Source organism: Puribacter membranae, assembly GCF_055380425.1.
Window position 1 is genome coordinate 1,261,409 of sequence record NZ_AP040167.1, and the last position, 57,671, is coordinate 1,319,079.

Here is a 57,671-nt window from a genome sequence, read left to right on the forward strand (position 1 = left end):
CATCGTCTCGGCCTGCGCCCAAAGCGGGCGCAATGTTTGTCCCGAATTACGCGCACCGATGAGCCTGAGCCAATGGCTTGGGCAAAGTACCGACGAGGACGCAACGGAACACGAACCTACCTGTCGTTTGATTCTGCATCCCGACACGCAACTGCCGCACACCCTGAGTCAACTGCCCCAACCGGCCACGCGCACAATTCACCTACTGGTCGGTTCTGAAAGCGGATTTGACGACAAAGAACTAATTTTAGCCAAACAGGCGGATTATCAGGCGACCCTGCTCGGCCCGCGCGTGCTGCGCACGGAAACCGCCGGATTGGCAACACTGGCTGCCATTCAAGCACTTTGGGGTGACTTTTAAAGTAAAGTTGAAACTTTGCCCGGGCAAGGCTCCAGTTAGTCGCTGGCTAAAAACTTCGCGCACGCAGCTACATCCATTCAAAATCATGCTAATATAGCCGCATCAACCCTGATGAACGCGGGCTTTATATCAGCTTTTATATGGGCTTTGGCGCACAAACACAGCCAACACATCGGGCGCGAGCTTTTCCCAACTTTTTAAAAAGGACAACAACAATGAGTTTATTAGACAGCGTATTGGGTTCCGTACTCGGTGGTAACAACAACAGCGGCAACAACAGCCTGCAAGGCGCTCTGCTCCAAGCCGTCATCACCCAAATGCTGGGCGGCGGTCAACAAGGCGGCTCCAGCGGCGCTTTGGGCAATATCCTCGGCAGCGTATTGGGCGGTGGCCAACAGCAAGGTGGCGGCGCACTGGGCAACATCCTCGGTAGCGTATTGGGCGGCGGTCAACAAGGCGGCGCAGCAGGTGGTTTGGGCGGCTTGCTCGGCAGCTTACTGGGCGGCGGCGCACAAGCTCAACAACAAGCAGGCACACAAATGGCCGGCGGCTTGGGCAACTTGACCGATATGTTGAGCCAATTGGGCTTGGGCGACCAAGTGAAATCATGGGTTGGCACCGGTGAAAACTTGCCCGTAACTGCGGAACAAATTCAAAACTCTTTGGGTCAAAACGGCACTTTGGGTCAAATCGCCAGCCAAGCCGGCGTATCTGAAACCGAAGCAGCAGGCGGCTTGGCCGAATTGCTCCCAGGTTTGATCAACAAACTTACCCCGAATGGTCAAATTGATGCCAATGACATCACCTCGATTTTGGGTAGCTTATTGGGTGGTAACAAGCAATAATCCGTTATCCCCTATAAATCGTCATTCACAACACAATTGACGAACCAAGCAGGCGACCGATCAAATGATTGGCCGCCTGTTTGGTTTTTATGCCCCGACAAAGCCAGAACACGTTACAATCAAACCATCTACATAGCACAACACAAATACACACATCAGATCATGCTGTTTAACCCAACCCTCAAAGAAGTCCGCCAGTTTTTCTACCATGCTTGGCACAAATCCTTGGCCAATCAAGCCTTGGCACCGATTGAAACCATCGCGGTCAAGTGGATGCGCGTGCATCCCGAATACCACGCCGTACTCAACGGCCCGATCGAAGCCCTCGAATCCGCGCAATTTCTACCCGAGGATGGCCAGACCAACCCATTTTTGCACCTGTCCATGCACCTATCCATCAGCGAACAGGTGTCCATCGACCAGCCGCCCGGCATTCGCGCCGCCTACGAAAAACTCAGCCAAAAGCACGATGACGAACACACCGCCGCGCACATCATCATGGAAGCACTCGGGCAAATTCTTTGGCAGTCGCAACGCGACCAAAAAGAACCCGATGGCGCAGCCTACATCGACATGATTTTGCGTGCCGCCGCCGATTAAATCGATCGCCGACGAACCCTTGACTCTACTTTTTAGGAGAACACCATGAGCCTGTTTAAAACCAGCAACGTATTCAAAGACAACCTCGAACAGTTTCCACCGGTGGACATTGTGGAACGCATCGACATCACCCAAGGCGACAAACCGCAAGGCAGCATTCTGAACGCGGATGGTCAACGCGGCTCACTTGCGCTGTACTACTACCTCTACAAAACCATGGGTGAACTGGACATCTACGCGGCACGCCGTGGTCTGGAACTCTACGCCGAGCACACTGCCGATGCGCGCGCCAATCCGGGCAAACATCCGAACATTGACCGCCTAATTTTGATCGAAGCAACGCACAAACCGATGGAAATGAAGGTTATTTACAAAGACGGTGAACAACCGGCCAGCAACTGGGATGATGAACGCAAAGAAGACTAAGCGCGTTCAATCGCCCATCTCCTTGGAGAAAAGCACAAATAAAAAACGTAACCGATCTGGTTACGTTTTTTTATCGCATTGTTGCACCCAATATCGGTACGAACTGCTCATCAAACCGTTTCCGGTGCGCATGAACGCTCCTGCAACCGAACCCAATGAAACAGCAGTTGCTCCACCTGCGTCAAGCTGCGCTCACGCAATTCGCGCCACTGTTTCAAATCATGCGCACGGGTTTTCCCGACACCGGCAGCGTAATTGGTACACACCGTGATCGCTGCGTAATCCAAAGCCAATTCTTTGGCCAAAATCACTTCCGGCACCAAAGTCATGCCCACCACATCGGCGCCGTCTCCGACCATGCGGCGCACTTCGGCACGGGTTTCCAGACGCGGCCCGTCGGTGCAGGCATACACCGCCTCTTGCACCAATTCGACGCCCAGCTTTTGTCCCGAACAAATCAAATTATCGCGCGTCGCACCGTGAAACGGCTCGCTCATATCGGTGTAAACGATGGGGTAATCGGGGCCTTCATAATAAGTATTTTTACGTCCCTGCGTGTAGTCCAAAATATCGCTCAACACCACCAACTGCCCCGGCTGAATGTCCTCAACCAGACTGCCGACGCTGCCGACCGCACAGATATTGGTCACACCGATTTTTTGCAGCGCCCAAATATTCGCGCGAAAATTGATCTGATGCGGTGCGAGTGTGTGCCCGTAGCCATGACGGTTGATGAATGCCACTTCCACACCCGCCAATTCGCCCAGCGTGACGGCACACGACGGCTCGCCAAACGGTGTGCGCACGATTTCACGGCGCACGTTTTCCAGTTGGGTCAGTCGTTGTAGGCCGCTTCCGGCGATGATTCCGAGCATATTTCTCTCCCTGTTCCTAATGAGTCTCATTGACCTAATTTGCCTGATTCAGCAATGCCAACATCTGTGCCTCGTCAATCACACGCACGCCCAGAGCATTGGCTTTATCCAATTTCGAGCCGGCGGATTCGCCCGCCACCACATAATCCGTTTTAGCCGAAACGCTGCCCGCCACTTTTGCCCCCGCTGTTTCGAGCAACGCTTTGGCCGCATCACGCGCGAGCGTCGGCAAAGTACCGGTCAATACCACGGTTTTTCCGGCAAACGCACTGTCAGACGCCGCCTGCTCAGGCAATTCGTCCCAGTGCACCCCCAATTGTAACAGACGTTCGGTGACGCTTTGATGACGCGCATCCGCCCAAAAATCGACGATCGCTTGTGCCACCACCGGCCCGATGTCCGCCACCATGAGCAATTCCTCTGCATGGGCCGCACGAATCGCCGCCAGCGTGCGAAAATGCTGCGCCAGCGATTTGGCGGTGGCCTCGCCCACATGACGAATACCCAACGCGTAGACAAAGCGCGCCAGCGTGGTTTCTTTCGAGGTTTGAATCGCATCGAACACGTTTTGCGCGGATTTTTGCGCCATGCGATCCAATTGCGCCAGTTGCTCAACCGTTAACCGATACAGATCATCCGGTGTTTTGACCAAGCCCACATCCACCAATTGCTCAATCAATTTATCGCCCAAGCCGTCAATATTCACCGCCTTGCGCGAGGCAAAATGCATCAGGCTCTGCTTGAGCTGCGCCGGGCAAATCAAGCCGCCGGTGCAACGCGCCACCGCCTCACCTGCTTCGCGCACGATCGGCGAAGCGCATTCGGGACATTGCGTCGGCATGATGAAGACACGCGCATCCAGCGGACGCTTTTCGATGATACTCATGACCACTTCAGGAATCACATCGCCCGCGCGCCGCACCACGACTGTGTCACCGATGCGCACATCTTTGCGCGCGACTTCATCGGCATTGTGCAATGTCGCATTGGTCACAATCACGCCGCCGACCTCGACCGGCAACAGTCGCGCCACGGGCGTGATCGCGCCGGTACGCCCGACCTGCACCGTGATATCCTGCACCACGGTGGTCATTTCCTGCGCGGGAAATTTATGGGCAATCGCCCAGCGCGGCGAACGCGACACAAAGCCCAGCGCCTCTTGCTGCGCGCTGTCATTGACCTTATACACCACACCGTCAATGTCAAACGGCAGCTCATTGCGCCGTGCGCCGGTCTGCGCATAAAAATCCAACAAACCCTCTGCGCCGCTGACCAGCGGTTGTGCCGTGAACACCGGAAAGCCTAAATCGCGCAACTGCGCCACGATGTGCGCAAAACCATCGGTCTGAAACACCTCGACGCTGTCCTGCATTTCACCCAAACCATAGGCGAAAAACGAGAGTTTGCGACTGGCGGTGATACGCGAATCGAGTTGACGCAGGCTGCCCGCCGCCGCGTTACGCGGATTGGCAAACTGCTTCTCACCTTTATCCGCCTGCGTCAGATTCAGTCGCTCAAAATCAGAGCGCTTCATCAACACCTCGCCGCGCACCTCCAACACCTCGGGAAACTGTTTGCCTTGCAAGCGCAGGGGAATCGAGCGTATCGTGCGCACATTCGCGGTCACATCCTCGCCAGTCTCACCATCGCCGCGCGTCGCGGCCTGCACCAAAACGCCCTGCTCATAGCGCAAATTGATCGCCAGCCCGTCAAATTTCACCTCACACGCATATTCGACACGCTGCCCCTCTGCCAACAAACCCGCGCTACGCAATTCATCCTGCATCCGCTGGTCAAACGCGCGCACCTCCGCATCGCTAAAAGCATTGGCCAGCGAGAGCATCGGCACGCGGTGACGCACTTTGGCAAACTGCGACAGCGGCGCACCGCCCACCCGCTGCGTCGGCGAATCAGCGCTGGAAAACTGCGGATGCGCCTGCTCCAACGCCTCCAATTCACGAAACAGCGCGTCGTATTCGGCGTCACTCACCGTCGGCGCGTCATTGACGTAGTAGGCAACGTTGTGCGCGCGCAACTGCTCGCGCAGTTGCGTGATTTGCTGTTCGATAGTCAGCGCAGGCTCGGGCAAATCGGAAAATAAATCTAAATTCGACATCGTTATTTTTCAGGTCAGGCGTTTGTTTGAAGCGCACATCGGGCGAGATACGACAGCGTAATGACAGTCAGCAGATGCTCACTGCTCAGCCGAGCAGTAAGCGTTTGGTCATCAACGCACCGACCGGCAATCCCAGCTCGCTCAGTTGCCGCACGAAAATACGGGTTTGCAGATGGGCGATTTTCTTCAACTCATCCACCGAAATTTCCTCGCCCACATGGTTTTGCCACTGCGCATCGAGCGCATCGGCCACAAATTTCATATCGCTGATGAGCCGCTGAATCGGTTCCAACGGCTGCGCGTCCGTACCCTCGTCCAAACGCAATTCAATCCGCGCCAATTCGACGCAGAAAGACAAAGTATGCACGTACATCACCGCCATCTGACTGCGCAAAAAATCCTGTGCGCGCGGATTATTCACGTCATTCATCACTGCGTACACCGGCGTGTTGCGCCCACTCGATTCACTACGAGCAACATAAATACCGCGCTCACTCAGCACCGCGCCGCAGGCGGTCAACTGCTGATGCACTTCATAGGCTGGCCACAGGCCGTTCTCTTTGTGCAATTGCAGAATGATCGGCTGACCGACGCGACGCGCCAAGGCGTGTAAAAACTGCGCGTAGTCGCTCAATTCATACACATCCGGCAAGGTATCAATGTGCCCGGCCAAGCGTTTGCGCACGGCTTCGGCCAGACCGAACCAGCGTTGGATCACCTCTTCTTGCGCGTAATGACTGCGATTGGCCAGTTGCAAAGTCAATTTGATCGCACTGTACGGCGCGCCGGCCTGCAAATCCTGCCACACCCGTTTGCTGCCCGACTCCAAACTGATTTGCCCGGCGCGTGCGCCATACAATCGCATCGGCAGCGGTGTATCCAAGCGCAAATCATACAAAGCGCGCTCAATGTCCTCTGCGGTTTTCGGCTGATTGACCGTGATCACAATCTCGGCGTCAATCGCACGAATCGGGTCAACGCCCTGCGGATGCGCGGTGTTCAGCCAATGTTCAAAACGGGCAAACGGCGCGAATACTTCCCACGTCGCACGACGTTTCATTTCCTGTGCGGTGATGCGCTGCGCGATGCGCTCTTTTTCTTCCTCGTCATCCAGATCAAAAGTCACCGGTACGGTTTTGCCCGTTGTCGGTGGCTCGGCGATAATCGCCGACATGATTTCATCCGGCGTCGTTGCTGCCGTTGCTGTCATTACTCTGGCGGGTTCGGTAGCGGGTGACTCAGACAGCACAACCTGCGCGACTTCCTCCACATAAGGCTCCTGAGCCAACGCCATCGGTGCGCTTGGCGAATCCGGTTCTGAATCCGCTGATGCCGCTCCTGCATTCTCCATTGGGTTTTGTACCGACTCCTCGGTGGCAGCGGTGGCAGTAGGGATGATGGTTGCCGCCGTCATTTTGTCCAACGCCGCTTGTACGCGTTCGGATTCCAAGCGCACATCCGCCGTGTTATCAGTTAACGGCGGCGCCTCATCGATCACCGAAGCAGGGATAGTAGCGACATCATTTTCCTCCGCCTCATGGGTAGATTCTTCAAGCTCCACAACGATTTTCTCTTCGGTTTTGTGCGTTGCTTCATGCGCCGCGTCAGGTGTCGTTTGCACGCTGATTTCAGCATGATCACCGAGTGTTTCTTCCTCAAGCTCCGCGGTCACGGGTGTCTCTGGCTGCTCACTCTCAACTTCGGCTGCCGATAAAGTCGATTGAATGGATTGAGCCACAGGATTCACCGCAGCCGCTGCTGGCGTTTCAGCATGATATTCAATCGCCGGACTATCCGTCGGCTCGCTCTGCACCGACGCAGGCGCAGACGGCCACGTCTCGGGCAGCGGCTCCTGCTCCGGCACATACGCCGGATAGCGGTGCTGGCTCGGCGGCTCCACCGCCAATTCAGCCAATTCGGCTTTGCGCGCCTCCTGCGCCTTTTGCGCTCGGTGCACCTGCCAGTAACTGTACGCACCGACGGCGAACAGGAGCAAGGCCAAAACCGCTAAGGTCGATAGTTCAAATTCACTCATAACTCGTCATTCATTCCAAATAGTGCATTTAACTCAACTGCTCTGTTGTAATTTCAACGCCGATTCCATATCCACCGCAACGATCCGCGACACGCCCTGCTCCTGCATGGTCACACCGACCAATTGATCGGCTATTTCCATGGTAATTTTGTTGTGCGAGATGAACAGGAACTGCGTTTGCGCCGACATTTTCGCCACCAGTTGCGCAAAGCGGTCGGTATTGGCATCGTCCAGCGGTGCGTCGACCTCATCGAGTAGACAGAACGGCGCAGGGTTCAGGCGGAACAGCGCAAATACCAGCGCAGTCGCGGTCAAAGCCTTTTCACCACCCGAGAGTAAATGAATGGTGGAGTTGCGTTTGCCCGGCGGTTGTGCCATCACCTGTACGCCCGCATCGAGAATTTCTTCGCCGGTCAAAACCAGTTTTGCTTCACCACCGCCGAATAGCTCTGGGAACAGTTCACCAAAGTTTTTGTTCACCTGATTGTAGGTGTCCATCAGCATATCGCGCGACTCTTTGTCAATTTTCTTGATCGCGTCTTCCAGCGTGGTCATCGCGTTCGTCAGATCTTCGGACTGCGCAGTGAGGAAACCTTGGCGCTCCTGCGCGACTTTTAATTCATCCAGCGCCGCCAAGTTGACCGCGCCCAAGGCATTGATTTGATTGTTCAATCGGGTAATTTCCGCCTGCAACACCGAGGCGCGCGCGCCATCGGCGAGCGTCGCACGCAGTTGTTCGCGGGTCTGCTCGATGTCCACTTCGGCCTCGCGCAACTGCTCGGCAAATTGCTCTTGATTCAGGCGCGCGGCTTGCTCGGACAATTGCAATTGCGTGATGGCCTCGCGCTTCGGATCGACCTCGCGTTCCGCCGAAATTCGCGCCTCGTCCAACTGTCGCAAATCATGCGTGAGCGCGTCCAAAGCGGTGCGCGCTGCGGCCAACGCCTGCTCGCGCTCCACGCGCACGGCCAACGCCGCCTGCAAACCATCGTGATGATTGTTTTGCTCAAACTCCTGCAATTCGATGGTTTGCTCTTCGAGGTTGTTGTGCAAAACTTCCAACTGCTGCTCGGTCGAATGCTGGTTGTACTCAATGTCGGCCAAACGTTGCGCCAGATTTTGCACACGGTACTGCGCATCGCGCGCTTGATTCTCCACCTCGCGCAGACTGGCGCGTTTATCGGCCAAACTGCGCTCGAGCGTTTCATACGCCGATTGCGCGGACTGCCACGCCTCTTGGCGAGTGAGTAAAATCGCGTCGCCTTCGTCAAACAGCGCTTGCGCCTCCATTTTCTGCGCTTGCAACTCTTCTTCGTGAATTAAAATTTCCGCCAATTCATCGTCAATCTGCGCATGACGGGCATTGCGCTGTTCGCGCTCCAAATGGAGCTTTTGCACCTGCATTTTCAGCTCATGCACGCGCGCGGTGGTGCTTTGCAACTGCGCCCGCGCGCTGTTGTGCTGCTGCGTCAGGCGTTCCACCTGCGCTTGAAATTCGTGCAAGCCGCTTTGCGCCTGATCGACCAGCATATCCTGCGCGCGCAACTGCGCCTCGATCTGCTCAATCTCCTGCGCGCGCGCCAGCATCCCCGCCTGCTCGGACTCGGCGACGTAAAAACGCAGGGCATTGCGTGAAAGGCGATGACCTTCGGGCGTGACCAGCACGCCGCCTTCGGGCAACTGCTCGCGCAATTGGTAGGCATCGTTCAGCGTATTGGCGACATATACACCGCGCAACCAATCGGGCAATAGCTGCGTGAGCGTCGGGTCGTTGGTCTTGATCAATTGCGCCAAGGGATGCAAACCGACCACTTCCGGCGCGCGCTCGGTCACAGCGACATGGGCGTAAAAACTTAAACGCGACGGCGGAATGTCATTGAAATAGTTTTTCACCCAGTCAATGCGCGACATTTCAAAGCCGTTCATGCGCTCGCCCAGCACCGCCTCCAGCGCATTTTCCCAGCCGGATTCGATGTGTAGTTTTTGCCAAACGCGCTGGCGCGTCGCGAGCTGGTGTTTGTCCAGCCATTCGCCGAGCTGTCCTTGGGTTTGGACTTTTTCCTGCAATTGCGTGAGCGCATCCAGTCGCGCGGACAATTGCGCAATGCGCGCCTGCTCGTTCAAAGCATTGGTGCGCGCCTGATTGAGCGCGTCTTGCGCCTGCGGCAACTGTGCATCCACCTCGTCCAGCGCGGCCTGCGCGGACTCTTGGCGCGACAATTCGTCGGCCAACTGCATGTCAAGTTGGTGGTGCTCTTTCGCATCCTGCGCGCCCGGGGCGATTTTTTCCTGTTGCAGGCGTTCACGACGCAGCACCAAATTGCCCAACTGTCGGTCGGCATTGCGCTGATCATCGGCGGCGCGTGCGACCGATTGTTCTGCCTGCGCCAACTGCGCGCGCGCATCCTGCATTTTCTGCATGGATTCGCGGTGACGCGCTTCAATCTCAGGCAGATCTTCATGAGCGACGGCGAGCTGTTCACTCAGCATCGCTTGATCTTCCAGCGCTTGTTCGCGCTCGGCGGTGAGGTTGTCCACGTCGTCGAGCAATTGCGTTTGCCGTGCCTGCCATTGCGCCAACTGCTGTTTGATCTGCTCAATCTGCGCTTCAATCCGCGCACGTCCTTCGGTCATGAAGCGCAGTTCGGTCTCGATACGCGAGACTTCGGCGTTGGCCGCGTACATGGCCGCCTGCGCGCTGTTCAGATTATCGGACAGCTCGTAATGCTGCACGCGCCGCGCTTCCAGTTCTGCCTCTGCATGGCGCAGTTTGGCGATTTGCGCTTCCAAATCGTTTTGCGCCTGTTGAATTTTCTCCGTGATTTTGTCGCGCTCCGCTTGCGCTTCGTCGTAGCGCAAAATCCACAGGTAATGCAGTTTGTCCTGCGCGGCATTTTGTAAATCGCGGTATTGCTGCGCGACTTTGGCCTGCGCATCAAGTTTTTCGACTTGGTTGTTCAATTCGCGTAGGATGTCTTCGACGCGAGTCAGATTGTCGCGTGTGTCGTTCAGGCGATTTTCGGTTTCGCGGCGGCGTTCTTTGTATTTGGACACGCCAGCGGCTTCTTCCAAAAACACGCGCAATTCTTCGGGTTTCGCTTCGATGATGCGCGCGATCATGCCCTGACCGATAATCGCGTAGGCGCGCGGCCCCAAGCCGGTTCCCATGAAAATATCCTGCACGTCGCGGCGGCGCACCTGTTGGCCGTTGATGTAGTAGCTCGAACCGCCATCACGCGTGAGCACACGACGCACGGAGATTTCGGCGTATTGGCTCCATTGACCGCCCGCGCGACCTTCGTGGTTGTCAAACACCAATTCGACCGACGCGCGCGCCGAGGGTTTGCGATTGCCCGAGCCGTTGAAAATCACGTCGGCCATGGATTCGCCGCGCAACTCGGATGCGCGTGACTCGCCCAATACCCAACGCGTGGCGTCCATAATATTGGATTTGCCACAACCATTGGGGCCTACGACCGCGACCAGTTGCCCCGGCAGTTGAAAGCTGGTGGGGTCAACAAAGGATTTGAAACCGGCTAATTTAATTTGAGTTAAACGCACTGCGAACCTTTTTTATCCAGCGATGAGTGATGACGCGTCTCATCGGTTATGTTTTCAAGGAAGCTCGGAATAACCCCTACCGTCTGCGCTGGAGATTGGCGTGATGAGTAACGAGGCGTGGCGCGCAGTCTATGGTCATTCCCTAGACAAGCGTCACAACAAAGTTAATCACGCGCCAATCGCCAGCCCTTCGGGTTCTGGCAAAAAACACCCAGAATTTTGTTGCAGAATAGAGGCTGTCGCAGCATCGTATGATTAATAACTACGACCCCTATCCTGCGCCGCGTTCTGAATGTTTTTTGCTCAGAACGCAGACTGGTTTGGGTTGTTCCGTGCTTCCTTAACGCTTGGCTGTCAAAACGCATGAACAACGGCGTAAATAGGCGTTATCATACCATTTTCAGCGTATTTTCAGGTGGATTTCAGCGGTTTTCCAAACAATGATTTCGCCTGCACCTCGTTGATTTTTTCATTTATAAACATAAACTTACAACAACAAAACAAAAATCATCATGATCCACGTCCGCCCCTGCATCGAAAGCGAGCACAGCGCCGCCATTTTGGCCATTTTTAACGAAGCCATTGCGAACCTCACCGCGCTATACGAATACGAGCCGCGCACACCCGAATTCATGGCGCAGTGGTTTACCGAAAAGCGCGAGCGCGATTTCCCCGTATTGGGTGCGTTTGATGATGCGGGTAGCTTGTTGGGCTTTGCCACCTACGGCGTATTTCGCAGTAAACCGGCGTACAAATACACGATCGAGCATTCGATCTATATTCACCACGAGCACCGCGGCAAAGGCGTAGGACGCGCGCTGTTAGAACCGCTGATCGAGCAAGCAAAGGCTCAGGATTATCACTGCATGGTCGGCGCAATTGACGGGGCGAATTCGGCCAGCATCCATCTACACGAGCAGTTTGGCTTCAACTACGCCGGCACGATTCATCAGGCAGGATTCAAATTCGGCGAGTGGCTGGATTTGGTGTTTTATCAATTATTGTTATCCACACCCGAGCATCCGGTGGATGGCTAAATTAGCGTATTAAAATCAACGTATTAATGACACATTCTGGCGAATATGACGATAGCTGCGCAAGTGTTCCGAATTACCATTCAAATAATAGCGGTACTTCAGCAGATTACACATTTGCAACGTTGCGCGTTCATAGACGCCTGATGGCTGAAATACATTACGCGCAATAACAAAGTGCGCCGCATCCTCAATCGCACAGGTTCGATATCGCTGTTGTTGCAGCACAATCGCCGGTAAACGCTCCTGCACAAACGCCCGCATCGGTGCCAGCCGCGACACATACGAGGTTTCACCGCGCAGCACCTCTCCCAGTGCATCTCGTCGCGTTTCCACCAGATCAAAAAAAGCATCAGCCAATTTTTTCCATGCCTGCCAATACGGCTTACGCGCCACGATGTAATTACAAAATGCAAAGTTATGAGAGCAAGTTACCAGCTCATCAAGCCGAATGTCCAACCCGAGCGCATCCACCACTTGCTGCGATAAGTCAAAGATTCCCGGATGCCAAAATTCGCCCTGCTCAAACGGATTTTGAAAATACGCTAACTGCGACCACGCCGTCGCCACCAAAAACACATCCGTATCTGCCTGATGTGGCGCCATGAGCGCCTTTAATTGCTCAGCCGCCAGCCCTGTTTTCGTGCCAAATTTGGGCGACAAAAAGCCATAAAAAGCGCTATCCGCCAAATCATTTTGCTCTAAAAAATTTTTGATCACCCAAAATTCATACCACTCAGGGCACAGATTATCGGTGTTATCCAGCGGAATAAACCCCGGATCCAGTTGCGCACGTGTTTGCTCGTTATAGTAAATTTGATAAAGGTGAATGGCGCTCATATTGTAAATTCAATGACATCTGTTCAATGAGATGCCATGCGCAAGGACTTGAGCGCCAGCCATGCGCGTTGTTTTTGCAAGGCATCGGTTTGCATGGCACGTACACTTGGCAAGCAAAGCAAGCGCTCATGCGCTGCCAGCGGCGCATCCTCGCCCAAAAACAGAATATGCAGATTCGGATACTGCGCCAAAATCGTCGGCAACGATGCGAATAATTCAGACGACACATTCAGGATGTGCAACTGCGGCCACGCGGGCAAGGCCGTTGGCACAGCACGCACCGCCTCTTCGAAATCAGCGCTCTGTGTCATAACGCTACACACCACGTCGCGTACGTCCGCATTGATCGCCCACAGCATCCCCGCAAGCACATAGCATTCGGCAGCATTCAATGAACCTGAAACATCCGCCATGACGACCCAGTAGCGTGCTTGCGCAATGGCTTCGGGCAGCGCCAACTCCGACACCGTCATCGCCTCCGCGTCAGCCTGAGCGTCCATGCCGCTCCTGTGGCGCCAACGCACATCAATGCCCATCGCGTATAGCCATGCATCGTGTGCTTCGGGGTGGGTTTTGTGCAAATTCATATCAAGTATTCTTTAGAAAACGCGGAATAAGTATGTTTTCCAGCTCAAGGATTTACATAGGTCAGCACACTTGACAGCATCCGCAATTTTAACATTTTGATTTTGTTCAAATTTTGTCAGGGTTTCCCTGAAAAAATTTCTAATCCTAAGCACGGAAAAAGTAGGGGTTTACTTTTTCCGTATTTCCTTTACATATTTCGACATCAGCAGCGCATCTTCGCGCCCCGCCTGTCCATCGGTGTTCATAACCGCATAATAAGCTTTTCGCCGACCGACTTCAACAAAGCCCTGACGCGCGTACAAACGCTGCGCTGCGAGATTAGACACACGCACTTCCAAATGAACCTGTGCAGTTTGCTCGGGCAATTGGCTCAAAAACGCCTGTAATAACCGTTGTCCCAGCCCTTTACCCTGCGCGTTTGGCACAACGCCAACACTCAAAATTTCGCATTCGTCCAAAAACAATCGCGCAATCAGATAGCCAACGACATCCTGCGTATCGCGCAAAACCGTACCCGTATATTCGCCGCTACCGAGCAGTGGCGCAATCGCCAGTACCTGCTCCACCGTCCACGGATCGATCTGCGTGACCTGCTCAAGCTCTGCAACGGCGGGCAAATCCTCAGCCGTCAAAATCTGCGTCGTGTATACCGAAGCCACCGACTCATTCATGCGCCAACACCTGTGTTACGGCATGTTCCGCCTCGCGCTCAGCGATGGTTTTCGCCACTTTATCGCGTACATACAGTGGCTGTACCTGTTCGGGGCGCAGCACCACGCCCGCCTGCCACGCCCCATTACTCCACAAACGATTGACCAACGGCGCAAAGTCCGCCGCATGCGGTGCACTGTGGTCAATCTCCGCCACGCGCAGCGGCACACGATCGTTCGCCTGCATTATGGCTTGCTGAATGACATCAAATGCCTCTATCGCATTACCGACCAGCACGCACGGCGCATCAATTAAATTTAAGCGATCAACAAATACCGCCACATCATCCAAACTCGGCTCTACCCGTGTGATCAACTCGCCTTCGCGCCGTTCATAATGCGCCCAATACACCTGCTGCATCCGCGCATCCATCGCCACGATGATCTGGGTTTCTGCGCTATGGCTCAATCCGGCCACCGCCAGCGCAGCCAGCGACGACAAAGCCAATACCGGCTTGTGCGCGGCAAAGGCCAAACCTTGCGCGACCGAGACAGCCAAGCGTACACCGGTGAATCCACCCGGACCGACACCCACCGCAATCGCATCCAAATCGGCGAACGTCGCCTGCTGCGCCGCGAGTAGCTCGCGTACCATCGGCAAAATCATTTGCGAGTGTTTTTGCTCCGACCACTCATGGCGCGCCGTCAACTGCCCGCGCCATTGCAACGCAACCGAGCAGTATTGATTCGATGTGTCCAGCAGCAGCACATTCGGTAAATGCTCAGCATGGTGCATACGCTCGACCACCTTCACACCACTTCCGTTCGCACAGCGTGTACCGGCTCGCGATCCTGCACCAGCAAAACCACCACTTCGCAAGCAATGCCTTCGGAGCGCCCCAAAAAGCCGAGCTTCTCGCAGGTTTTCGCCTTCACATTCACCGCGGAATAAGCCGCACCCAAATCCGCTGCGATATTTTCACGCATGGCGGGAATGTGCACCATCATTTTCGGCGCTTGCGCAATGATACTCGCATCCAAATTACCCAAGACATAGCCCTTATCGCGTACCAACGCATACGCATGGCGCAACAATACGCGGCTATCCGCGCCCTTAAAGCGCGGGTCGGTATCGGGGAAATGTTGTCCGATATCGCCCAAAGCCAACGCCCCGAGCAAGGCATCAGTCACCGCGTGCAGCAACACGTCGGCATCCGAATGACCCAGCAAACCCTTTTCATACGGAATGGTCACACCGCCGATAATCAGCGGACGATTTTCCACCAAAGCATGTACGTCAAAACCTTGACCAATGCGAAAAGGCAATGACATTGCTTGAGCGAATGAATTATTTTGACTCATATTTTTTATCCTTGTCCCAAAGTCTGTCAAAACGGCGGCGATATTGTAAATCCACACCGTTATTGGTACCGCCGCGCAAAATCACTTCCCAGTTGCGCGACAATGACCAGGTAATTTTCAGCACACTGCTGACCGTGTCAATCCCTTGCTCGTAAGCAATGCCAAAGCGATCGGTGAATTGCTTGCCAAAACCGACATAAGTCCCTGATGTACCATCTTTTTTGCCCACGGCACCGACACTGATGTTGTCAATCCCAAATTGGTCGGTGATCTTGCGTCCTTGGTCGGTACTGAGCAAAATCGAGGCCGCACCGGCAATCGCGCCAATGTCGTTTTGCCCCAAGTCTGCGGTTGAGCGGCCAAACAACAGCCATGCGAGTTTTTCCTCATCCGGCATATCGGGATTTGAGGTTAGGCGCGCGCGCGGATCGGCCAAGGTACCGTTCAATTCGACGCCCACTTCGGTCGAGCCGGCCACCCGCGTCGCCATGATATTCAAACTCGGATCGTCCAATGGGCCGGCAAATGTGACCAAGCCACGTTGCACGGTCAAGGTTTGACCGTAGAAAATATACGTCCCGCGCGTGATTTGCACCGTGCCATTGGCACGCAATTCAGGGTAATCTGCGCTGGAATGCACGCGCAATACGCCACCCAAATATACATCCGCGCCACGACCTTTGAAACGGAAACGATCGCCCAAATTCACATTGATATCGGTCTCGGCCGCATACACTCTCTCGGCTTTGGCTTTCGTACCGGGTGCTTGGACAAAACGCACATCGTTATCCAGCTCCGGTGCGCGGGTTGGCGGCAGATCAATGAGGGCCTTATCAACCTTGATATTACCTTTGATCGAGAACACGCGCACACCGTCAAAGCCCAAATCCGTCGTACCGCTGAGCACCACTTCGCGGTCAGGACGCGCGAACGGACGCAACTGATTCATCACCATGGTGGCTTTCACGCCCTGAGTTTGCCCCGCACCCCAGCCGACCGTGCCTTTGACCGACAAAGTACCTTCGATCCCTTTGGCCTCAAACTGTTCAAAAATAATTTGCGATGGCTCAACGCGCAGACGCGCCACGCCGTTATCAAAGCGTATCCCTTCGTCCACATGATAAAAACTCAGATTTTGCCCCGTCACCACACCTTGCGGTGTCCACGACGCGAGCGTACCGCGAATGTTTAGATCCGCCTGAGCCTGTCCATCAATGCGCACATTCACACCGAACAGTTGATTGAATTGTTTGAGCTGACTCAAGCGCGCTTGCACATTCAAATTTAATGGCGAAAGACCAGACACGACCCAGCCGGATGCGCTGTTGACCAAACCCAATGTCCCCTGAATGCGGTTTTGCCCGATATTATTGCCGTTCAACACGCCCGACAAAGCCATCTGCGTACCGGCCATGCGGCCTTGGAAATTCAGCTCGGTCAATTCAAGCAAATTGCGCCGACGCACATCGAGTGCGATATTGCCACGTTCGCGCTCAAAACGAAAACCGCCCGCAGGCTGCGCGCCCATCGCGATGTCCCACTGTCCGCGAATGGCAAAATCATCCGACGGATAAAACGGCAGCGTAATCGCCAGCCACGACAGCCAACGGTTGGCCACGAGATTGCTGACGTTGCCTTGGCTGTTGATGCGTTGCCCTTGCATGGCAAAACTGTTGATGTTCAACTGCGCTTCCTGCACACGCGCGACCACATTGCTGAGTTTAAACTCTTTGTTCTCATAGGCAATTTGCGCGGTTTGCGTCAATTGAATATTCGGCTGTCCCACATTGTTCAGTTGATGAATCTGTCCGCGCCAACCATCATCGGTGATGCCGCCCGAACCGGAGGTCTGCCCGTCCAAAATCCACTGCACCGCGGCATGATCTTGCGCAGCCTCACGCACCAAAATATTGCCGGCAAAACGACCATTGAACTGATGCGCCGCTTGCGTGCCGCGCACCGTGGCGTTCAGTTGACGCAAATTCACCGGTCCGACCGCGTAGCCGTTCAAATCGACATCGGCGTTCAGCGGCCCGTTGTTACCGCTTTCCCATTGACCTTTGAGATCAATCGATTGAATTTTATTGTTAAAAAATACCAAATTCGCGCCCTGTGCATCCAAGCGACCGCGCGGTTTGGTCAGCGAGCCGGTCAAGTCGCCCGTGGCATTCAGACGTCCGGCAAAGCCAAATTGCAACTGCGCCAAGTTCGGCGCGCGCACGTTCAATTGCAAGCGATCATTGTCTTTACCCAACGCCCCTTTGGCCTGAAACAGATTATCGCCCACGGTCACGTCAACGTTGCGCGCCTCAATGCGATCGGGTGCTTGAAACGTAAAATCGAGCTGACCTTGGGCATTGGCATCCGCCCAGCGACTCGATGCCAATTCACCTTTCATGTCCAGCTTGAAATCCGGTTTCATTTCGCCGCGCACATCAAACGCACCGGCCAATTGACTGCGCGGAAAATCGCCCAAATCGCGCAGATTGAATTGTTGAACGTTCAGTTTGCCCTCAAACGGCATCAACTCTTGGGATTGCTGAATCTTCCCGACCAAACTCAATTCCGCCTCGCCTAAGCCTGCAATTTTGAACTGTTTGATGTCGATCAGTCCGCCACCCATCTGCACGTCGGTCGCGATGCGCATATTGACCGCGCCGGATTGTGCCAACTGCGCCACATAGTTTTGCGACTGTTGCTCAATTTGAATGGTCACCGTGCCGTCCAGCGCGGTTTTCAGCAGTTTGGCGTAGATGGATTGGAGGTTCATATCCGTCACCGCCACGTCGATTTGACCTTTTTTATTGGCAAATTGACCGTTACCGACCAGCGACCCGCCGCCCAACAAACCGACCTTCATATCATTGAGATTTTGCTGCTTATCGGTCAGCGTGAACTGCCCTTGCCCTGAAACAACGGGAATACCCAGCTCGGCCAAGGTCAGCGGCAAGTGATTCACCAGCGTCCAGTGACCTTGCACCGGCAAGCGTTCAGCGGTAGCGGCTGTGGGCGATGGAGCAGGTACATCTGCAGAAGCGCCGGTAGTATTCCCATTGGCCGGATCGGTATTTAAAGCCACATCCAAATTGGCCATCGGCAAACTCGCCCAAAACAATTTCGGATTGATGTGTTTGAAATCCAGATGACCTTGGTGAATGTAAAAACCATCCAGCAATTGCACACTCAAATTGCCTTGGCCTGTCAAATCACCTTGATTGCTACCCGCGCCAGAGCTTGCGCTCAAATCCAAATTCAGGCGTTTAAAATCACCCTTGGCTACCAGTTTGGCCGAATAATCATTGCGTTCATCGTGCAATACCGCGTCGATTTGCCCATCAAGCACGAACGGTTTTTTGCCATTGATCGCCAATTGCCCCGAGTACTCGGCGTCGCCTTGACGCAGATGCGTTAAGTTAATGCGGTGCTGCACTTTATCGGTACTCACACTGCCGGATACGTCCTTCAGTTCGGTGGTTTGCAAGCCTTGAATCAAATTGACTTGCGGCACAGACAAATTATCGACCGTGAACGCCAGCGGCATGGTGATCTGCTCTAACGGCTCGGATTTTTTTTCAGAAGGCAGTAGCGCGATGTCCAAGCGCTGCGCCGCCAAACGATCGACCTGCCAATGCACAGGCAGCACAGACCAATGCCAATCGCCCGATACATCAAAAAGATCAACGTGCACCGTACCCAAATGAATTTGCATGGATTGCGCGCTGCCACCGTGCGCCAAACTACCCGAAACCCACTGTGATTGCACACGGCCACCGGATAATACTTGGGTCACCTTCCACAGCGCCCGCGTACCGCGCTCGGATTGCGCGGCAATCAACACCGTGCCAACCAACAGCACCAGCAGCGCAACCAGCGCCAACAAGCCGCCCGCAAGCCAACGCCATTTGGACGCCTTGCCGGATGACTTGTCTTTTGGCGCGCCTGAACTCGTTTCTGCCGAGTCAGCGGAATCAGCGCCGAGGTCATTCACCTCACCGTTCCGTTCAGGCAATGCCGGAGGATTTTTTTGCTCGTCGTGCATCAAAACATAATCCCAATTGAAATATGCGGCGCAATGCGTTTGCGCGGATAACCATAGGCAATATCAAATTGAATCGGTCCGACCGGACTGCGCCAACGTGCGCCTACGCCGATCCCGTGATACAGAGGTCGACTTTTCAAATCATCGGTCACACTGCCCACATCATAAAAGACCGCCGCACCCCATGAATTATTGAACCAGTGGGTATACTCGGCAGAGGCCGTCGCCATATACCGCGCCGGTAGCACCACATTGTCCGCCATCGCATCAGGATCACCAATGCTTTGATAGCCATAGCCGCGTATCGAGTTACTGCCTCCGGCTTTAAACAACAGGCTGGACGGCACATCAAACCAATCACCTCGGGTATTGATCATCCCCAATTCAGCCCGCAACACGAGCGAGTCTTTTTTCAAGAAGGGGAAAAAATGTCGATAGCGCCCATACGAGCGCACAAAGTTGGTACTGGAACCCATCGCCTTGCTGGCCACGCCAATCGAAGCATCAACCGCATAACCTTGGCGCGGGTACGAATTATTATCCACATTGTGTTTCGACCAATCCACACTCAAAACCCACGCGCGGCTACGAAACTCATCCAGTCGGCTATTGTAATAATCCAGATTGTATGAAACCGAGGTGCGCTCCAATTTGCGCGAGTAATGCAAACCCACCTGCGACGTACGGTCAATCACATCCAAAGTGCGATCATCATCCACTTTGGCAAATAAACTCCACTGATAGTGATTTTTGTTCTGCGGCGTGGTCAGCGAAGTTTGTCCAATGCGCTCCTTCTGCTGCCAATCATAGCGAATATCGTAAATCCAACCCCGTTTGAATACGTTGTAATGGCTATATTGCGTTTTGGCATGAAAGCCGCCATCGGTGCTGTAGCCAACCACGCCTTTGAAATTCGATGACGGCAACTCAATCACATTGACCTTGATCGGCGTGAGCTGGGCATCGTTCGGATCGGGATTAATATCCACCACCACGTTGGAAAAATACGGCAAATCCTGTAAACGCTTTTGATACGCCAGTAATTTTTCGCGGCTATACGCCTCGCCCTGCTCAATGGTATTGACATTGGTCACAATCGAACTGCGGTAGCGCCGCAAACCCGAGACCTCAACATCACCCAAAGTAAAATACGGCCCCGAGTCCAGCACCGCGCTCACATCTACGCCCGTGCGCGGCAGATCAACCAGCGCCTCGGTGCTTCTAAAGCGCGCACCGGCATATGCATCCGAGCGGATTTTACGCAGCAGCAAGGTTTTGGCCAGCGACCAATCATTTTGCGTGAATGCCTCATCTTCCTGCAGCGACCAGTCAAACACCAAATCATTCGCGCGCTGCGGATCCTGCTGGGTAATCAAGCCCTGCATGTCCAGCTTGGCCGAACGCACGATCGCCTGCTCACCGAGTTCAACTTTAATCGTATAGCTCGGCAGCTTAGAGACAGCAGGCGTGGCGGTTTCCGCTTCCGAACCCGCATCCTGCAGCTCGACACTGCGTCCGAACGAGCGCGTCGCTTGGGCGGCTTGTGTCGCGCTCAATTGCGCATCCGTCCCCACGGTTTTCCCCGTGCGGTCATCGATGATCATGATTCTGCTGTTGAAATAGCCCTTGGTCGCCAACAAACTGGCCGCCTGCTCCGCCGCATGGTCAATCAAAAAGTCCAAATATTCATCGCGAATATCCTCGCGCGCGCGATAGCGAACAATATCCAAATACTGTTCCAACAGCGCTTTTGCCTCGGCCGGCGCATCAATATTGATCGAATAATTATTCGCATACGCAGGCGCGCTCAGGCTCAGCAAGGCAGCACCCACAGCCCCACAGGCCAATCGGCGCACCCAACACAGAGAAAAAACAGACATCCTTCGTATCATCAATTCAATCAATCATCTTTTTTATTCATTTATACGAGTAATGCACCCATCCGCAACGATTCCGCCCAAAAGGCTTAAATTCGAGTAAAATAACCGCAAATCAGATGCGCTACGGTCGCATTTCGCACATACCGCATTGTAAACAATTCTCATCCACTTGATGATGAAAAGGAGTAATAAAAATGGCACGTTACGAATCGGACTTCACCCTGTTTATGAAAGAAATGAACAAAAAACAGCCCGACCTGTATGAAAAACAACTCGAAGGCCGCGCCCGCCTGTGGGACAAGCCACAAGACACTTCATTGCAACGCCAATTTGACGCAGCCAAAATCAAAGACGACGCTCATTAAACCGCGCCGATTTGCGTCCCAACGATTCACTTTATGAATCCCAAGACACCCCACCCGAACGCCGAGACCAGTGACGCATTGGACTCGGCGTTGGCACAAATGGAACAACTGGCCGCAGCCAGCCAAAACGCCACGCCCGACATTGTGGATGGCTTGGCATTTGCACGTTTGTACGGCGAACCGCTGTTCAACATGCCGCAGGATTTATACATCCCGCCCAATGCGCTCGAAGTCTTTTTAGAAACCTTCGAAGGCCCGTTGGATTTACTGCTCTACCTGATTCGTAAACAAAATTTCAACGTCCTCGACATCCCGATGGCGCAAGTGACCGAGCAATATTTGATTTACGTGGATCAAATCAAAACCTACAACCTCGAATTGGCCTCCGAATATCTGCTCATGGCCGCCATGCTGATCGAAATCAAATCGCGCATGCTGCTGCCTGTGACCAAATCCGACACCGGCGAAGAGGTGGACGACCCGCGTGCCGAGCTTGTCCGACGCCTGCTCGAGTACGAACAAATCAAACTGGCCGCACAAAATCTCGGACAAATGCCGGTCGTCGGCCGCGACTACCTGCACGCCCAAGCCGAAATCGACCACACGGTGCAAAAACAACTGCCCAATGTCAATGTGGATGACCTTAAATCCGCGTGGGCCGACATACTCAAACGCGCCAAACTCAACGCACGCCACACCATCACCCGCGAGACTTTATCCGTGCGTGAATTCATGACCGGCATTTTGCGCAAACTGCACAACCGCCGTTTCATGGAGTTCTCCGAGCTATTCGACGACATGATTGAGCAAGGCGAAGGTCGCGCCGTATTGGTGGTCAACTTCATCGCCATGCTCGAACTCTCACGCGAATCGCTCATCGAAATCACCCAAGCAGAAGCATATGCGCCGATTTATGTGCGTTTGAGCTACCAACCGCAATAGGCACTTCTATAAGTCCAAATTTCGTCGCGACACATCATTGCGCACAAAAAACTAAAAAGGAGATAGATATGACACATACACCCCACATCCAACTGTTTCGTGAACAGCAAACAGAAGCCGAAATCGACTACCCGCGCCCGGAGCGACTGGTCAACGGCAATCCGAAACGCACCACATGGAATCACTTTACCAACCACAGCGGCGAAGTATTCATGGGGGTTTGGGCCTGCGAAGTCGGTAGCTGGCAAATCGAAATGGGCTTGGGTGAAGACGAATATTTCTACGTCACCGAAGGCGCGGGCGCATTGATCGAAACCGACGGCACGCGACGCGAATTCCGAGTCGGTGACGCCGTCATCATCCCCGCCGGATTCAAAGGCATTTTTGAAGTCACCGAACCGATGAAAAAACATTATGTGATTATTGACCGACAAGAGCAAATTGCTTAAAAACGACGCACATCCCTCAAGTTAGACTCCATTGACCTACGCCCCGCGTAGGTCAAATTGTTTCAACTGTCGACGTAGATTTTTATAATCAGGGCACATGCGCGCCACCTGCGTCCAAAACACCGCACTGTGATTCATCTGCACCGTATGCGCCAATTCATGCGCCAGTACATAATCCACCAGTGCCTCGTCCAAAAATACCAAACGCCAATTCATACGAATCAGACCATCGCGCCGACACGTACCCCACAGCGTTTTTGCATTGGACAGCACAATATCGCGATAACGCAAACCATGATGCTGCGCGTACCACTGCGCACGCTGATGCAGATACGCCAACAAATAATCGCCCAAGGCATTTGCCAAAGCATTTTGGTAACTGGCGCGAATATCCGCCTCACGCGCACCCGCGCGGGTGCGTGGTCGTTTCACCCACACAATCTGCTCGCTCAACGCTGCATCCGGCAATTGCTGCACCGTCCCCCAACGTATCTGAACCGTTCGCCCCAAAAGCCTGAGCGTTTCGCCATCGGCCACGGATAAATCGGGCATAAAACTGCGGTGGCGACTCGGCGTGTCCGCATGCGGCGACGGACTCAAATGCCGCAGAATCCAATTGGATTTGCTGTGCAAAATTCGCTCGATTTCAGAGACCGATACATAGGGCGAAGCACGCACGCGCAAGCCCTGCGCATCCACCATCATACCCACGGTTTTGCGACGTGAGCGCTCCAAGCGATACGGCACGATTTGCTCACCCAGAACCACGGTGCGCACGGATTGCGTCGCTGTCTTTTTTGAATGGGAGGTCGAGTTGGGTGACGCTTTCGGTGTGGGCGCAGATGCGCCATTATGGTGTGGATTGTGTGAAACAGGCGCGACCGAATCATCCTCCCAGCCAAATAAATCCGGCTGTAGGTGATTTTTAAATTGTGCCAACCAATCTCGTATACGTCGCATAAAACTTCAAAACTTTTAAAATTGTAATTAAGCCAGCACGGGGCAACCCAGCTCATATTTATGGATACCATTGTAGCGCACTTATGCCGACACACTTTTCATCGCATTTGCACTCATCAGGTCGCTATCGAATGTGCACATTACTTGCGAAAGCGAAGTGAGTATCGGTTACAATAGGTGCTTTAAACATTGACTCTTTCGTTAGCGCCATGAATCCATCTGCAAGCCCATCCACGCCGTCTACGAACACCACACCGCACGTCAGTTTCATCGCCTATCCCATCGGTGCATGGTTAATCGCCATCCTTTGCGCCGGTGTGTTCACGCTGAACAGCACGCATCCGGAGCGCTATAACATCATGCAAATTTTGATCGCCGCCAGCATGGCCGCTGCCACGGTGGGCGGCACGCTGTATGTGCTGTCATTACTGGCTTTGAAACGCTATCCGTCGTTCAAAAGATCCTTCACTTTGGGCTTTTTGACCGCGCTGGTTTGCATCGTCATCGCGCTGTTACTCAATAAAGTCATGTTGTCCTTTGTCATGGGCGGTGTATTTTTACTGATTTCAGCCGTTTTGCCGTTTTTCATGAAAAAGCGGGTAGCGGTGTGAGTTATAGCGGCGTGAATTAAACACGACCGCGCCCAAACCACTCATTCAATCATTCAAAAACAGCGTCTGAACATCGCTCAAAAATCGCCAGCCCAAATCGGTCACGCACAGACGCTCTGCCTCTTTCACCATCAAGCCTTTGACCTGCGCCTGTGACAGCGCAGGTTCCAAATCAACCACACTCAAACCACTGGCCATCTGCATCTGCGCCAAGGTCGTTCCATCGCGCAGACGCAGCGCATTGAGCATGTATTCAAACGGCAGTTCGGCGCGCGTGAGCATTTGCTCAGTTTCCACCGCATTGCCTTGCGCCACCGCATCCAAGTAGCGCTGCGGATGCTTGAACCGTGCCGTACGCACAATCCGATCGTGTTGACTGATCTTCCCATGCGCACCGGCGCCGATGCCGATGTAATCGCCGAATTGCCAATAATTCGTATTGTGCTGACATTCATGCTGCGGCTGCGCGTAAGCCGAGACTTCGTAATGACGCAGACCGGCACGCGCCAATTCCGATTGAATATAGTCTTGCATATCCAGCGCCAACTCATCATCCGGCACGCGCGGCGGATGACGGTGAAACAGAGTATTCGGTTCAATCGTCATGTGATAGTAGGACATATGCGTCGGTGCAAAAGACAGCGCCGTCGCCACATCCGCGCGCAACTGCGCCATCGTCTGCTCAGGTAAGGCAAACATCAAATCCAAATTGACTTTGGGAAACAACGCATACGCCTGCTCCAGCGCATATTTCGCCTGATCGGCGCTGTGAATGCGACCAATTCGGCGCAGCAATTCGTCATCAAAACTCTGCACGCCCAGAGATAAACGGTTCACCCCCGCATCGCGAAAACCGCGCAATTTACCGACCTCCAGCGTCCCCGGATTCGCCTCCATGGTGATTTCCATCTCGGAAATATGCGGTAAGCGCGCGCGTACCGCCGCGAGCAATTCATCCATCGCTCGCTCAGACAGCAAACTCGGCGTACCGCCCCCGATAAAAATACTGCTTAAACGCCGCCCCCAAACCTGCGGCAAAACGCTTTCCAAATCGGCGATCAGCGCCTGCACATACGGCGCTTCCCAGTCGGTCGCGGCTTTGCCCAATTCATGTGAATTGAAATCGCAGTACGGGCATTTGCGCACGCACCACGGAATATGGATGTACAGCGACAGAGGCGGCAAGGCACTCAATTGAATGTCACTGGCGGCTGCGCGCGGTGCAGAAGAAGGATAAAACTGAATGGTGGATTGCATGAACGGTGATTACTCTAATGAAATGATGTTGCGTCGATGCGCCATTGTACCCAAGAAAAAACCAACCCGAAGGTTGGCTTTATCGAAGGTTGGCTTTATTTGACTCGCTGATTCACTTATTTTTTCTCATCTTTAGCTGAGTCGCCATGAATCAGGTTTTGAATTTTCGCGCCCAGTCGCATCACTTTGGATAGGGTTTCAGGCTTGAGGCGAATCATTTCCTCCGCCCATGAGCTGGTGGTTTTCATCAGCGTCAGGGTTTCTTGAATTCGCGCCATTGACTCAGGCGTTTCCATCTCTGCCGACGGATCGTCCAGACAGTCTTGCAGGGCCTGAATCACCGGATTGAATTCACGCACTTTGCGCTCGTGTACCACGGTGCGCATCAGCTCCCACGCGTCGGTCGAGGTGCTGAAGTAGTCGCGTCGGTCGCCAATGATGTGCACGACGTGAATCAGATTCCAGTTTTGCAATTCTTTCAGGCAATTACTCACGTTTGAGCGCGCGACGCTCAAAGTCTCGGTAATTTCTTCGGCATGCATGGGACGGCCATAAAAAAACAGCAACGCGTGAATTTGCGCAACTGTTCGGTTGATGCCCCACTTGGTCCCCATTTCGCCCCAATGGAGAATAAATCTTTCGGCGATCGGTGTTAGTTTCATGCCGAAAATAATAAACTTTCTGAATCCTTCTGTCAATGCTGAAACCCATGTAACAAAATCAAGCCCAAAAATCGCCAATAAACCATGAATTTTCACGTTTTTAACGAATTTTTAGCAGTTTAAACGGGTGAAAAAACCACGGTTTCGCGGCCATGATACCGCTTACACCACGCTAAATGACAAACGCCGACCCCGGATGCACGGATTTGAGCGCGCTGACCCAGCGCTTGGCCGACAAACCGTACAGCGCTTTGACTTCGTCGGCGCGGGCGTACAATTGCGCCCATTCCAACTGCATCGGCGCGCCTTTGAACGCCAAGGCAATGCGATTGCCCTCATGGATTTCCGGCAAAGCTATGACGCGCCCGCCGAATGCTTCGTGCAGATTGCGCATGTTTTTCTCGAAACTCGGATGGTCGCCAAACAGATTGATCGTCGCCATGCCATCGGTGTTCAAGGCCTCAAAACAGGCACTGTAAAAAGCCACCGAATCGCACACCGGCCCGCGAGCACTGGCGTCGTACAGATCAATTTGCAGCACATCAAACGCCGCTTTCTGCGCCTCAACCCACAGCGCCGCGTCCTGCTCCACCACCTCAATCCGCTCATCCAGCGGCAGGCGAAACATGCCGTATGCCGCCGCAATCACGTCAGGATTCAGCTCCACCACCGTTGAATGGCTGCCGGGTAAATATTTATAGGTGAACTTGGTCAACGAGGCGCAGCCCATGCCCAGTTGCGCCACACGTTTCGGCTCATCCCGAAACAATAAATACGCCATCATCATGCGCGCATACTCCAGCACCAACTGATTCGGTCGGCGCACGTTCATCGCGCCCTGTACCCACGGCGTACCGAAATGCAAATAGCGCACATCGCCGATTTCGGAGAACGTCACCGGCTCCTTTTGGTAGCGGGTTTTGCTCGGTTTTGAGGTGGATTTTTTGGTGGTTTTCATCGGTGTATCATCTTCAATTAAAAAGGTCTAACCCAGTCATGTGAACAAGGCAATCAACTCATAAACCTCGTATAATAGCACTTTACAATATGATTTCACTGCATTTACAAGGGGATACTCATGGCACAACACCACTCACTACTGATTTTAGGTTCCGGCCCAGCAGGCTATACGGCGGCGGTCTACGCAGCGCGTGCCAATTTGAACCCCACTCTGATTACCGGCTTGGAGCAAGGCGGGCAACTGATGACCACCACCGATGTTGAAAACTGGCCGGCCGATGCGGACGGGGTGCAAGGCCCTGATCTGATGGCGCGTTTTCAAAAGCATGCCGAGCGTTTCAACACGCAAATGATTTTCGACCACATCCACACCACACATCTGAACGAAAAACCGATTCGCTTGGTCGGCGATGCGGGCGAATACACCTGCGACGCGCTCATCATCGCGACCGGCGCATCGGCGCAGTATTTGGGCCTACCTTCCGAAGAAGCCTTCTCTGGCCGTGGCGTATCCGCCTGCGCGACCTGTGACGGCTTTTTCTACCGCAACAAGCCGGTTGCCGTGGTCGGTGGCGGCAATACCGCCGTTGAAGAAGCCCTATACCTGTCCAATATCGCCAGCCATGTCACCGTGGTTCACCGCCGTGACACCTTCCGCGCCGAACCGATTTTGGTAGACCGCATGATGGAAAAAGTGAAAGAAGGCAAAATCACACTCGAAACCAAACAGGTTTTGGACGAAGTTTTGGGCGACGCATCCGGCGTAACCGGCGCGCGTTTGAAAGCCTTTGAAGGCGACGCGACCAAAGAAATCAAAGTCGACGGCGTATTCATCGCCATCGGCCACAAACCGAACACCGACATTTTCGCCGGTCAACTGGACATGGAAAATGGCTACATCAAAACCCACAGTGGTTTGAATGGCAATGCCACCGCAACCAGCGTTGAAGGCGTATTCGCCGCCGGTGACGTACAAGATCACATTTACCGCCAAGCGATCACCAGCGCCGCTTCCGGCTGTATGGCCGCGCTGGACGCGCAACGCTATCTCGAAGCGCTGCACGACAAAGCGAAATAAGCATTTGAACCCAATCGCCCTTCGCGCATCAACTGATTGGCTCCTTATGGATTCTTAATTGGTTCTGAACGAAGGGCGTTTTTACACCCGTTTTACACCTGTCGCACCTTATGAAAGCAAAATCCTACGGCCTGACCGATTTAGCCCAACTGCAAAAAGACCTGAAAAAACAGGCCGAGGCGCGCGCGCAGGCGGAAAAGCAGGCGCGTGAACAGCAGGCGCTCGAACAACGCATGAGCAGCGAGTTTCTCAACGAAGTGCGCGGCGTCACACCGATCAAACCCAAAGACCGCTACATCCACCCGACGCGTCATTTACCCGAGCCGACCGTGCGCGTGCAGCACGATCATGAAGAACAGCATGCACAACAGCGCCAGCAGCACAACCGTCAATCCGACCAGTTTGACACGCGTCATCTGCGTGACGACGAAAATGGCACCTATTTGCGCAAAGGCATCCCCGAAGCGCTGCTGAAAAAACTGCAAAAAGGCGCATGGCCCATCAGCAGTCGCATTGACCTGCACGGCAAAACCGTGGAAGAAGCACGCATCGCAACCAGCGCATTTCTCTATCAGGCAGTTCAGCAATCACAACGCGTGGTCAGCATCATTCATGGGCAAGGTTTCAACTCTGCCGATAATCAAGCCACACTCAAAAGCCATGTCAAAAATTGGCTGGTGCAAAATCATCACGTTCTGGCCTTTTGCCACGCCCCCAAAGACGCCGGCGGACACGGCGCAGTCATCGTTCTACTGCATCAAGACCGCCCGAAACAGGCCATAGACAAACACCATGACTGACATCGGCAATTTTCCCACCACCGTGATCAAACTTGTGCCGTGGATTGAAGCGCTCGGCATCATTGCCTTTTGCATCTCCGGATTCATCCGCGCGCAACAGCACAAATTCGACCCGATTGGCGTATTCATCATCGGTTTCGTCACCGCATTCGGCGGCGGGACACTGCGCGATCTGCTGCTCAATCGCCGACCGTTTTTCTGGGTCGATCATCAAAACTACGTCATTGCGCTGTTTGTCCTTTCATTGGTCGCCGGAAAATTCCTGCACTTCATGCGCCGCGTTTTCACCAACAAAAGCATGCTGATTGCCGACGCACTCGGCTTGGGACTATTTACCATCACCAGCACCGCCATCGCGCTGGATGCAGGCATGCCCTACTTCGTCGCCTCCATGTATGGTGTGATCGGTGCCGCATTTGGCGGTGTCATCCGTGACGTGCTGTGCAATGAAACCCCGCTGATACTGGTTGATTCCGAACCTTACGCCACCTGCTCTTTTACCGGTGCGTGGATATACTTGATGCTGATGCACTTTAACGTACAAGCGATTATCAGTCTGGTACTCGGTAGCGCCTGCGTGGTAATTTTGCGTTTGATGAGCATTAAATGGAAATGGCGCGTGCCGAGTGGGTTCTAATCCCGTTACAATAAAAAATTACAGTGCACCTTTATTACAGTCTTCACAGCAGGTCAATCCAATGATTAAACCTTATAAAGATTTATCCTCCGAAGAAAAGAAACGTGATTGGAAAGACATTACCTATCAGGTAGTTTTAGTCGGAACCGTCGCAGGTGCAATTTGGTTATCCGCCGATCGCACTGTCCACACACGCCGTCCCGTATACGAGTCGAGAGAAGCATGTCTGGCTGATTGGAATAACACTCCTGCAGACTGTGAAGAAGATCGAAGCTCTGGCAGTGGTGGTCGACGTTGGTATGGCCCTGATGTCGATGATAATGGCCGCGCCTATCATGCTGATGGTCACACCTCGGACGGTCATACGCATTTAGCCGCACAAAGCTTTCGTGGCTCATCAATTACGCGCAATGGCTTTGGTCGAGGCTTCTCTCGAGGCGGCTGATTATGATTCGTGAACCGCACACACCCCGCGTGAATTGGCAAACCAAAATGCAGGAGATCGGTTTTGGCTTTCACAGTATTGATGGCCTTTATTGGCAGGAAAGCTATGCCTATCGATTCACACCCGAACAAATTGATCTGATTGATGACGTCACGTTAGAACTTCATCAGATGTGTCTTGAGGTGGCTGGCGACTTAATCCGGCGAGGCGATCTGTCTCGTTTAGCCATTGAACAACGATGGCAAACCCATATCGAATCGTCGTGGGAAAAGCGCGAGCCGGGATTATTGGGTCGAATGGACTTGGCTTACGATGGTCATAATCCGCCTAAACTGCTCGAATACAATGCCGACACGCCAACTTCATTGATTGAGTCCAGTTTGGCTCAATGGTTATGGCTGAAAGATGTTCACCCCGAGGCAGACCAGTTCAATAGCCTGCACGAAAAGCTCATTGCCCGGTGGCAGTTCATCCGAAATTATTGGCAAAGTCATGGTTCGGCGACGCATCAGGACTCTTCCTTGCACTTTTTGGGGATTTATACGCAAGAAGAAGACGCTGTTCATTTGGATTACTTGCTGGATACCGCCGTGCAAGCCGGATTTGCCTGTAATTGGCTGAATATGGACAAAGTGGGCTGGGATGGTGAATACTTTGTTGACCACGAGGGTGCAGCCATAAAACACGCATTCAAGCTATACCCGTGGGAGTGGATGCTGCGCGATGAGTTCGCCCCACATTTATTTAATCCGCACATCCGATGGATTGAACCCGCATGGAAAATGCTGCTGTCCAACAAAGGATTTTTAGCTCATTTATGGCAAAAATACCCCAAACACCCCAATTTGCTGGCAACTCACTTTAGCCTCGCCGAATTGCCCCATGCTCACAGTACTGGTTATGCTCGAAAACCGCTGTTTTCACGCGAGGGTACCGGAATAGAACTGCATTTTCCAGACGGCAAACAAATCGTCGAATCCCTACAAGAGCCTCCTCATGGCTGGATTTATCAAACACTGTATCCTCTGCCTCGATTTGAAAACAGTTGGACGGTTATCGGCTCTTGGTTAGTCGGCGACGAGACCGCAGGAATGGGGATTCGTGAAGATATATCCCCCATTACCAAAGATACCAGCCATTTTTTACCGCATTATTTTAAATAGGATTTGCCATGCAAGCTTTAAGCACATTACCTAATTTTTTAATCTACCTTGTTAGTGCATTGGCCTGTTTGCTGTTGTTTGTCACCGTGTACATTCGCTTGACCCCTTTCCCAGAAATCAAGCTCATCCGCGAGGGAAATCACGCTGCAGCGACTGCTTTTATCGGCGCGTTGATCGGTTATGTTTTACCATTATCATCAGCCATTGCACACAGCACGGCACTCAATGATATGCTTATCTGGGCCTTGGTTGGTTTGGTGGTTCAATACAGTGCGCATTTAATCACCCGCCTTTTAATTCCGAATCTCAATCAAGATATCCGCAATAACAATCAAGCGATGGGGACAATCAGCGCCGGACTTTCTGTCGTTTTTGGCCTGCTCAATGCCGCGTGCATGGTCTACTAATTCGCTCGTATTGGCTAGCAGTTTGTCCACTTGCACAGTTAAAATGCCATCAATGATCACCCTCACTCGCATGATTGCGCGTGTATTTCGGTAATTCAATGGTGAGATCTTTGTCCGCAACGATGGCTTGGCACGACAGGCGCGATTGTGAGGTCAAACCCCACGCCATATCAAGCAGGTCTTCTTCTTGCTCTTCGATTTCATTGAGTGAGTTGTAGCCTTGACGCACGATGACGTGGCAGGTGGTGCAGGCGCAGACTTTTTCGCAGGCGTGTTCAATGTGTACGCCATTTTGCAGCAGGTTGTCGCAAATCGACATGCCCGCTTGGGCAACAAATTCTGTGCCATTCGGGCAAATATCGCTGTGCGGAAGTACGGTAATTTTAGTCATAGTCTTGTTTATCGCTTATAAGTTATCAATCGATTGCCCCGACAAGGCTTTGGCAATCGCTTTGTCCATGCGGCGGGCGGCGAAGTCTTCAGACGCATGCGAGAGCGCATCAAATGCGTTGTGCAGCTCGCTGATCGGCATGGTGTCGTTCTGCGCGGCAATGCGTGCCACTGCGTCAACCCGTGCGTTCAAATCGGTACGCTCGGACTCGTTCAGTAATTCACCGTCTTCCCTCATTGCACTGCGAATCGCTTCGATCATGCGTTGTGCCTCAACCGCGACTTCGCGCCATGCGCGCGCCTGCATGTCTTGTTTGGCATGTGCGTTGCCGTCGGTAAGCATTTGCGCAATCGCTTCGTCGGAAAGGCCATAGGAGGGTTTAACGGTGATTTCGGCTTGTACACCGCTGTTCATTTCGCGTGCAGACACGGTGAGTAAGCCGTCGGCATCGACTTGGTAGGTCACGCGCACCCGTGCTGCACCGGCAACCATCGGCGGAATCCCGCGCAATTCAAAACGCGCGAGCGAACGACATTCGGACACGAGTTCTCGCTCACCTTGTACGACGTGAATCGCCATGGCGGTTTGCCCGTCTTTGAAGGTGGTGAATTCCTGCGCACGCGCGACCGGCAGCGTGCTGTTGCGCGGAATGAGTTTTTCGGTCAGGCCGCCCATGGTTTCCACGCCCAAGGACAGTGGAATTACGTCGAGCAGCAGCCAGTCGTCGTCCGCTGTGCGATTTCCCGCGAGCAAATTCGCCTGCATTGCCGCGCCGAGCGCGACCACTTGATCAGGGTCAAGGTCGTTCAGCACGGGGCAGGACACATGTGCGGCAACTGCGCGTTGGACATTGAGCATGCGCGTTGCACCGCCCACCATGACCACGCCTTGTAAATCGGCGCTGGAGAGTTTCGCTTGCGCGAGCGCTTCGTCCAGCACGCGGATGGTTTTGTCCACCAGATGTTTGCTCATTTCAAAAAATTGCGCTTGACTGAGCATCAGGTTGACCACATGACCGTCGGATAAGTTCGCGCGAATCGATGTCACGCCTTTGGTCGTCAATGCCTCTTTCGCCGCGCGACTTTTGGCTTGCAGCAGTTTCACGTCCTGCGCGCTAAGATCTGCATCAATCGCGGACAAATGCGCCTGCTCCAGAATCCAACAATACACGCGGTGATCAAAATCATCTCCGCCGAGCGCGGTGTCACCGTGTGTGGCGAGTACCTCGAATACGCCTTTGCTCAGTTTCAAAATAGACACGTCAAACGTCCCACCACCCAAATCGTATACGGCGAACACGCCTTCCTTGGCCTCGCTGCCCTCGGCGTTGTCCAAACCATAGGCAATCGCCGCCGCAGTCGGTTCATTGAGCAAACGCAAGACATTCAGCCCGGCGATTTGCGCCGCGTCTTTGGTCGCTTGGCGTTGCGCATCGTCAAAATATGCAGGTACAGTGATGACAGCACCGACCAATTCGCCACCCAGCGCCGACTGCGCGCGCTGGTTCAATGCATTCAAAATATCCGCCGATACCTGCACGGGGCTTTTCACGCCTTGTGCAGTTTGTACGCTGACCATGCCCGGCGTGTCCACCAATACATAACCTGCGGAAGGTAACTCACGCGCATCCGCATAACCGCGCCCCATCAGCCGTTTGACCGAGCCGATGGTATTTTTCGGATCGCTGCTCTGGCGTGCTTGCGCCTCCACCCCGACAATGGTTTGCTCAGGAGAATAATGCGCCACCGAAGGCAACATCGCTCGTCCCGCTTCGTCTGTCAATACCTGCGGAAAGCCGTGACGCACCGTCGCCACCAATGAGTTGGTTGTGCCCAGATCAATGCCGACTGCCAAACGGTGTTCGTGCGGAAGCGTGGATTCGCCGGGTTCGGAAATTTGTAATAGTGCCATGAATAATTATTGAGTTGAGCTTGGCAACTGCGCCAAGAAATTTTCGATAAATTGATACTTCGCCAAGGTCTGCGCCACGCCATTCCAGTTATGCGCCGCGCTGTGTTCGGATAATTGCGCCAATGCCTGTTCATGTTCGGCCAAAACTTCACTGCGCACGCTGTCGGATTGGCCTTCTTCCAGCGCTTCGCGCCATTCCATCTGTCGCATCAAAAAAGCAGGCGGCAGTGGTACGCGTGCCTCTTGCTCGGCCAACTCCGGCGCATGCAATTGAAGCAAATATTGCGCACGGTTCACCGGCGATTTGAGCGTGTCGAACGCCTCGTTCGCAAACGTTGCCCATTGCAGCGCCATGCGCTGCTCGACTGCGCTTTTGTTGGCAAACTGATCGGGATGCACGCGCGCGATCACTGCACGATGGCGCGCGGCCAAATCCGCAGGATCAATCTGAAACGACACCGGCAACTGGAATAACTCGAAATAATTTTGTTTCATACGTTCAGCAAGTACACCTTTTTATAGTCCATGGTTCATCAATAATAGTTGCCGAACCAGCGGCGGGTTCTGCGTTTATACACTTCAAAATCCACCGCAAAAGCACTTTGGATGATTTTTTCTTCGCGCGGAATCACGTAAAAATCCATGATGACAAAATACGCCAGCGTGAATATCAGCAATCGCGGCTGCATCGCCATCAGCGGAATGACGAATAAAATCAACAACATCCCTAAGTAAATCGGGTTGCGCGTATAACGGTACAAACCGCTGGTAACCAATTTTTGCGGGGTACGCCCCGGATGCACAGTGGTTTTGCGCCACAGCAACGTCAACGCGCCTGCCAACAGCAACAATAAACCCACCGCAAAAATCGACACCGCGACCAGACCGATCGGGCGCGCGAGGATCAATGCGAACGAGGGATAACGGCCAAACACGTATTGTCCGGCCAATAAAGCGAGCATGAGGAAAAACGGTTGAATATTCATAATGCGCTATTTTTCTGCCAAACCAACGAAATCAACTAAACCGACTCAACCCACTGAGCTGAACGCGACCAAAGCCACGCCGTAGCTTCGCCCCCCCATCGTCTCGTTACACCGTGAAGGACTCACCGCAACCGCACTCGTCTTTGACGTTCGGGTTATTGAATTTAAAGCCCTCGTTCAGTCCTTCGCGCACAAAATCCAGCTCCGTGCCATCAATATACGGCAGACTTTTCGGATCAACCAACAGCTTCACGCCGAAGGATTCAAACACTTGATCATCGCCCTCTACCGCATCGGCGTATTCCAACTTATACGCCATGCCCGAGCAGCCGGTGGTTTTCACGCCGAGACGCAAACCCACGCCTTTGCCGCGTTTGGTCAAAAAGTTTTGTACATGCGTTGCCGCCGCTTGTGTCATGCTCACTGACATGGTGTACTCCGTTTACTTTAACACTGGGTAATTCTTAATTCGACAGGGTTGCGGATGGCCATCATTTTTACAAATACCGTCCAAATACTGATAGCGTATTTTCCACTGCTGGCCGATGCGAGGCCATTGCTTGCGCGGCAGTTCGGCCTGCCAATCGCGCGTACTGGGCCTAAAGGCAATGTAATCACCCTCTGCCGGACATTCGGTCTCCGGTTTTTCCGTGACACGCTTCACATGCAACACTTCGGCATGGATTTGACCGAATTTGTGATCAAACACGTGTAGGGTCAAATCGCACTTCTGCCACGTCGCTGCTTGCGCCCAACAGGGCGCAATCGCAGCAACCAGCAACAGCCCAACGCGCCGCATCACCGCTCACTTCACCGTTACGTCATCAGGCAGAGTGTTTGGCCTTGTAATCCGCCACTGCCGCCTTGATCGCGTCCTCTGCCAAAATCGAGCAGTGGATTTTCACCGGTGGCAATGCCAACTCCTCAGCGATGTGTGAGTTTTTGATTTCCAAAGCCTGATCCACGGTTTTGCCCTTCACCCACTCGGTCACAAGCGAAGATGAGGCGATTGCCGAGCCGCAACCATAGGTTTTGAATTTCGCGTCTTCGATCACGCCCTGCTCATTGACCTTGATTTGCAGCTTCATCACGTCGCCACACGCCGGAGCACCGACCATGCCGGTACCCACGCTGTCATCGCCCTTGTCAAACGCGCCAACATTGCGTGGGTTTTCGTAGTGATCCATTAATTTATCTGAGTATGCCATTTTGAACTCCTTTTCTGTTCTCTATTCCATTCATCGTATGAGTCAACTGCGTTTGCTTTGACGATAAAGCAAATACAGCAAAGGACCAAACGAGCCAATCAACAAGGTAATTACCAGCCACGGCCATTGATTAATGCCTTTGGCTTTCGCATCCTGCCACATCCACACCAAAAACAAACCCAGTGCGATGGCCAAATCCGCCAACACCTGTAGCCCTGCGGTATTGGCCAACTGATAGGTCAGAATCCCCGTCGCGCCATGCTGCGCTACCGCCAGCGCGGTCAATGCTGCAAAAGCTAAAGTAACGATCCACAATAGTGCTTTCATAGTCATCTTCCCACCGTATGACTTAATGCGCGGCCCATTCGACCGTATTCAGATCGATGCCCTCTTTGTACATTTCCCATAGCGGTGAAAGCTCGCGCAGCTTGCCGATTTTTTCTTGCAACAGTTTCACCACAGCGTCAATTTCCGCTTCGGTTGTGAAACGCCCGACCGAAAAACGAATCGAGGAGTGCGCCAATTCATCCGAGCGACCCAAAGCGCGCAGCACATACGACGGCTCCAATGAGGCTGAGGTACAGGCCGAACCGGACGATACCGCCACATCCTTGATCGCCATCATCAGCGATTCGCCCTCGACGAAGTTGAAGCTGACATTCAAATTGTGCGGGACGCGTTGCGTCATGTCGCCATTGATATGCACCTCTTCCATCGTGGATAAGCCTGCCCACAGACGATCGCGCAAGGCTTTGATGCGTGCGCTTTCTTCATCCATCTCCTCTTTGGCGATGCGGAAGGCCTCACCCATACCAACGATTTGATGCGTGGCCAAAGTACCCGAACGCATACCGCGCTCATGGCCACCACCGTGCATTTGCGCTTCCAGACGCACACGTGGTTTACGGCGTACGTACAGCGCACCAACGCCTTTCGGACCGTAGGTTTTGTGCGCGGAAAAGCTCATCAAATCAACTTTGAGTTTTTGCAAATCAATCGCCACTTTACCCGTGGCTTGCGCCGCATCCACATGGAAAAACACGCCTTTGTCGCGGCACAACTCACCAATCGCCTCGACGTCCTGAATCACGCCGATTTCGTTATTGACCATCATCACCGAGACCAAAATGGTGTCGGGACGAATCGCGGCTTTAAGCACGTCCAAATCAATCAGACCGTTTTCCAGCACATCCAAATAGGTCACTTCAAAACCTTTACGCTCCAATTCGCGCGCGGTATCGAGAATCGCTTTGTGCTCGGTTTTCACCGTGATGATGTGTTTGCCACGGTCTTGATAAAACTCGGCGATGCCTTTGAGCGCGAGGTTGTTCGACTCGGTCGCTCCGGAGGTAAACACGATCTCGCGCGGGTCCGCATTGACCAATGCGGCCACTTGCGCACGCGCCTCTTCGACCGCCTCTTCTGCTTCCCAGCCATACGGGTGCGAGCGCGAAGCAGGGTTGCCAAAATGCTCGGTAATGTACGGAATCATTTTCTGCGCCACACGCGGGTCAGTCGGCGTGGTCGCCGAGTAGTCCATATAAATCGGCATGACTTTTGTATTCATAAACAGCTTCCTTCACTTAGTCGTTATATCGTTGTTGTATTGTGGTTGCATCTTTTTTATGAGCTTGCTCACACTGCGGCGTTGCTCATCATGGTTTTGCGCTTGTTCAAGCGTTGCGCACTTTCGTGTAACTCATTGCGCTGATTCTGCTCGCGCACCAGATCGGCCAAAGACACCGACGAGAGGTAATTGAACATTTTTCGGTTCAAATCCATCCACAGATGATGCGTCATGCATTTTTGACCGCCCTTACAGTCCTCTTTACCCTCACATTGGCGCGCATCCATCGGCTCGTCTACCGCGACGACAATATCAGCCACCGTAATCTCGGACATCGGCCGCGCCAAGGTATAACCACCACCCGGACCGCGAACACTATTCACCAGACCGAATCGACGCAATTTGCCAAACAACTGCTCCAAATAGGACAGAGAAATTTCCTGCCGCTCGGCGACCGCCGACAGGCTGACGGGCGAATCGCCCTCGGCCAAAGCCACGTCCAACAGTGCGGTAACGGCAAAGCGTCCTTTGGTGGTGAGTCTCATGGTGTTCTCCTGTTATATATAGACACTGTATCGGGTAATTCACCAGACCAGATTCATCGGTATAAAACCCGATCAACCCAACCGTTTTGGCGACTTTTCGCTACAATGTTGCTGTGTGTTTTTCCCATTCAATACCCAGTCAATTGAACGGGTATTAACATTGAGGCAGATTCTAACATAAATCCGATAAAATTACTCGGGTATTAAAATATTTTTTACAAAAAGACCACCCTTCATCTCACTACGCAGACCACCACTATGAGCCGCAAAAATCCAAACACCCTGTGCGCTACCCAAGCCCGCGATACCGACAGCATTCACATGGCCAACCCGCCGCTGTATCAAGGCTCCACCATTATTTATAAACACGTCGCAGATTTGGCCAAAGCGCACCACGAATACGAGAGCGGCGCAGAGAGCTATACCTACGGCCGCAAAGGCACGCCGACCTCATTGGCGCTGTGCGAAGCACTGGCCGAGCTCGAAGGCGGCCATCGCGCCTATCTATGCCCATCGGGATTGGCCGCCCTGTCCACCGCCCTGTTATCGCAACTGAGCACAGGCGATCATGTGCTGATGGTGGATACCGCTTACGGTCCGACACGCCAATTGTGTGACGATCTGCTCAAACGTTATGGTGTGAGCACAACCTACTATGACCCACTGATTGGGTCGGGTATTGAGGCACTCATCCAAGCGAATACACGTGTGATTTTCCTCGAAAGCCCGGGTTCGCTCACTTTGGAAATCCAAGATGTTCCCGCCATCACCGCCATCGCGCGCCAGCACAACATCACCACCATCATTGACAACACTTGGGCAACACCATTGTATTTCAAAGCTTTCGAGCACGGCGTGGACATCGTGGTACAAGCCGTGACCAAATACCTTGGCGGCCACTCCGACGTTCTCATGGGTGCGGTCATCGCCAACGAGCGTACCTACAAGAGCGTGCGCAACACCGCCCATCAAACCGGTCAATTTGCCGGCGGCATGGACATCGCGCTGGTCTTGCGCGGTTTACGCACTTTGCCAGTGCGCCTGCGCGAACACGAGCGCAACGCCCTGCGCATCGCGCAATGGTTCGAATCGCAAGACGCGGTAGAGCGGGTGATTCACCCTGCGCTGTCATCGCATCCGCAACACGCACTGTGGCAACGCGACTTTCTCGGCGCCAGCGGCCTATTCACCGTCGTTTTCAAAGCCCACTACACCCCCGCGCAAATCAACGCGATGGTTGAGCGCTATCAATACTTCGGCATTGGTTACAGCTGGGGCGGTTTCGAGTCACTCGCCCTGGCTGTACACCCGAATCACCTGAACCAAGTTCGTACCGCCACCCAAGTCGGTCCGCAATCCATGGTGCGCTACCAAATCGGACTGGAGGATGTTTTCGACCTGCAGCAAGACCTGGAGCAAGCGCTCAAAACGTTGTAACAGCGCTAACCCATTCAAAAGCACATCACACAAAATCAGGCATTTCGCCTGATTTTGTATTTAAAATTCATCAATTCGTCATAAAAATAATCAAAATTTTTGTTTGACCTATCGACAAAAAGTATTTAGACTGCGACCTCCTCTGCGCGCATTTGTGTGTGTTGTTTTTCCACCGTGTTCACGTTTGACTGTGACACGATACAAAGGAGCGAGCTATGAGTCGATATTCGGTCTCCGCATTCCCAATTACCAGCCCTCTCGCACTATTCAAGCTGGGCGATTTATTCAAAAACATCCAAAGCCTTTTCACACGAAAACAAGCAAACCCCACTGACGACATGCCGAAAGAGCCTATTTCCGGCACTGTGTCCGTGGTCATTCCCGCGCTGAATGAAGCCAAGCGAATTGCCGAGGTGGTGCAATACGCTCTATCAGACCCCGCCACCGGCGAGGTCATCGTGGTCGATGACTGCTCAATAGATCAAACCGCCGAACTGGCACGAGCGGCAGGCGCACAGGTCATCACCAGCTCGATGTTGGGCAAAGGTGCATCCATGCAGGATGGCATTGCGATTGCGCAATACGACATCATTGTTTATTTAGATGGTGATTTGACCGGACTGCGTCCCAACATCATTTCCGATCTGATTCGCCCGATCGTGGAAGAAGGCAAAGACTTTATCAAAGCGCGCTTTGGCCGCAGCGGCGGCAGAGTGACCGAATTGACCGCCAAGCCGATGCTCAAACTTTTTTTCCCTGAGTTGAGTGAATTTTCACAGCCTTTAGGCGGCATCATCGCCGTGAAAAAATCCCTACTGAATCAACTGCATTTTGAGGATGGTTACGGTGTGGATATCGGCCTACTGATTGACACCAATATCGCCGGAGCACAATTGGCTCAAGTAGACATTGGCGGATTGGAACATGATAGCCAAACCTTGCATAGCCTTAGCTTCATGGCGCAAGAAGTCAGCCGCGTGATTTTGGAACGCGCCAAAGCGCAAGGCCGTTTGAGCATAGACCAAATCATGTCTATTTTTGAACTCCAGCGACAAAACCAGACCCATATTGACCGAGTTCTGGAAAAGCTCAGTGATTGCAACAAGCTGGTTCTACTGGATATGGATGGCACAATTACCCAAGAACGCTTTGTAATTGAACTGGCGAAAAAAGTCGGATGCATGGATCAACTGTCCGAACTGCTGGACACGCAAGTGGTGGACTCAGCCACCCGCAGCCAAAGCATCATTCAACTATTTCGCTTCACCCACAAAAGCCAGTTCGAACAAGTCGCGCGCGAACTTCCTTTGCGTGATGGCGTGATCCAAGCGGTGAACGAATTGCGCCGGCGTGGCTACAAAGTGGGCGTGGTCAGCGACAGTTATTTTGTAGCAGCGGAAATTATCCGCCGACGTATCTTTGCTGATTTTGCTTTGGCACATGTGGTGATGTTCGACAACGGCGTTTGCCAAGGCACGCTATCGCTCAATGCTGCATTTTCACACGACGACGGCTGCAAACAACATACACTGTGCAAAAGCAATGTACTGCGTCACATCATCGATCAAAGTCCACAGCTCGCCAATGGCCAAACCATCGCGATCGGCGACAATTTGAATGACCTGTGTCTGCTACAGCAAGTTGATCAAGGCTACACCATTGAACCGAAACACCCGGACATGCACCAAGACAAGCTGATTGAAATTCACAACTTTAACGAACTGATCCGGCACATGAGCCAAAATCAACCTTATCCTTTGGATACTGAGCATCAAGTGTAAATTCGCCGATCACAGCTCATACAGCTCCAGCGGCAAACCATCGGGATCGGTGAAAAACACAAATCGCCGCCCTGTGAACTCATCCACGCGGATATCCTGCACCGCCACACCGGCCGCAGTCAATTGCGCCGCGCAGCGCGCCACATCTGCAACCGAAAAAGCCAAATGCCGCAAACCGCAGGCCTCCGGATATGACGGTCGTGCGGGCGGATCGGGAAAGGAAAACAGCTCGATTTGCGCGCCGTCAGGCAAAACCAAATCCAATTTATATGAATCGCGCTCCGCACGGTAGTTCTCGGCCAACACACGCAAGCCCAAAATCTCGGTGTAAAAATGTTTGGACACCGCGTAATCCGAACAAATGATCGCCGCGTGGTGAATGCCTTGTAGATTCAGCATATCAGCTCCTATAGGTCATGCGTTTGAGTGTGCATTGAGTGTGCACTTTAGCGCTCATTGTACCGAGATTAACGCCGATTAAAAGAAAAACGGCGCATCTGAGTGCGCCGTCTTCATACGAACATTTCGATTACATATTACCGTAGTTCGGACCACCCGAACCTTCCGGTGTGACCCACACGATGTTTTGCGTTGGATCTTTGATGTCACAGGTTTTGCAATGCACGCAGTTTTGCGCATTGATTTGCAAACGCTCGCCCTCAGGGCTGTTTGCATCCTCGACGAACTCATACACACCCGCCGGACAATAGCGCGCTTCCGGTCCTGCGTAGATTTTCCAGTTCACGTTGACCGGTACGCTCGGATCTTTCAGCGTCAAATGCGCCGGTTGGTTTTCCTCGTGGTTGGTATTGGACAGGAACACCGATGAGAGGCGGTCAAACGTCAATTCGTTGTCTGGTTTCGGATAAACAATCGGTGCGCATTGCGCCGCTGGCAACAGGCATTCGTGATCGGCCTTAGTGCGGTGAATGGTCCATGGAATATTACCGCCGAGCAATTTTTGCTCGATACCGGTCATCAATGTACCCACCGTGCGGCCTTTTTTGAACCATTGTTTGAAGTTGCGCGCACGCCAGAGCTCTTCTTTCAACCAGGATTGCTCAAATGCTTCTTCATACGTCGGCAGTTCGTCACGCTCACGTCCTACTGCCAACGCTGGCGCGATGGCTTCAGCGGCCAACATGCCGGTTTTGATTGCGGCGTGCGAGCCTTTGATGCGCGAGGCGTTCAAGAAACCGGCGTCACAGCCGACCAAGACACCACCTTTGAAATACAGTTTTGGCAAGGACAAAATCCCGCCCGCCGTAATCGCACGCGCGCCGTAGCTGATGCGTTTACCGCCTTTGAGGTATTTGGCAATCGCCGGATGGGTTTTAAAGCGTTGGAATTCTTCAAACGGTGACAGATACGGATTGGCATAGTCCAAACCGACGATCTGACCGATGGCAATTTCATTGTTGTCCATGTGGTACATGAATGCGCCACCGTAGGTGTCGGATTCCAACGGCCAACCCGCAGCATGCACGACCAAACCTTCTTTGTGCTGCTCCGCAGGCACTTGCCACACTTCTTTGATACCAATGCCGTAAGCTTGCGGATCTTTACCCGCGTTCAAGTCAAATTTGCTCATCAAACGCTTGCCCAGATGACCGCGCGCACCTTCGGCGAATATGGTGTATTTCGCGTGCAACTCCATGCCCGGTTGATATTGACTCGTCGGCTGACCGTCTTTGCCAATACCCATATCACCCGTTACCACGCCTTTCACCGCGCCGTTTTCATCGTACAGCACATCCGCAGCGGCAAAGCCCGGATAGATTTCAACGCCCGCCGCCTCGGCCTGCTCGCCCATCCAGCGAACGACATTGGCCAAACTGACAATATACGCCCCATCATTGTGGAAACATTTAGGCAACAGCCACAGCGGTGTCGATTTCACACCTGTTTCCGACAAGAACAAAAACTCATCCGCCGTCACCGGCACATTCAACGGCGCGCCCAGCTCTTTCCAGTTCGGGAACAACTCATTCATCGCGATCGGATCCATCACCGCACCCGACAAAATATGCGCGCCCAACTCAGAACCTTTATCAATCAAACACACATTGATGTCGGCGTTCAACTGCTTCAGGCGAATTGCCGCCGCCAAACCGGCCGGACCACCGCCCACGACCAAGACATCATATTCCATCACATCGCGCTCGATGTTCGTATCCATACGGCTCTCCTAAAAAAATCAGTACCAAAAGTGATCAATCACTCTGCTGTGAAGCCAGCGCATCAAAAACGCGCACAAAATTGCTCCATGATTGCAAACAGTCCAGTATCTTACCATACTCACCTAAATAGGCAATAAAAGAACGACCGTTCTTTTAATTTTTTACACAGAGACATGGCAATCACGCGTCATTCGCCTTGCGCCATTTTCACGGCCCCAATCAAACCAGCAAACATAAAATGACGCTTTTTTAACGCCAAACAACTACCCAAGCGTCCTCCACAAACGACAAAAAACCCCGAAAACGCAGTGTTTATCGGGGTTTGCTTGCTAACCAGTGGTGTCTCTGGTCATAAAATTGGTGCAGGAGAAGCCCTGAACATTGACCTAAAAACCACTGTTTACAAGGGGCTTGATTCAAACCTTGCAAAAGTTACCAACAAAGTTACCAACAAATTGAAATCCACCCCCCTATTTTGATCCAAAAACCGACCTCAACCGCACCCAAAAAACAGGTGAACGAAACACCCCGCCACGTTCAAATACTATCTAAAACTCACCTTAATAATCCCAAGGACAAAGCGGGGGATTTTGTCACTTTTCCAACTTTTCACAGTCTGAACCAGTCCAAAAACCGAATCACCGGCCATTGAGCCCATCACGCACGCCCCAAACGCACCCAAAAACCGCAATACCTCTAAAACCCGCGTCAATTCAGTGTTTAGACACACAAACCCAGTAAAGTTCACGGTTGGAATGAAGCGAAACGACAAAAACCCAGTTAATTAGCGGCCTCCAGAGGTTTTTTAGCTTTCCATGATTTTTGCCATTGGCTACCTGCTTAATTTTTCTGGAACACTGGAACACGCCCTAAAAATCGCTCTGAAACCCGCATAAATAGGGCGTTTAGCGTGTTCCAAAACGCTCTGGAACAGTGGTCTAAAATTCTGGAACACTGGAACAGATTTTCACTCTTTGGAATGAGGGTGGGGGTTGAAATTTCTCAGGTTTTGGAATTGGTGAAATCTACGAAATAGAACCCCCGATTGCTTATCCAAACACCGACATACACACCCAGTACCCCCATCAGCATAGCGACACACGACCATACAGAAAAACGCACCCAATGGATGCGCTTTTGTCTATGGCGACACTGACCACGCTACTCAATCACCGAAGTCTTGAATACATAGCATCGTTGCGTGTCCTTATGGGCAGGAAATCGTACCTTTGAAGCGGCCTCTTTGCCATCCTTACCACCCCCTTGAATAATGCCACGCTCCAATAACAGTCGCGCTACCGTTTTATGATTGTAGCCTTTGCATATTTCCTGCTCAAACACTTCACGCATCACGTACCAGCTCATAAAACAACTTTCCTTATTATCTACCCATGTTTCTTGTCCATCCTCAAGCTCTTTTACGTAGGTCTTGGCCGGTTTGCCATTTTGATCGACCAGCCGCTTATAGCCCGCCATATTTGACGTTTTCGGCGAACGGTCATCCATCACCCTATGCCACCACTCAAAACGTGAGTTTTGATGCGCTTCAAACCACGCCCGTACCTGTACCAAGGCCTTTGTTTCCTCCGAGTTACCCGCACCGCCACGCTCACTTAACCAATCCTCGAAACACATAAACGCCGCTACCTCAGCCTCTCCTTGTTTCCAGCCGGTCACGCCTGCCCGTGTCGCCAACTCACCCGCCACGGCCACCAATGCAAAGCGCTGTACCACCCGCGCCACCTGACCATGTGCGCCCGCCGGTGTCCATTCTTTTGTTAGTCGGTCAATATCGGCACGTACGCCATCCCTGATTGTGTCTAATTGCGGCTGTAACCACTCGATGAAGGCAATACCCGCCGTACCGTAATATTTTCGCGTGACTTGCTTTAGGCGGTCACTCATGGCCGCACCCTCTGCACCACTGTACCGTTCAAATATACTGCCTTGCCCGCCGTCCGCTTCGTTCACATTCGCACGGATATTCACCAGCCGCGTTTCCTGCCCCGCTTTGATGGTCTTGCCGTTTTCATCCATGATATCGGCCAAACTCTTTTCACCATTGGACAAATAGATTAAACGCCACTCAAGCAAAGGGTTAACACTACGAGCCGTACGCACCGAACGCCCCTTGCCATTTTCGTTGCCAAACATATACACGACCTGACCAATGTCTTTCACGTCTGCTTGTCCGATTTCATCTAATACCAGCAAAGTATCGTTGTATTGTGACGCTGTGGCTTCCAATGCGGTGCTGGTGTTATACCAAGTTTTCATGAATTTGTTCGAGCCGAATACCGACGATGCGACGTATAGCATGGTGGATTTACCAATCGAACTTTCACCGACAAAATGAAATCCGCCAGATGTGACCCCCGTAGGCTCTAACAACACACCGGCAAAAGCACAGGCAATGGCAAACACCACGCGCGAATTGCCCGCGCACGGTTGCGCTACATGCTCTATCCATTCGGCCAATGCGCCCGATTGTTTGAAAGGTGATCGCCAGATTGTTTCTGATTGAAGCAATATACGCTCGTCCTCCGGCTCGCCAATCGTCCAATCAGGCAAGACAAATGCCCCTTTAAACCAGCCCACACGCTCAGTACAAAAGGCATAGGTATAAACGGAACAATCCCTTATATAACGGCTCAGTAACTGGCGTGCCTCATGGCTGGTACTCATTTCAAGCCCTGCATCAAACAAGTTTTCACGAATAGCCACGCCATCACCCGCCAGCATCCGAGCAGGTAAAACCCACTTTTTAGGCGCACCTAAAGGATCGCTAAACTCCAAGAGAAGCCCCCAGCCATGCCCGTGTTCATCACGAACTTTAGCCGTAACCCGCAACGGGGTACAAACCCATTGAGGCCTTTTTACCTCGCCCCGATTGTCTAACCCGTGATACCAAACCCCCTTATCGTCACAGGTGAAATGCGAGCCACCGACAAAACGGCCATTACTGCCGCGCCCTGCGGTGGCTACGCCGTTCTGTGCGTTGTTTTGTGTGTCTTCCTTGGTGTTGACCTTGGTTTCACTTTTGGGCGTGCGTGGCGGGCTTTCCTGCGGTTCTGTGGACGTGTCCGACGGTGACACATTGGCCGCCTCTGCATAGGCTTCTACGGGAACAGCGTCATCGGTGTGCATCGGTTCAGCCTGTGCAGGGGAGGGCGTGGAGGGTGGCGCGGGTGCAGGTACAAACGCATCCAGACAGGCCATAATCTGAGCCTTGACCGCTTCAAGCCCCGCATCACCCAAACGCACGCCCAAATCGTTGAAATCCGATTCATCCGCTTCCAAACCATCGGGAATGCACACCATCGCACCGGCCAACGCCGCCGCTTTGTGCGCCGCCTCCACGCCGGTATTGTGGCCGGTCTTGGTTTCGGTTTCGGTGTCGTTATCCGCGCATATCAACATCCGCGCCGCTGGGTAGGATTGTCGTAATGCCAGACAGACAGGAGCAAGGTTGCCCGCATCAAAAGCCACCGCCACAGGGTAGCCCGTGGCCTCGTACAATGTGGCCGCCGTAGCGTAACCCTCAGCCACCAGCAGGATATCAACCTCGACCGTACCGGCATTATTTACGACCGCGTCATTAACACCGCCAATCATGTGCCACAGGCCGGATTTACGACCGCCCTTTAAAAACAACTTCACCCCATCCGGCTGAATCCGTTGCAGATTCCACAATGTGCCTGCACCATCACGCACCGGCACGAGGATATTGTACGCACTGCCCGCCCGCTCAAATCGCACGCCGTGCGCCTTCACCTGTTTGCGTCCGAGGTAGAGGCTGGGGGCGTGCTCAATCGCATTGCTCCAGAGGGTTTGCGCTTCGTTTTGGGAGCGGCTGTGGGCTTTTGCCGTCGCCTTGGCCTCACGTTCGGCCTGTGCTTGTCGTTCGGCTTCACGCTGTGCCAATGCCTCAGCGGTCAGCATCGAGGCCGGCGCGTTACTGGCCTGCCCTTTAGGGTCAAAGCCGCGTTGTTTCGCCTCGTGTATCAGTGAGCCGATACCGACACGGCCACCGGCGCGTATACTTTTCCAGCGCGTTTTACAGGCCTTTGCATCGTAGTTGGCCGCCGTCGCGCTCCATTCATCCCAGAGGCTGAACCCTTCTTCGCCATACTCGGATTTCAAGGCCATGCCGCACTTGACCCACAGCGCGGTATCGGACGCATCCAGACAGGCCAACGCCCGCCGCGCGGTTTCCATCGTTACGGGATAGTTACGCATGAGCCTCCCGTTGGTTTCGTTCATCATGCACGACATCCGGCAAAGCGAACCATTGCGGCCGTGCCAGCACGTATTCAATCATGCTGTTCACTTCAAATGCCAGTCGCTCAAATACCGTCGGTTCGCTCCACAGCCATTCAGCCGTACATTGCGCCGCATCGAAACTCACTTCAATATCAATATAATCATCATGAACGCGGGTAGAGAATAGATAGCCCTGCGGGTGCTCAATCACCGTGCGGCCATGCCATGCACGGCGCTCTTCATTGGCCTCATTGACCAGCGCACCCATCAGCAAAGCCCGCGCCTGCGCGTCGGTGAAATCCTGCCCTCGCACCGCATAGGATACGCCGTGTGAATTGGTGAATTGAATCGCTGACCGTTGGCCGTCCTTGACTTGGCTGTAAATCGCCACCGACAACACCACCATACCATCACCCCCCGAACGGTCTACCGTGATAACACCAGCGTCTAAGGCACGGGCAATACTGCCCACGGGCGTGATGTGGTTGGCTGAACTCAGTACAGCCGCAGAATTTTGAACAGAGGATTGAGCTTGTGCAGACGCACGAGAAATTGATTTAGGCATGATGCCCTCCTTGTGTTTTTAGATTGAAGACCGCCAATAAAAAGCGGGGGTGCTCTAAACTGCACAAGACAGCGGGGGGATTACTCCTTACCCACACCCCCAAAGACTGCATATCCACCCGCACATTTTGGGCGTATGGATAGAATGAGGGTACAACAAAACCGCCATTATCAGGGGCGGGGCACTGCTTGTGTTTTTTAGAAATTAAATTGTAACGTAAATTCATAATGACGTACTTCCTTTTTTGTTTTTGATCGAGCACACAGGACAGCATAACGCGGGGCGTGGGTAAAAAAACACGTGAAAAATAAATCGTTTGACACACCTTTTTACCCCGCCGCGCCGTGAGTGACCTACTTAGCCGACGGCTCAGACCGTGGATATTCGCGCTCCAGTTCGGCGTGCTTTTGTGCCTGCGCCACCGCCCGTACCATTGCTGATTGTTCGGCCTGCCCCCGCTCAGTGCAGACAGGGTACGCAAATTCCCCTAAATCCGACACATCCGCACCGCTTTGAGCCAATACCGCCGTCAATCGGTAAATCATCGCCTGAATGTCGGTCAAAACGTTCAAAGCCTGCTGACGCACGCGCTCACTCTCAATGCTATACTTCCCTTCATCCACGCCAAACTGAAACAACGTCCCCAGCCCTGAATATGCGTCACCAATCGCAACAATCGCCTCTGACACATCAAACGCATCATCGACCAGCCGCGATACAAAGGTTTTCAATATGGCCGCATCATCTACCGACAAACGCACCTCTGAAAAATCCCCCGTGGACAACATCGGATAACGACGTGTCAAAATCAATACAGGGTCATCGTTATCCAAACGCTTTGACCGCGCTACAAATGAATCCAAAGACACGGACGAACAACCCCGTAACACAGCACCAAAATCACGCATAATAAAATCCTTTCAATTCAAAACCCGCACCAGCGCGGGGTGAATGTAATTCCACAATGAAGGCGGATGATCCACACGCTCACCCATGCCCCAGCCTGCCAACAATACCGATTTACGCCGCATCATTCGCCCCCTTTGTCGCATCCCGCAGTTTCGGGGCAAGGTAGCCCATCGGGTCAGCAATCCAGCGGCGAACCTCACCCGCGTCCCACATAGTGCACCGCACGCTGAATCGAATCGGCGGCGGGGCCTTGCCCTCGTGCGACAATTTCCGCCACGTCTCACGACTCACCGGCAAAAACTTGGCGAACTGTTTCCAGCGCAGTTTCCCCACGGTGGGCAATTCGTTAATATCCACGTTATACGTCTTCATATAAAAACACCTTTCACTTGATTTACAAATGTAACGCCGTGCGTCACAGGGGGAATGGTGATTGATTGTCTAAAACCGCTCCACCCGCTATTTTGCACTTAGCCAAACACCTGATTTTGTAAGGGTTGCCGCGCTACGGGCGAATCTTTGCACTGGTGGCAAAAGATTACCCCCCCGCAAAAAATAAACTACGCGCAAACCCTGATTCTGTGGGCTATAATGGGCAATATGTGGGGATTGTGAAAGGGCGTGCGTATGGAAAATGAGGAAGAAAAGGACTGGATTGCGAAGCTCAAAAAATTCAAGCTATCACATCTATTAAATCCATCTTCTATTGTTATCGGTGCATCAATTTTGGCTTGTATGCTGGCACTAAGTGACCCATGGCAGGGCTTTGATCATTTTCTGACATCAGGCTTGATTTACTTTGGTTTGATGTTCGTTGTATTCATTGTTATCAGTCCTTTACTATTCCCGATTGCCTTAGCGATAGGGGCGGCAGAAGGTATATTTGACGCATTCAAATCAAAATCAGATTAATTAAGGCCGACCATTTTTTAACCATGTCCAAACGCAAAAAGCACCGCAAACACGAATACACCCCACCCGAACAAGACAAGCCTTTAGCGGCCGCTCAAATCATTACCGCATCGGCAATGGCCGCCGTATGGTTTGGTGGGGCTTGGTACTACGCCGGTGGCTCGTGGGGGCTGTGGTTTATTCTGGTGATTGTCTTGATGCCCTTCATGTATATGTTTGCACCAGTCTTTGCGGCCATCGGCTTAATCATCACCATCATCATAGAATCACTCAGCCACAAATTGGCCGCCGCACGCAAAGTTCAACACATCAACACCTCACGCCCCTACGACCTCGCAGAGATTCGCCAAAGCGCACGGCAGGCCGCCGGACTGTCCGACGAAGCCTAATGCCATGAGGTCAGTCGCAAACTAAACCGATTCAGCGGCCAAACAACCCAGCCACACACAGGCCACACAGGCCATCAAAATGCCGCACCGCAGGGCGTGCGCACCCTCGGATGAATATCGCTTTACCATCGCCCGACATATCTCAGCCAAACGCACCCAATCACCCGAAAAGCCCTTCAGTACAGGCCAGAACTAAACCAAATCATAGCTTTTCTATATAACCCGAGGTTATTATTGCGAGTCCTACGACCCGCAGTTTAAAGAATAACGTCAGGGACCCCGCCGCCTCATTGCCCACATACCACCAGTCGACCATGAGCAAGGAAGGGAAGATATTTATTGTTCCAAGGTTGTTCCAGAGTTGTTCCAAGAATATATGTGTATTCTGGAACAGACAATTATTAATATAATCAATCGGTTACGTTTTATTTTTCGCTTTGTTCCAGTGTTCCAACTTTTTTCGTATGTTCCGGCCTGTGAAAATTCATCCAAACACGCAAACCCTTGACCATCAAGGATTACAGACACAAATCACACGCCCACCGTGAACTTTACTGTGCACTATAAACTAATCCCAGTAAAGACGTGGCTTATCAGGCCATATACCTTTACTGGGATTCATCACCACGCACGCCCATCCGCCGCGCTATTTGCCTCTGCACCGCCTTCACCCGCTTGGCTACGGTGCTAACCAACTACTCTCAATGTTGGCCGTGCCACGCCCTCATATCGTTGCCCATAGAGATAGTCTGCCCATGTCTGCATCATCTCAATGCGTTCAGCCATGAAGTCCTTTGAACCATAGGCGCGTGATACTTCGTTACCTGTGAGGTGGGATAACTGTACCTCTACGATCTGCTCTGCATAGCCACAGCGGTTCATAATGCACTTCTTCGCCAATCCCCTGAACCCGTGTACATCCTGCACGCCCTGATACCCTAAGCGTTTGAGTGCGTTACTCATGACCGCATTGCTCATAATCGCAGTCTTGCCACCATTCATAGAGGGGAATAGATAGCGGCCTCCACCTGTGATTTTGCGTAGTTCTTTGAGCCTTTCAATCGCCTGGGTGGACAGCGGCACATAGTGTTCAGTACGCATTTTCATACCATAGCGCCGCCCGTCTGGTTCTACTTCATCGGCGGGGATAATCCACAATGACCGTTTAAAGTCTATATCGCTCCAACGTGCGCCGATTAATTCACCATGACGTACAAAGGTGAGGGCAATGAGCTGTAAGCCTATGCGCGAATGTGGCTCTTTTAGCCCGTCTATTGCCCTCAGTAGTTCCCCCACCTTGTCCAGTGTTACATGTGGATGGTGCTCAGTTTTAACCTTTGGCACAATGCTACCCACCAACACACCAGCCAGCGGATTATGCGGTATCAATCCATGCAGTTCAGCATGGGCGAATATCGCACGGCACGCCTGAAACATTTTGCGGGCGGTTTCGGGTATGCCCTTTTCAAAGGCAATCACTTTGAATACATTCAGGATGGTAGGCTTGTCGGTCAGGTGAGCTATGGGATAGAACCCCAGTGCAGGCAATAGGTGGTTTTCGATTTTCTGCCATTGTTTCGGGGCGTGGTTTTTGTCTGCCTTCATACTCCACACCGTAAACCAATCGCGTGCGACCGCTTCAAACGTTGCCCCCAGCTCCATGACCTTTTTAATTTTCGATTCTTTGCGCTCAATACTGGGGTTTTTGCCCTTTTCCAGCGATTCACGCATGGCCGCCGCTTTTTCCCTTGCATCCTTTAACGACACATCGGGATAAACCCCCAGCGAAAGCGTCTGCTGTTTCCCACCGTAGCGATACAGGAAACGCCACCACTTAGAACCATTCGGGTTCACAAACAGGTAAAGCCCGCCACCATCGGGGATTTTTTGCACTTTGTTGGTAACTTTAAAGGCCTTTACTTGAGAATCGAGTAGTTTCATTTTTTTATACCCTGTATTCATGCGGCTTTGCGCGGCGTTGTTGGTAACTTTTTTGGATAGATTCAGGTTCCATCTTAGAATTATAGAAAGTTACCAACAAAGTTACCAACAATTTTTTATCCACCCACCATTTCCCAACGTCGCCCACGTTTAGCAAAAAACCAGCAAAAATCAGCATTTAAAAGAAAAATCCCTCTGTAAACCGCATAAATACTGGACTTAGAAAACAAAAAACCCCGAAATCGCAGTGTTTATCGGGGTTTGCTTGCTAACCAGTGGTGTCTCTGGTCATAAAATTGGTGCCCAGGAGAAGACTCGAACTTCCACAGTATTGCTACCACTAGGACCTGAACCTAGCGCGTCTACCAATTTCGCCACCTGGGCATTAATTGAGTGATTAGTCACACGTTCGCCATAATTTTGCTGTATCGTGTACCAATCTATTTCAATCGAGGCTCGCATTATAGCGCGTTTCATTTTCTATAGGTACTATTTACTTTATTTTTTATCATAATTTATCAATGAAATCGAATTCTAAAAAAACGTTACAAAAAAAGAACAACACCACCTCTCACTCTACGCAGCCATCCACGACGGCTAAACCCCTTACGAGCCGCGTCAAAAAAAACCAACAATCCGTGGCTTTGCTGACACCTCGCGTGAAAAATACACCCGCACCGGCACCAGAGCCGACTCCTTCCACCCCCGCACCATCAGCCACACAAGGTACACGCATTGACAAAATGAGTGGTTTGCCGGGTAAATCGGCCATTTTTGATGTGATTTTCACCCACGCGTCGATTTATAAACGCCCGATCAATACGTTGGCGCTGGCGCAAGAGTTGGGCGTTCCGCCGGCAAAAGTGTCGGGTTTGCAAAAATTATTGGATCAACTGGCGCAGGCAGGCGACATTAAAATCTCCGCCAAAGGCCTGCTCTCGCCGAACAGCGAGCACAATCTGGTGTACGGCACGTTGCAAGCGCACCGCGATGGTTATGGTTTCATCATCAACCCGAATGGCGAAGATGTGTTTGTGAACGAGCGCAATATGAATACCGCATGGCACGGCGATAAAGTGGCCGTGCGCATCATTGGCACCGCGCGCAATGGCAAACGCGAAGGCGACGTGGTTGAGGTCACGGAGCGCAAATTATCGCAGGTAGTCGGTCACGTCATTTATGAAAATGGTGTCTGGCTGGTCAATCCGGACGATGTACGCCTGCGTTCCGACATTTTGCTCGATGCAAACGATTTGAACGGCGCAACGGCCAATCAAGTGGTCGTGGTGGCGCTGAAAACCTATGGCGACAGCTATGCCATGCCGACCGGTCGCGTGGTAGAGGTGTTAGGCAACGCCGATGATCCGGGCATGGAGATTGAAATTGCAGTACGCAAATTCGATATCCCGCATGTATTTTCCGAGGCAACCGAGCGTCAAACCGCGCAATTGCCCGATACCGTGATTCCGAGTGATTTAACCCATCGCGTTGATTTGCGCGATGTGCCATTGGTCACGATTGACGGTGAAGACGCGCGCGATTTTGACGATGCGGTCTATTGCGAGCCGATCAAACGCGGCCGCAAAACCACGGCCTATCGTTTGCTGGTGGCGATTGCCGACGTGAGCCATTATGTGCGTGACAAAACGCCGCTGAACGAGGACGCAGTTTTGCGCTCGACCAGCGTCTATTTCCCGCGTCGCGTCGTGCCAATGCTGCCGGAAAAACTGTCCAACGGTCTGTGCTCGCTCAATCCGCATGTAGATCGTCTGTGCATGGTCGCCGACATGGTGATTGATTTGGACGGGCAAATCACAGCATATCAATTTTACCCCGCCGTGATGCACTCAGCCGCGCGACTGACCTACACGCAGGTGTGGGAATACGTTTCCGAAGGCACGGGTGTGTTGACCGAGGCGCACAAAGCGGTTGCGCCGCACATCAAAGATTTGTACGCGCTCTACCAAATTCAGCTCAAGGCACGCGAAGCGCGCGGTGCCATGGAATTTGAAACCACCGAGACCTATATCGTGTCGGATGAGCAAGGCAAAATCAAGGAAATCTTGCCTCGCACGCGCAACGACGCACACCGTCTGATCGAAGAATGTATGCTGGCGGCCAATGTCTGCGCAGCAGAATTCATCGCGCAATGCGAACGTCCGAGTCTATACCGTATCCACGAAGGTCCGACGCCAGAGAAACTCGAAGCCCTGCGCCGCAATCTCACGCTGGCCGGATTGCGCATGGACGGCGGCGACAAGCCAACGCCCAAAGATTATGCCAAAGTCATGGCGCAGGTCGCAGGTCGCCCCGATGCCGTTACGTTACAAACCCTGTTGTTGCGTTCAATGCAGCAGGCAGTGTATTCACCCGATAACCAAGGGCACTTCGGCCTCGCCTACAGCGCATACACCCATTTCACCTCGCCGATTCGCCGTTATCCCGATTTGTTGGTACACCGCACGATCAAGGCGATTTTGCATGGCCAACGCTACGCTCCGCTGGTGGATGGTTTGAACCTGCTCGAAGACACACGCAAAAAAGTGCTTGCCAACGACGTTAAGCCATCATTGAACCAAAAACCCGCCCCGAGCGACGCGCAGCACAATGTCTGGGTACGTTTGGGCGAACACACTTCCATGTGCGAGCGCCGCGCCGACGAAGCCAGCCGCGACGTCACGCTGTGGCTCAAGTGCGAATACATGAAACAGTTCATCGGCGAAACCATGACTGGTCGCGTATCATCGATCACCCAATTTGGCGCATTCGTCACGCTCAACGACGTATTTGTTGACGGACTGCTGCATATCTCGGAGTTGGGACAAGACTATTTTGAATACGACGAAGCCAGTTACAGTCTAAAAGGTCGCGTATCCGGCAAAATCTACCGCTTGGGCGACGAGGTGCAAGTGCGCATTGCCGCGGTGGACTCCGACACGCGCAAAATCGATTTCGTCCTGGAAAGCCAACTGAGCTCGGGTGAGACCAAAAAATCGTCGCATTCGGGTCATCGATCAAGTGCTCAATCAGGCGCTCAATCTGCAAAAAAACCGCAAACCTCGGCAAAATCTGCGGAGCGAAAAGACGCACCCCAACGCAACGGCGACAGAAAGAGCAAACGCTCGTAATTCATGGTCGTATTCATCCGCAATGTTGATTCACAATGCAAAAAACCCCAGCCAATTGGCTGGGGTTTTTTTGATACGTCATTCGTAACGCACTACACCGTCACTTCAATAAGCGCGCCAAACTCTGCTCCGTCCACGCCGCATCCGCCGGATTCAACACCAAAAAGCCCGTGTTCACCTGCGCCGTCTGCGCATAGCTGCGACCATCCAAGGTAATGTCATACGGCTGACCACGCTTGGCCGTCTCGTTGAGCACAGCCACGCCACGGTCATTGAGCACGATCAGCAAATACGGCTTCGCATGCGCGTCCGTGCCCAAATGATACGAATACACCATGGAGCGATCCACCGCGATGGACTGACGCACGGCGGTTTCCGAGGCTTGATCCCCATGATTCGCATGGTGCGCATTATGCGAAGAGTGCTGCGCCATATTCTGACACGCCCCCAAGCCCAACACCGAACCAATCAAACAACTGATAAGTAACACACGTTTCATGGCATCCTCCCTATTGATTCTATTATTCTATTGATATGAGCATTAACCCGGAACAGTCAGTAAAGAATGACACGGATAACCGGCCAATTTTTCACGACCGCCCAACCCATCCAACTCGATCAAAAAGCTCAGGCCGAGCACATTGCCGCCCATCTGCTTGACCAGTTCGGTCACAGCGTGCGCCGTTCCGCCAGTCGCGAGCAAATCATCGACAATCCAAACATTCTCACCCGGCGCAATCGCATCGGTGTGAATTTCCAAACGATCCGTGCCATATTCTAAATCATAATCAAAACCAATTCGGCTAAACGGCAGCTTATTCGGCTTACGCACCGGCACAAAACCCGCATTTAACTCATACGCAATGGTCGGCGCAAAAATGAATCCGCGCGCCTCCGTACCGATCACTTTATCGATTTTCAGGCCGTCGCAATGCGACAGCAAGCCGCGAATCACCGCCCGCAAACCCTGCGCGCTTTGCAAGGCCGTGGTGATATCATAGAAAAGGATCCCCTTTTTCGGATGATCGGGAATCCGTCGAACCAAATCCAATAACTCAGCATTATTCATCGTACTGATCTCATACCTTTAAAAATACAAACAACCCCGCCACCGCCGATATCATTCAGAACATCAATGGTGGTCAGGCATCTCATCAATGAGTGCGTCGGCATTGTACCGTGTGCGATTATACAGATACCACACATAGATCAAAGCCATCAACACCGTAATTAATACCACAAAAATCACAATGGACTGATGCAAGGTCATACCCGAGTTTTTCAACAAATAGTACATGCCCAACATCACCAAAATACTCAAGTTCTCATTAAAATTCTGTACCGCAATCGAATGCCCCGCCGACAACAGCGTATAACCACGGTGTTGCAACATCGCATTCATCGGCACGAGGAAAAATCCGGCCAAAGCGCCAATCCCCATCATCAGCGGGAACGCCATCCAAACCGAGCGAATCCAAATCATGCTGATCAGCGATATACCAAAAAACATCCCGATCGGAATCACACTCGTGGCTTTCCGCATCGAAATATAACGCGCAGCCAATACCGCACCGAGGGTACTACCGACACCGACAAACGCCTGCATATAC

At 52.8% G+C, this 57,671-nt stretch carries 56 protein-coding genes and 1 tRNA gene (2 of these 57 running past the window's edge); 20 read left to right on the forward strand and 37 right to left on the reverse strand.

Annotated elements, in window-relative coordinates; all coding sequences use genetic code 11:
- The 4 genes from ACZ41M_RS06140 to ACZ41M_RS06155 all read left to right on the forward strand — a co-directional run.
- Positions 1-361, forward strand: partial view of a 16S rRNA (uracil(1498)-N(3))-methyltransferase gene (locus ACZ41M_RS06140; RefSeq protein WP_464732005.1) — the final stretch only. The gene continues 404 nt to the left of window position 1, outside the view; 361 of the gene's 765 nt are visible here — the last part of the coding sequence; its start codon lies off the left edge, out of view; it ends in the stop codon at positions 359-361.
- A gap of 215 nt (positions 362-576) precedes the next feature.
- Positions 577-1,206: a YidB family protein gene (locus ACZ41M_RS06145; RefSeq protein ID WP_464732004.1), complete on the forward strand. Its 630-nt coding sequence runs from the start codon at positions 577-579 to the stop codon at positions 1,204-1,206.
- A gap of 165 nt (positions 1,207-1,371) precedes the next feature.
- On the forward strand, positions 1,372-1,806 hold the full coding sequence (locus ACZ41M_RS06150) for a DUF1841 family protein (RefSeq protein WP_464732187.1): 435 nt from the start codon (positions 1,372-1,374) through the stop codon (positions 1,804-1,806).
- 45 nt (positions 1,807-1,851) lie between these two features.
- Entirely contained in the window at positions 1,852-2,232 is a 381-nt protein-coding gene (locus ACZ41M_RS06155; protein ID WP_464732003.1) for a DUF2322 family protein, read from the forward strand.
- Between the two features lie 110 nt (positions 2,233-2,342).
- On the opposite strand, the gene ACZ41M_RS06160 is transcribed toward ACZ41M_RS06155, so the two are convergent.
- The 4 genes from ACZ41M_RS06160 to smc form a co-directional block, all read right to left on the reverse strand.
- A complete protein-coding gene (locus tag ACZ41M_RS06160; protein ID WP_464732002.1) occupies positions 2,343-3,107 on the reverse strand; it encodes an S-methyl-5'-thioinosine phosphorylase in 765 nt (254 codons plus the stop codon).
- A gap of 34 nt (positions 3,108-3,141) precedes the next feature.
- Positions 3,142-5,223 carry an NAD-dependent DNA ligase LigA gene (ligA, locus tag ACZ41M_RS06165; protein ID WP_464732001.1) on the reverse strand — a complete coding sequence of 694 codons (2,082 nt, stop codon included), beginning with the start codon at positions 5,221-5,223 and terminating at the stop codon, positions 3,142-3,144.
- Positions 5,224-5,308: 85 nt separating this feature from the next.
- A complete protein-coding gene (locus ACZ41M_RS06170; RefSeq protein ID WP_464732000.1) occupies positions 5,309-7,258 on the reverse strand; it encodes a hypothetical protein in 1,950 nt (649 codons plus the stop codon).
- A gap of 33 nt (positions 7,259-7,291) precedes the next feature.
- Positions 7,292-10,819, reverse strand: coding sequence for a chromosome segregation protein SMC (smc, locus tag ACZ41M_RS06175; RefSeq protein WP_464731999.1), 3,528 nt, complete (start codon positions 10,817-10,819; stop codon positions 7,292-7,294).
- A 512-nt stretch (positions 10,820-11,331) separates the two neighbouring features.
- Between smc and ACZ41M_RS06180 the strand changes: the two genes are divergently transcribed.
- Entirely contained in the window at positions 11,332-11,856 is a 525-nt protein-coding gene (locus ACZ41M_RS06180) for an N-acetyltransferase family protein (RefSeq protein WP_464731998.1), read from the forward strand.
- Positions 11,857-11,871: 15 nt separating this feature from the next.
- Here the strand turns inward: ACZ41M_RS06180 and ACZ41M_RS06185 are convergent, their stop codons facing one another.
- The 7 genes from ACZ41M_RS06185 to ACZ41M_RS06215 form a co-directional block, all read right to left on the reverse strand.
- A complete protein-coding gene (locus ACZ41M_RS06185; RefSeq protein WP_464731997.1) occupies positions 11,872-12,693 on the reverse strand; it encodes a hypothetical protein in 822 nt (273 codons plus the stop codon).
- A gap of 23 nt (positions 12,694-12,716) precedes the next feature.
- Positions 12,717-13,280, reverse strand: coding sequence for a hypothetical protein (locus ACZ41M_RS06190; RefSeq protein WP_464731996.1), 564 nt, complete (start codon positions 13,278-13,280; stop codon positions 12,717-12,719).
- A 168-nt stretch (positions 13,281-13,448) separates the two neighbouring features.
- Entirely contained in the window at positions 13,449-13,952 is a 504-nt protein-coding gene (rimI, locus tag ACZ41M_RS06195) for a ribosomal protein S18-alanine N-acetyltransferase (protein WP_464731995.1), read from the reverse strand.
- Positions 13,945-14,745, reverse strand: a complete 801-nt coding sequence (tsaB, locus tag ACZ41M_RS06200; protein WP_464731994.1) for a tRNA (adenosine(37)-N6)-threonylcarbamoyltransferase complex dimerization subunit type 1 TsaB — start codon at positions 14,743-14,745, stop codon at positions 13,945-13,947. Before tsaB ends, rimI begins: the two co-directional genes overlap by 8 nt.
- Positions 14,742-15,263 carry a 2-C-methyl-D-erythritol 2,4-cyclodiphosphate synthase gene (gene ispF / locus ACZ41M_RS06205; RefSeq protein WP_464732186.1) on the reverse strand — a complete coding sequence of 174 codons (522 nt, stop codon included), beginning with the start codon at positions 15,261-15,263 and terminating at the stop codon, positions 14,742-14,744. The genes tsaB and ispF overlap by 4 nt, the downstream gene beginning before the upstream one ends.
- Positions 15,264-15,279: 16 nt before the next feature.
- Positions 15,280-19,332, reverse strand: coding sequence for a translocation/assembly module TamB domain-containing protein (locus ACZ41M_RS06210; RefSeq protein WP_464731993.1), 4,053 nt, complete (start codon positions 19,330-19,332; stop codon positions 15,280-15,282).
- Complete coding sequence (locus ACZ41M_RS06215; RefSeq protein WP_464731992.1) at positions 19,332-21,212, reverse strand: autotransporter assembly complex protein TamA; 1,881 nt, start codon at positions 21,210-21,212, stop codon at positions 19,332-19,334. The genes ACZ41M_RS06210 and ACZ41M_RS06215 overlap by 1 nt, the downstream gene beginning before the upstream one ends.
- 194 nt (positions 21,213-21,406) lie before the next feature.
- Between ACZ41M_RS06215 and ACZ41M_RS06220 the strand changes: the two genes are divergently transcribed.
- From ACZ41M_RS06220 to ACZ41M_RS06230, 3 genes are all read left to right on the forward strand, one after another.
- Positions 21,407-21,577, forward strand: a complete 171-nt coding sequence (locus tag ACZ41M_RS06220; protein ID WP_464731991.1) for a DUF3460 family protein — start codon at positions 21,407-21,409, stop codon at positions 21,575-21,577.
- A 99-nt stretch (positions 21,578-21,676) separates the two neighbouring features.
- Positions 21,677-22,519: a segregation and condensation protein A gene (locus ACZ41M_RS06225; RefSeq protein WP_464732185.1), complete on the forward strand. Its 843-nt coding sequence runs from the start codon at positions 21,677-21,679 to the stop codon at positions 22,517-22,519.
- A 68-nt stretch (positions 22,520-22,587) separates the two neighbouring features.
- Complete coding sequence (locus ACZ41M_RS06230) at positions 22,588-22,968, forward strand: cupin domain-containing protein (protein ID WP_464731990.1); 381 nt, start codon at positions 22,588-22,590, stop codon at positions 22,966-22,968.
- A gap of 36 nt (positions 22,969-23,004) precedes the next feature.
- Here the strand turns inward: ACZ41M_RS06230 and ACZ41M_RS06235 are convergent, their stop codons facing one another.
- Positions 23,005-23,928 carry a M48 family metallopeptidase gene (locus tag ACZ41M_RS06235; protein ID WP_464731989.1) on the reverse strand — a complete coding sequence of 308 codons (924 nt, stop codon included), beginning with the start codon at positions 23,926-23,928 and terminating at the stop codon, positions 23,005-23,007.
- A 209-nt stretch (positions 23,929-24,137) separates the two neighbouring features.
- Here ACZ41M_RS06235 and ACZ41M_RS06240 point away from each other — a divergent pair, with 209 nt between their 5' ends.
- On the forward strand, positions 24,138-24,539 hold the full coding sequence (locus tag ACZ41M_RS06240) for a hypothetical protein (protein WP_464731988.1): 402 nt from the start codon (positions 24,138-24,140) through the stop codon (positions 24,537-24,539).
- Between the two features lie 45 nt (positions 24,540-24,584).
- Here the strand turns inward: ACZ41M_RS06240 and hemW are convergent, their stop codons facing one another.
- The 3 genes from hemW to ACZ41M_RS06255 form a co-directional block, all read right to left on the reverse strand.
- Positions 24,585-25,796, reverse strand: coding sequence for a radical SAM family heme chaperone HemW (hemW, locus tag ACZ41M_RS06245; RefSeq protein ID WP_464731987.1), 1,212 nt, complete (start codon positions 25,794-25,796; stop codon positions 24,585-24,587).
- A 116-nt stretch (positions 25,797-25,912) separates the two neighbouring features.
- Positions 25,913-26,410, reverse strand: a complete 498-nt coding sequence (locus tag ACZ41M_RS06250) for a GbsR/MarR family transcriptional regulator (RefSeq protein WP_464731986.1) — start codon at positions 26,408-26,410, stop codon at positions 25,913-25,915.
- A 220-nt stretch (positions 26,411-26,630) separates the two neighbouring features.
- On the reverse strand, positions 26,631-27,416 hold the full coding sequence (locus ACZ41M_RS06255) for a class I SAM-dependent methyltransferase (RefSeq protein ID WP_464731985.1): 786 nt from the start codon (positions 27,414-27,416) through the stop codon (positions 26,631-26,633).
- 120 nt (positions 27,417-27,536) lie between these two features.
- Between ACZ41M_RS06255 and trxB the strand changes: the two genes are divergently transcribed.
- The 6 genes from trxB (at position 27,537) to ACZ41M_RS06285 (ending at position 31,948) form a co-directional block, all read left to right on the forward strand.
- Positions 27,537-28,496, forward strand: coding sequence for a thioredoxin-disulfide reductase (trxB, locus tag ACZ41M_RS06260; RefSeq protein WP_464731984.1), 960 nt, complete (start codon positions 27,537-27,539; stop codon positions 28,494-28,496).
- Between the two features lie 110 nt (positions 28,497-28,606).
- Positions 28,607-29,296, forward strand: coding sequence for a Smr/MutS family protein (locus ACZ41M_RS06265; protein ID WP_464731983.1), 690 nt, complete (start codon positions 28,607-28,609; stop codon positions 29,294-29,296).
- Entirely contained in the window at positions 29,289-29,933 is a 645-nt protein-coding gene (locus ACZ41M_RS06270) for a trimeric intracellular cation channel family protein (RefSeq protein WP_464731982.1), read from the forward strand. Before ACZ41M_RS06265 ends, ACZ41M_RS06270 begins: the two co-directional genes overlap by 8 nt.
- On the forward strand, positions 29,923-30,378 hold the full coding sequence (locus ACZ41M_RS06275; RefSeq protein ID WP_464731981.1) for a hypothetical protein: 456 nt from the start codon (positions 29,923-29,925) through the stop codon (positions 30,376-30,378). The genes ACZ41M_RS06270 and ACZ41M_RS06275 overlap by 11 nt, the downstream gene beginning before the upstream one ends.
- A 2-nt stretch (positions 30,379-30,380) precedes the next feature.
- Positions 30,381-31,541: a glutathionylspermidine synthase family protein gene (locus ACZ41M_RS06280; protein ID WP_464731980.1), complete on the forward strand. Its 1,161-nt coding sequence runs from the start codon at positions 30,381-30,383 to the stop codon at positions 31,539-31,541.
- 8 nt (positions 31,542-31,549) lie between these two features.
- On the forward strand, positions 31,550-31,948 hold the full coding sequence (locus ACZ41M_RS06285; RefSeq protein ID WP_464731979.1) for a DUF350 domain-containing protein: 399 nt from the start codon (positions 31,550-31,552) through the stop codon (positions 31,946-31,948).
- 49 nt (positions 31,949-31,997) lie between these two features.
- Here the strand turns inward: ACZ41M_RS06285 and fdx are convergent, their stop codons facing one another.
- The 10 genes from fdx to ACZ41M_RS06335 all read right to left on the reverse strand — a co-directional run bounded on the left by fdx (position 31,998) and on the right by ACZ41M_RS06335 (position 38,556).
- Complete coding sequence (gene fdx / locus ACZ41M_RS06290; RefSeq protein ID WP_464731978.1) at positions 31,998-32,339, reverse strand: ISC system 2Fe-2S type ferredoxin; 342 nt, start codon at positions 32,337-32,339, stop codon at positions 31,998-32,000.
- 15 nt (positions 32,340-32,354) lie between these two features.
- Positions 32,355-34,250, reverse strand: a complete 1,896-nt coding sequence (hscA, locus tag ACZ41M_RS06295) for a Fe-S protein assembly chaperone HscA (protein WP_464731977.1) — start codon at positions 34,248-34,250, stop codon at positions 32,355-32,357.
- 6 nt (positions 34,251-34,256) lie between these two features.
- Positions 34,257-34,745, reverse strand: a complete 489-nt coding sequence (gene hscB, locus ACZ41M_RS06300) for a Fe-S protein assembly co-chaperone HscB (protein WP_464731976.1) — start codon at positions 34,743-34,745, stop codon at positions 34,257-34,259.
- A 38-nt stretch (positions 34,746-34,783) separates the two neighbouring features.
- Positions 34,784-35,236: a methyltransferase family protein gene (locus tag ACZ41M_RS06305; protein WP_464731975.1), complete on the reverse strand. Its 453-nt coding sequence runs from the start codon at positions 35,234-35,236 to the stop codon at positions 34,784-34,786.
- 106 nt (positions 35,237-35,342) lie between these two features.
- Positions 35,343-35,666 (reverse strand): iron-sulfur cluster assembly protein IscA, encoded by a 324-nt coding sequence (gene iscA / locus ACZ41M_RS06310; protein WP_464731974.1) that lies wholly within the window; start codon positions 35,664-35,666, stop codon positions 35,343-35,345.
- 12 nt (positions 35,667-35,678) lie between these two features.
- Positions 35,679-36,035, reverse strand: a complete 357-nt coding sequence (locus ACZ41M_RS06315) for a hypothetical protein (protein ID WP_464731973.1) — start codon at positions 36,033-36,035, stop codon at positions 35,679-35,681.
- Positions 36,036-36,060: 25 nt separating this feature from the next.
- Positions 36,061-36,444, reverse strand: coding sequence for a Fe-S cluster assembly scaffold IscU (gene iscU / locus ACZ41M_RS06320; protein ID WP_464731972.1), 384 nt, complete (start codon positions 36,442-36,444; stop codon positions 36,061-36,063).
- Positions 36,445-36,486: 42 nt separating this feature from the next.
- Positions 36,487-36,771 (reverse strand): DUF2834 domain-containing protein, encoded by a 285-nt coding sequence (locus ACZ41M_RS06325; RefSeq protein WP_464731971.1) that lies wholly within the window; start codon positions 36,769-36,771, stop codon positions 36,487-36,489.
- A 22-nt stretch (positions 36,772-36,793) separates the two neighbouring features.
- Positions 36,794-38,011 (reverse strand): IscS subfamily cysteine desulfurase, encoded by a 1,218-nt coding sequence (locus tag ACZ41M_RS06330; protein ID WP_464731970.1) that lies wholly within the window; start codon positions 38,009-38,011, stop codon positions 36,794-36,796.
- Between the two features lie 68 nt (positions 38,012-38,079).
- Positions 38,080-38,556, reverse strand: coding sequence for an Rrf2 family transcriptional regulator (locus tag ACZ41M_RS06335; protein ID WP_464731969.1), 477 nt, complete (start codon positions 38,554-38,556; stop codon positions 38,080-38,082).
- Positions 38,557-38,814: 258 nt separating this feature from the next.
- On the opposite strand from ACZ41M_RS06335, the gene metC reads away from it, so the two are divergent.
- Positions 38,815-39,993: a cystathionine beta-lyase gene (gene metC, locus ACZ41M_RS06340; protein ID WP_464731968.1), complete on the forward strand. Its 1,179-nt coding sequence runs from the start codon at positions 38,815-38,817 to the stop codon at positions 39,991-39,993.
- Positions 39,994-40,208: 215 nt separating this feature from the next.
- Complete coding sequence (locus ACZ41M_RS06345; protein WP_464731967.1) at positions 40,209-41,774, forward strand: HAD-IB family phosphatase; 1,566 nt, start codon at positions 40,209-40,211, stop codon at positions 41,772-41,774.
- 9 nt (positions 41,775-41,783) lie between these two features.
- Here ACZ41M_RS06345 and gloA2 read toward each other — a convergent pair whose 3' ends face one another.
- The 7 genes from gloA2 to ACZ41M_RS06380 all read right to left on the reverse strand — a co-directional run bounded on the left by gloA2 (position 41,784) and on the right by ACZ41M_RS06380 (position 50,063).
- Entirely contained in the window at positions 41,784-42,173 is a 390-nt protein-coding gene (gene gloA2 / locus ACZ41M_RS06350) for an SMU1112c/YaeR family gloxylase I-like metalloprotein (RefSeq protein ID WP_464731966.1), read from the reverse strand.
- Between the two features lie 130 nt (positions 42,174-42,303).
- Positions 42,304-43,953 carry an electron transfer flavoprotein-ubiquinone oxidoreductase gene (locus ACZ41M_RS06355; RefSeq protein WP_464731965.1) on the reverse strand — a complete coding sequence of 550 codons (1,650 nt, stop codon included), beginning with the start codon at positions 43,951-43,953 and terminating at the stop codon, positions 42,304-42,306.
- A 545-nt stretch (positions 43,954-44,498) separates the two neighbouring features.
- Positions 44,499-44,702 (reverse strand): hypothetical protein, encoded by a 204-nt coding sequence (locus tag ACZ41M_RS06360; RefSeq protein ID WP_464737487.1) that lies wholly within the window; start codon positions 44,700-44,702, stop codon positions 44,499-44,501.
- A gap of 413 nt (positions 44,703-45,115) precedes the next feature.
- On the reverse strand, positions 45,116-48,193 hold the full coding sequence (locus ACZ41M_RS06365) for a DUF927 domain-containing protein (protein WP_464731963.1): 3,078 nt from the start codon (positions 48,191-48,193) through the stop codon (positions 45,116-45,118).
- Entirely contained in the window at positions 48,186-48,782 is a 597-nt protein-coding gene (locus ACZ41M_RS06370) for a hypothetical protein (RefSeq protein ID WP_464731962.1), read from the reverse strand. Before ACZ41M_RS06370 ends, ACZ41M_RS06365 begins: the two co-directional genes overlap by 8 nt.
- 353 nt (positions 48,783-49,135) lie before the next feature.
- Entirely contained in the window at positions 49,136-49,690 is a 555-nt protein-coding gene (locus ACZ41M_RS06375; protein WP_464731961.1) for a hypothetical protein, read from the reverse strand.
- Positions 49,691-49,802: 112 nt separating this feature from the next.
- Positions 49,803-50,063 (reverse strand): helix-turn-helix transcriptional regulator, encoded by a 261-nt coding sequence (locus ACZ41M_RS06380; RefSeq protein WP_464731960.1) that lies wholly within the window; start codon positions 50,061-50,063, stop codon positions 49,803-49,805.
- Between the two features lie 255 nt (positions 50,064-50,318).
- Here ACZ41M_RS06380 and ACZ41M_RS06385 point away from each other — a divergent pair, with 255 nt between their 5' ends.
- Together ACZ41M_RS06385 and ACZ41M_RS06390 are read left to right on the forward strand one after the other, a co-directional pair.
- Positions 50,319-50,603: a hypothetical protein gene (locus ACZ41M_RS06385; protein WP_464731476.1), complete on the forward strand. Its 285-nt coding sequence runs from the start codon at positions 50,319-50,321 to the stop codon at positions 50,601-50,603.
- Between the two features lie 23 nt (positions 50,604-50,626).
- Complete coding sequence (locus ACZ41M_RS06390; RefSeq protein ID WP_464731959.1) at positions 50,627-50,992, forward strand: hypothetical protein; 366 nt, start codon at positions 50,627-50,629, stop codon at positions 50,990-50,992.
- Positions 50,993-51,679: 687 nt separating this feature from the next.
- On the opposite strand, the gene ACZ41M_RS06395 is transcribed toward ACZ41M_RS06390, so the two are convergent.
- Both ACZ41M_RS06395 and ACZ41M_RS06400 read right to left on the reverse strand, forming a co-directional pair.
- A complete protein-coding gene (locus ACZ41M_RS06395; protein ID WP_464731958.1) occupies positions 51,680-52,954 on the reverse strand; it encodes a tyrosine-type recombinase/integrase in 1,275 nt (424 codons plus the stop codon).
- Between the two features lie 276 nt (positions 52,955-53,230).
- Positions 53,231-53,317, reverse strand: a tRNA-Leu gene (locus ACZ41M_RS06400).
- A gap of 254 nt (positions 53,318-53,571) precedes the next feature.
- On the opposite strand from ACZ41M_RS06400, the gene rnr reads away from it, so the two are divergent.
- Positions 53,572-56,061: a ribonuclease R gene (rnr, locus tag ACZ41M_RS06405; protein ID WP_464737488.1), complete on the forward strand. Its 2,490-nt coding sequence runs from the start codon at positions 53,572-53,574 to the stop codon at positions 56,059-56,061.
- A gap of 100 nt (positions 56,062-56,161) precedes the next feature.
- On the opposite strand, the gene ACZ41M_RS06410 is transcribed toward rnr, so the two are convergent.
- The 3 genes from ACZ41M_RS06410 to lplT form a co-directional block, all read right to left on the reverse strand.
- Positions 56,162-56,560 (reverse strand): hypothetical protein, encoded by a 399-nt coding sequence (locus ACZ41M_RS06410; RefSeq protein WP_464731957.1) that lies wholly within the window; start codon positions 56,558-56,560, stop codon positions 56,162-56,164.
- 42 nt (positions 56,561-56,602) lie between these two features.
- Positions 56,603-57,130: an adenine phosphoribosyltransferase gene (locus ACZ41M_RS06415; RefSeq protein ID WP_464731956.1), complete on the reverse strand. Its 528-nt coding sequence runs from the start codon at positions 57,128-57,130 to the stop codon at positions 56,603-56,605.
- Positions 57,131-57,193: 63 nt separating this feature from the next.
- Positions 57,194-57,671, reverse strand: partial view of a lysophospholipid transporter LplT gene (gene lplT, locus ACZ41M_RS06420; protein WP_464731955.1) — the final stretch only. Its footprint extends 788 nt past the window's final position; 478 of the gene's 1,266 nt are visible here — the last part of the coding sequence; the start codon falls outside the window, past its right edge; the stop codon is at positions 57,194-57,196.

Coding starts and splice junctions, on each gene's coding strand:
- ACZ41M_RS06145 (WP_464732004.1), top strand. CDS start 577: ATGAGTTTATTAGACAGCGTATTGGGTTCCGTACTCGGTGGTAACAAC.
- ACZ41M_RS06155 (WP_464732003.1), top strand. CDS start 1,852: ATGAGCCTGTTTAAAACCAGCAACGTATTCAAAGACAACCTCGAACAG.
- ACZ41M_RS06160 (WP_464732002.1), bottom strand. CDS start 3,107: ATGCTCGGAATCATCGCCGGAAGCGGCCTACAACGACTGACCCAACTG.
- ligA (WP_464732001.1), bottom strand. CDS start 5,223: ATGTCGAATTTAGATTTATTTTCCGATTTGCCCGAGCCTGCGCTGACT.
- ACZ41M_RS06170 (WP_464732000.1), bottom strand. CDS start 7,258: ATGAGTGAATTTGAACTATCGACCTTAGCGGTTTTGGCCTTGCTCCTG.
- ACZ41M_RS06180 (WP_464731998.1), top strand. CDS start 11,332: ATGATCCACGTCCGCCCCTGCATCGAAAGCGAGCACAGCGCCGCCATT.
- ACZ41M_RS06185 (WP_464731997.1), bottom strand. CDS start 12,693: ATGAGCGCCATTCACCTTTATCAAATTTACTATAACGAGCAAACACGT.
- ACZ41M_RS06190 (WP_464731996.1), bottom strand. CDS start 13,280: ATGAATTTGCACAAAACCCACCCCGAAGCACACGATGCATGGCTATAC.
- rimI (WP_464731995.1), bottom strand. CDS start 13,952: ATGAATGAGTCGGTGGCTTCGGTATACACGACGCAGATTTTGACGGCT.
- ispF (WP_464732186.1), bottom strand. CDS start 15,263: ATGTCATTGCCTTTTCGCATTGGTCAAGGTTTTGACGTACATGCTTTG.
- ACZ41M_RS06210 (WP_464731993.1), bottom strand. CDS start 19,332: ATGCACGACGAGCAAAAAAATCCTCCGGCATTGCCTGAACGGAACGGT.
- ACZ41M_RS06215 (WP_464731992.1), bottom strand. CDS start 21,212: ATGTCTGTTTTTTCTCTGTGTTGGGTGCGCCGATTGGCCTGTGGGGCT.
- ACZ41M_RS06220 (WP_464731991.1), top strand. CDS start 21,407: ATGGCACGTTACGAATCGGACTTCACCCTGTTTATGAAAGAAATGAAC.
- ACZ41M_RS06225 (WP_464732185.1), top strand. CDS start 21,677: ATGGAACAACTGGCCGCAGCCAGCCAAAACGCCACGCCCGACATTGTG.
- ACZ41M_RS06230 (WP_464731990.1), top strand. CDS start 22,588: ATGACACATACACCCCACATCCAACTGTTTCGTGAACAGCAAACAGAA.
- ACZ41M_RS06235 (WP_464731989.1), bottom strand. CDS start 23,928: ATGCGACGTATACGAGATTGGTTGGCACAATTTAAAAATCACCTACAG.
- ACZ41M_RS06240 (WP_464731988.1), top strand. CDS start 24,138: ATGAATCCATCTGCAAGCCCATCCACGCCGTCTACGAACACCACACCG.
- hemW (WP_464731987.1), bottom strand. CDS start 25,796: ATGCAATCCACCATTCAGTTTTATCCTTCTTCTGCACCGCGCGCAGCC.
- ACZ41M_RS06250 (WP_464731986.1), bottom strand. CDS start 26,410: ATGGGGACCAAGTGGGGCATCAACCGAACAGTTGCGCAAATTCACGCG.
- ACZ41M_RS06255 (WP_464731985.1), bottom strand. CDS start 27,416: ATGAAAACCACCAAAAAATCCACCTCAAAACCGAGCAAAACCCGCTAC.
- trxB (WP_464731984.1), top strand. CDS start 27,537: ATGGCACAACACCACTCACTACTGATTTTAGGTTCCGGCCCAGCAGGC.
- ACZ41M_RS06265 (WP_464731983.1), top strand. CDS start 28,607: ATGAAAGCAAAATCCTACGGCCTGACCGATTTAGCCCAACTGCAAAAA.
- ACZ41M_RS06270 (WP_464731982.1), top strand. CDS start 29,289: ATGACTGACATCGGCAATTTTCCCACCACCGTGATCAAACTTGTGCCG.
- ACZ41M_RS06280 (WP_464731980.1), top strand. CDS start 30,381: ATGATTCGTGAACCGCACACACCCCGCGTGAATTGGCAAACCAAAATG.
- ACZ41M_RS06285 (WP_464731979.1), top strand. CDS start 31,550: ATGCAAGCTTTAAGCACATTACCTAATTTTTTAATCTACCTTGTTAGT.
- fdx (WP_464731978.1), bottom strand. CDS start 32,339: ATGACTAAAATTACCGTACTTCCGCACAGCGATATTTGCCCGAATGGC.
- hscA (WP_464731977.1), bottom strand. CDS start 34,250: ATGGCACTATTACAAATTTCCGAACCCGGCGAATCCACGCTTCCGCAC.
- hscB (WP_464731976.1), bottom strand. CDS start 34,745: ATGAAACAAAATTATTTCGAGTTATTCCAGTTGCCGGTGTCGTTTCAG.
- ACZ41M_RS06305 (WP_464731975.1), bottom strand. CDS start 35,236: ATGAATATTCAACCGTTTTTCCTCATGCTCGCTTTATTGGCCGGACAA.
- iscA (WP_464731974.1), bottom strand. CDS start 35,666: ATGTCAGTGAGCATGACACAAGCGGCGGCAACGCATGTACAAAACTTT.
- ACZ41M_RS06315 (WP_464731973.1), bottom strand. CDS start 36,035: ATGCGGCGCGTTGGGCTGTTGCTGGTTGCTGCGATTGCGCCCTGTTGG.
- iscU (WP_464731972.1), bottom strand. CDS start 36,444: ATGGCATACTCAGATAAATTAATGGATCACTACGAAAACCCACGCAAT.
- ACZ41M_RS06325 (WP_464731971.1), bottom strand. CDS start 36,771: ATGAAAGCACTATTGTGGATCGTTACTTTAGCTTTTGCAGCATTGACC.
- ACZ41M_RS06330 (WP_464731970.1), bottom strand. CDS start 38,011: ATGAATACAAAAGTCATGCCGATTTATATGGACTACTCGGCGACCACG.
- ACZ41M_RS06335 (WP_464731969.1), bottom strand. CDS start 38,556: ATGAGACTCACCACCAAAGGACGCTTTGCCGTTACCGCACTGTTGGAC.
- metC (WP_464731968.1), top strand. CDS start 38,815: ATGAGCCGCAAAAATCCAAACACCCTGTGCGCTACCCAAGCCCGCGAT.
- ACZ41M_RS06345 (WP_464731967.1), top strand. CDS start 40,209: ATGAGTCGATATTCGGTCTCCGCATTCCCAATTACCAGCCCTCTCGCA.
- gloA2 (WP_464731966.1), bottom strand. CDS start 42,173: ATGCTGAATCTACAAGGCATTCACCACGCGGCGATCATTTGTTCGGAT.
- ACZ41M_RS06355 (WP_464731965.1), bottom strand. CDS start 43,953: ATGGATACGAACATCGAGCGCGATGTGATGGAATATGATGTCTTGGTC.
- ACZ41M_RS06365 (WP_464731963.1), bottom strand. CDS start 48,193: ATGCGTAACTATCCCGTAACGATGGAAACCGCGCGGCGGGCGTTGGCC.
- ACZ41M_RS06370 (WP_464731962.1), bottom strand. CDS start 48,782: ATGCCTAAATCAATTTCTCGTGCGTCTGCACAAGCTCAATCCTCTGTT.
- ACZ41M_RS06375 (WP_464731961.1), bottom strand. CDS start 49,690: ATGCGTGATTTTGGTGCTGTGTTACGGGGTTGTTCGTCCGTGTCTTTG.
- ACZ41M_RS06380 (WP_464731960.1), bottom strand. CDS start 50,063: ATGAAGACGTATAACGTGGATATTAACGAATTGCCCACCGTGGGGAAA.
- ACZ41M_RS06385 (WP_464731476.1), top strand. CDS start 50,319: ATGGAAAATGAGGAAGAAAAGGACTGGATTGCGAAGCTCAAAAAATTC.
- ACZ41M_RS06390 (WP_464731959.1), top strand. CDS start 50,627: ATGTCCAAACGCAAAAAGCACCGCAAACACGAATACACCCCACCCGAA.
- ACZ41M_RS06395 (WP_464731958.1), bottom strand. CDS start 52,954: ATGAATACAGGGTATAAAAAAATGAAACTACTCGATTCTCAAGTAAAG.
- ACZ41M_RS06410 (WP_464731957.1), bottom strand. CDS start 56,560: ATGAAACGTGTGTTACTTATCAGTTGTTTGATTGGTTCGGTGTTGGGC.
- ACZ41M_RS06415 (WP_464731956.1), bottom strand. CDS start 57,130: ATGAATAATGCTGAGTTATTGGATTTGGTTCGACGGATTCCCGATCAT.